The 41,241-nt window shown below is 67.3% G+C and carries 44 protein-coding genes (1 of these 44 only partly in view); 20 read left to right on the forward strand and 24 right to left on the reverse strand.

All coding sequences use genetic code 11. The features are described from left to right. The 4 genes in view from GBG68_RS06450 to GBG68_RS06465 are tightly spaced (at most 25 nt apart) and all read left to right on the forward strand, a layout consistent with a single transcriptional unit that may run on beyond the window. Positions 1 to 37 carry the final stretch of a hypothetical protein gene (locus GBG68_RS06450; protein WP_152146107.1) on the forward strand. 557 nt of this gene lie to the left of the window's left edge, so 37 of the gene's 594 nt are visible here — the last part of the coding sequence; the start codon falls outside the window, past its left edge; it ends in the stop codon at positions 35 to 37. Next, positions 34 to 1,068 carry a COX15/CtaA family protein gene (locus GBG68_RS06455; protein ID WP_152146108.1) on the forward strand — a complete coding sequence of 345 codons (1,035 nt, stop codon included), beginning with the start codon at positions 34 to 36 and terminating at the stop codon, positions 1,066 to 1,068. The genes GBG68_RS06450 and GBG68_RS06455 overlap by 4 nt, the downstream gene beginning before the upstream one ends. Positions 1,069 to 1,079: 11 nt before the next feature. Next, on the forward strand, positions 1,080 to 1,976 hold the full coding sequence (cyoE, locus tag GBG68_RS06460; RefSeq protein ID WP_152146109.1) for a heme o synthase: 897 nt from the start codon (positions 1,080 to 1,082) through the stop codon (positions 1,974 to 1,976). Between the two features lie 25 nt (positions 1,977 to 2,001). Continuing rightward, positions 2,002 to 2,631: a YbhB/YbcL family Raf kinase inhibitor-like protein gene (locus tag GBG68_RS06465; protein WP_152146110.1), complete on the forward strand. Its 630-nt coding sequence runs from the start codon at positions 2,002 to 2,004 to the stop codon at positions 2,629 to 2,631. Between the two features lie 36 nt (positions 2,632 to 2,667). On the opposite strand, the gene GBG68_RS06470 is transcribed toward GBG68_RS06465, so the two are convergent. Together GBG68_RS06470 and GBG68_RS14150 are read right to left on the reverse strand one after the other, a co-directional pair. Next, positions 2,668 to 3,336 (reverse strand): OmpA family protein, encoded by a 669-nt coding sequence (locus GBG68_RS06470; RefSeq protein WP_152146111.1) that lies wholly within the window; start codon positions 3,334 to 3,336, stop codon positions 2,668 to 2,670. Positions 3,337 to 3,393: 57 nt separating this feature from the next. Next, complete coding sequence (locus GBG68_RS14150; protein WP_193222243.1) at positions 3,394 to 3,561, reverse strand: hypothetical protein; 168 nt, start codon at positions 3,559 to 3,561, stop codon at positions 3,394 to 3,396. Positions 3,562 to 3,622: 61 nt separating this feature from the next. Here GBG68_RS14150 and GBG68_RS06475 point away from each other — a divergent pair, with 61 nt between their 5' ends. After that, on the forward strand, positions 3,623 to 3,862 hold the full coding sequence (locus GBG68_RS06475) for a sulfurtransferase TusA family protein (protein ID WP_226801687.1): 240 nt from the start codon (positions 3,623 to 3,625) through the stop codon (positions 3,860 to 3,862). A 72-nt stretch (positions 3,863 to 3,934) separates the two neighbouring features. On the opposite strand, the gene GBG68_RS06480 is transcribed toward GBG68_RS06475, so the two are convergent. The 3 genes from GBG68_RS06480 to sohB all read right to left on the reverse strand — a co-directional run bounded on the left by GBG68_RS06480 (position 3,935) and on the right by sohB (position 5,895). After that, complete coding sequence (locus tag GBG68_RS06480; protein WP_193222244.1) at positions 3,935 to 4,285, reverse strand: phasin family protein; 351 nt, start codon at positions 4,283 to 4,285, stop codon at positions 3,935 to 3,937. 113 nt (positions 4,286 to 4,398) lie between these two features. After that, positions 4,399 to 4,749 carry a PilZ domain-containing protein gene (locus GBG68_RS06485; RefSeq protein WP_193222245.1) on the reverse strand — a complete coding sequence of 117 codons (351 nt, stop codon included), beginning with the start codon at positions 4,747 to 4,749 and terminating at the stop codon, positions 4,399 to 4,401. 147 nt (positions 4,750 to 4,896) lie between these two features. Further along, positions 4,897 to 5,895, reverse strand: coding sequence for a protease SohB (sohB, locus tag GBG68_RS06490; protein ID WP_152146114.1), 999 nt, complete (start codon positions 5,893 to 5,895; stop codon positions 4,897 to 4,899). 17 nt (positions 5,896 to 5,912) lie between these two features. On the opposite strand from sohB, the gene GBG68_RS06495 reads away from it, so the two are divergent. The 4 genes from GBG68_RS06495 to GBG68_RS06510 all read left to right on the forward strand — a co-directional run bounded on the left by GBG68_RS06495 (position 5,913) and on the right by GBG68_RS06510 (position 8,723). Further along, positions 5,913 to 6,287, forward strand: a complete 375-nt coding sequence (locus GBG68_RS06495) for a hypothetical protein (protein WP_152146115.1) — start codon at positions 5,913 to 5,915, stop codon at positions 6,285 to 6,287. Beyond that, positions 6,284 to 6,541, forward strand: coding sequence for a hypothetical protein (locus tag GBG68_RS06500; protein WP_152146116.1), 258 nt, complete (start codon positions 6,284 to 6,286; stop codon positions 6,539 to 6,541). Before GBG68_RS06495 ends, GBG68_RS06500 begins: the two co-directional genes overlap by 4 nt. Before the next feature lie 93 nt (positions 6,542 to 6,634). Then, positions 6,635 to 7,726, forward strand: coding sequence for a cell division protein ZapE (gene zapE / locus GBG68_RS06505; RefSeq protein WP_152146117.1), 1,092 nt, complete (start codon positions 6,635 to 6,637; stop codon positions 7,724 to 7,726). 256 nt (positions 7,727 to 7,982) lie between these two features. Then, positions 7,983 to 8,723 carry a hypothetical protein gene (locus GBG68_RS06510; protein WP_152146118.1) on the forward strand — a complete coding sequence of 247 codons (741 nt, stop codon included), beginning with the start codon at positions 7,983 to 7,985 and terminating at the stop codon, positions 8,721 to 8,723. A 12-nt stretch (positions 8,724 to 8,735) separates the two neighbouring features. Here GBG68_RS06510 and GBG68_RS06515 read toward each other — a convergent pair whose 3' ends face one another. From GBG68_RS06515 to GBG68_RS06540, 6 genes are all read right to left on the reverse strand, one after another. Next, positions 8,736 to 9,656: a histone deacetylase family protein gene (locus tag GBG68_RS06515; protein WP_152146119.1), complete on the reverse strand. Its 921-nt coding sequence runs from the start codon at positions 9,654 to 9,656 to the stop codon at positions 8,736 to 8,738. Positions 9,657 to 9,751: 95 nt separating this feature from the next. Next, a complete protein-coding gene (metW, locus tag GBG68_RS06520) occupies positions 9,752 to 10,363 on the reverse strand; it encodes a methionine biosynthesis protein MetW (protein WP_152146120.1) in 612 nt (203 codons plus the stop codon). Next, complete coding sequence (gene metX, locus GBG68_RS06525) at positions 10,360 to 11,514, reverse strand: homoserine O-succinyltransferase MetX (protein ID WP_152146121.1); 1,155 nt, start codon at positions 11,512 to 11,514, stop codon at positions 10,360 to 10,362. Before metX ends, metW begins: the two co-directional genes overlap by 4 nt. Before the next feature lie 133 nt (positions 11,515 to 11,647). Then, positions 11,648 to 12,199 (reverse strand): YggT family protein, encoded by a 552-nt coding sequence (locus tag GBG68_RS06530; protein WP_152146122.1) that lies wholly within the window; start codon positions 12,197 to 12,199, stop codon positions 11,648 to 11,650. A gap of 4 nt (positions 12,200 to 12,203) precedes the next feature. After that, the gene (proC, locus tag GBG68_RS06535) at positions 12,204 to 13,028 is read right to left on the reverse strand and encodes a pyrroline-5-carboxylate reductase (protein WP_152146123.1); all 825 of its coding nucleotides are present in this window, start codon (positions 13,026 to 13,028) and stop codon (positions 12,204 to 12,206) included. Next, a complete protein-coding gene (locus GBG68_RS06540; RefSeq protein WP_152146124.1) occupies positions 13,025 to 13,723 on the reverse strand; it encodes a YggS family pyridoxal phosphate-dependent enzyme in 699 nt (232 codons plus the stop codon). The genes proC and GBG68_RS06540 overlap by 4 nt, the downstream gene beginning before the upstream one ends. A 107-nt stretch (positions 13,724 to 13,830) precedes the next feature. On the opposite strand from GBG68_RS06540, the gene GBG68_RS06545 reads away from it, so the two are divergent. From GBG68_RS06545 to GBG68_RS06555, 3 genes are all read left to right on the forward strand, one after another. Then, positions 13,831 to 14,868 (forward strand): type IV pilus twitching motility protein PilT, encoded by a 1,038-nt coding sequence (locus tag GBG68_RS06545; RefSeq protein WP_152146125.1) that lies wholly within the window; start codon positions 13,831 to 13,833, stop codon positions 14,866 to 14,868. Positions 14,869 to 14,908: 40 nt separating this feature from the next. After that, a complete protein-coding gene (locus tag GBG68_RS06550; RefSeq protein WP_152146159.1) occupies positions 14,909 to 16,048 on the forward strand; it encodes a PilT/PilU family type 4a pilus ATPase in 1,140 nt (379 codons plus the stop codon). 122 nt (positions 16,049 to 16,170) lie between these two features. Then, positions 16,171 to 17,799 (forward strand): PAS domain-containing sensor histidine kinase, encoded by a 1,629-nt coding sequence (locus GBG68_RS06555; protein ID WP_152146126.1) that lies wholly within the window; start codon positions 16,171 to 16,173, stop codon positions 17,797 to 17,799. 75 nt (positions 17,800 to 17,874) lie between these two features. Here the strand turns inward: GBG68_RS06555 and GBG68_RS06560 are convergent, their stop codons facing one another. The 6 genes from GBG68_RS06560 to GBG68_RS06585 all read right to left on the reverse strand — a co-directional run bounded on the left by GBG68_RS06560 (position 17,875) and on the right by GBG68_RS06585 (position 22,730). Continuing rightward, on the reverse strand, positions 17,875 to 18,540 hold the full coding sequence (locus GBG68_RS06560) for a hypothetical protein (RefSeq protein WP_152146127.1): 666 nt from the start codon (positions 18,538 to 18,540) through the stop codon (positions 17,875 to 17,877). Then, positions 18,537 to 19,820: a dihydroorotase gene (locus GBG68_RS06565; RefSeq protein WP_152146128.1), complete on the reverse strand. Its 1,284-nt coding sequence runs from the start codon at positions 19,818 to 19,820 to the stop codon at positions 18,537 to 18,539. The genes GBG68_RS06560 and GBG68_RS06565 overlap by 4 nt, the downstream gene beginning before the upstream one ends. Continuing rightward, positions 19,817 to 20,785, reverse strand: coding sequence for an aspartate carbamoyltransferase catalytic subunit (locus GBG68_RS06570; protein WP_413463310.1), 969 nt, complete (start codon positions 20,783 to 20,785; stop codon positions 19,817 to 19,819). Before GBG68_RS06570 ends, GBG68_RS06565 begins: the two co-directional genes overlap by 4 nt. Beyond that, on the reverse strand, positions 20,782 to 21,276 hold the full coding sequence (pyrR, locus tag GBG68_RS06575) for a bifunctional pyr operon transcriptional regulator/uracil phosphoribosyltransferase PyrR (RefSeq protein ID WP_152146130.1): 495 nt from the start codon (positions 21,274 to 21,276) through the stop codon (positions 20,782 to 20,784). The genes GBG68_RS06570 and pyrR overlap by 4 nt, the downstream gene beginning before the upstream one ends. Continuing rightward, positions 21,263 to 21,685, reverse strand: a complete 423-nt coding sequence (ruvX, locus tag GBG68_RS06580; protein WP_152146131.1) for a Holliday junction resolvase RuvX — start codon at positions 21,683 to 21,685, stop codon at positions 21,263 to 21,265. Before ruvX ends, pyrR begins: the two co-directional genes overlap by 14 nt. Before the next feature lie 103 nt (positions 21,686 to 21,788). Further along, positions 21,789 to 22,730: a sodium-dependent bicarbonate transport family permease gene (locus GBG68_RS06585; RefSeq protein WP_152146132.1), complete on the reverse strand. Its 942-nt coding sequence runs from the start codon at positions 22,728 to 22,730 to the stop codon at positions 21,789 to 21,791. A gap of 88 nt (positions 22,731 to 22,818) precedes the next feature. Between GBG68_RS06585 and GBG68_RS06590 the strand changes: the two genes are divergently transcribed. Continuing rightward, entirely contained in the window at positions 22,819 to 23,808 is a 990-nt protein-coding gene (locus GBG68_RS06590) for a LysR family transcriptional regulator (protein ID WP_226801689.1), read from the forward strand. On the opposite strand, the gene GBG68_RS06595 is transcribed toward GBG68_RS06590, so the two are convergent. Genes GBG68_RS06595 through gshA form a run of 7 tightly spaced genes read right to left on the reverse strand, consistent with a single transcriptional unit; the run spans position 23,799 to position 29,536 of the window. Then, on the reverse strand, positions 23,799 to 24,362 hold the full coding sequence (locus GBG68_RS06595) for a YqgE/AlgH family protein (RefSeq protein ID WP_152146133.1): 564 nt from the start codon (positions 24,360 to 24,362) through the stop codon (positions 23,799 to 23,801). The two genes, GBG68_RS06590 and GBG68_RS06595, sit on opposite strands and share 10 nt — an antisense overlap. 47 nt (positions 24,363 to 24,409) lie before the next feature. Then, positions 24,410 to 25,270, reverse strand: coding sequence for an energy transducer TonB (locus tag GBG68_RS06600; RefSeq protein WP_152146134.1), 861 nt, complete (start codon positions 25,268 to 25,270; stop codon positions 24,410 to 24,412). After that, on the reverse strand, positions 25,267 to 25,773 hold the full coding sequence (locus GBG68_RS06605) for a Gx transporter family protein (RefSeq protein WP_152146135.1): 507 nt from the start codon (positions 25,771 to 25,773) through the stop codon (positions 25,267 to 25,269). The genes GBG68_RS06600 and GBG68_RS06605 overlap by 4 nt, the downstream gene beginning before the upstream one ends. 6 nt (positions 25,774 to 25,779) lie before the next feature. Next, the gene (locus GBG68_RS06610; protein ID WP_193222246.1) at positions 25,780 to 26,136 is read right to left on the reverse strand and encodes a NusG domain II-containing protein; all 357 of its coding nucleotides are present in this window, start codon (positions 26,134 to 26,136) and stop codon (positions 25,780 to 25,782) included. Then, positions 26,133 to 27,260: an FAD:protein FMN transferase gene (locus GBG68_RS06615; RefSeq protein WP_152146137.1), complete on the reverse strand. Its 1,128-nt coding sequence runs from the start codon at positions 27,258 to 27,260 to the stop codon at positions 26,133 to 26,135. Before GBG68_RS06615 ends, GBG68_RS06610 begins: the two co-directional genes overlap by 4 nt. Then, positions 27,257 to 28,204, reverse strand: a complete 948-nt coding sequence (gene gshB, locus GBG68_RS06620) for a glutathione synthase (protein ID WP_152146138.1) — start codon at positions 28,202 to 28,204, stop codon at positions 27,257 to 27,259. The genes GBG68_RS06615 and gshB overlap by 4 nt, the downstream gene beginning before the upstream one ends. A 36-nt stretch (positions 28,205 to 28,240) precedes the next feature. Then, entirely contained in the window at positions 28,241 to 29,536 is a 1,296-nt protein-coding gene (gene gshA, locus GBG68_RS06625; protein ID WP_152146139.1) for a glutamate--cysteine ligase, read from the reverse strand. 210 nt (positions 29,537 to 29,746) lie between these two features. On the opposite strand from gshA, the gene pilG reads away from it, so the two are divergent. The 7 genes from pilG to GBG68_RS06660 all read left to right on the forward strand — a co-directional run. Next, a complete protein-coding gene (pilG, locus tag GBG68_RS06630; RefSeq protein WP_152146140.1) occupies positions 29,747 to 30,142 on the forward strand; it encodes a twitching motility response regulator PilG in 396 nt (131 codons plus the stop codon). Positions 30,143 to 30,212: 70 nt separating this feature from the next. Continuing rightward, positions 30,213 to 30,578 carry a response regulator gene (locus GBG68_RS06635; RefSeq protein WP_152146141.1) on the forward strand — a complete coding sequence of 122 codons (366 nt, stop codon included), beginning with the start codon at positions 30,213 to 30,215 and terminating at the stop codon, positions 30,576 to 30,578. 28 nt (positions 30,579 to 30,606) lie between these two features. Then, entirely contained in the window at positions 30,607 to 31,155 is a 549-nt protein-coding gene (locus tag GBG68_RS06640) for a chemotaxis protein CheW (RefSeq protein ID WP_152146142.1), read from the forward strand. A gap of 78 nt (positions 31,156 to 31,233) precedes the next feature. After that, a complete protein-coding gene (locus GBG68_RS06645; protein WP_152146143.1) occupies positions 31,234 to 33,267 on the forward strand; it encodes a methyl-accepting chemotaxis protein in 2,034 nt (677 codons plus the stop codon). 18 nt (positions 33,268 to 33,285) lie between these two features. Next, on the forward strand, positions 33,286 to 34,194 hold the full coding sequence (locus GBG68_RS06650) for a CheR family methyltransferase (protein WP_152146144.1): 909 nt from the start codon (positions 33,286 to 33,288) through the stop codon (positions 34,192 to 34,194). Beyond that, complete coding sequence (locus tag GBG68_RS06655; RefSeq protein WP_152146145.1) at positions 34,191 to 40,286, forward strand: Hpt domain-containing protein; 6,096 nt, start codon at positions 34,191 to 34,193, stop codon at positions 40,284 to 40,286. The genes GBG68_RS06650 and GBG68_RS06655 overlap by 4 nt, the downstream gene beginning before the upstream one ends. Next, positions 40,273 to 41,241, forward strand: a 969-nt coding sequence (locus tag GBG68_RS06660) for a chemotaxis protein CheB (protein ID WP_152146146.1), incomplete at its 3' end; no start/stop codon positions are given. The genes GBG68_RS06655 and GBG68_RS06660, both read left to right, overlap by 14 nt.

Consider the following 41,241-nt stretch of genomic DNA (forward strand, 5'->3'; position numbering starts at 1 on the left):
GGAGCGGCGCATGGCCGGCGAGGAGGTGGCGCAATGAGCCGGCGTACGCTTTTCCGTCGCCTGGCGCTGCTGGCTACCGCGTTGACCCTGGGCGTGGTGGTGTTGGGCGGCTATGTGCGCCTCAGCGACGCCGGTCTGGGCTGCCCGGACTGGCCCGGCTGCTACGGGCACTGGGTGGTGCCTGCCGGCCCGGAGACCGTGGAGCAGGCCAACGCCCTGTACCCGGAGCGCCCGCTGGAGGCGGCCAAGGGCTGGAAGGAGATGGTACACCGTTATTTCGCCGGCACCCTGGGCCTGCTGGTGCTGGCGCTGGCACTGATCGCGCTGCGCAATCGCCGGGAGCCGAGCCAGCCTGTCGCTCTGCCGGTATTCCTGGTGGCGCTGATCATCTTCCAGTCGATTCTCGGCATGTGGACCGTCACCTGGCAGCTCAAGCCGGTGGTGGTCATGGCGCATCTGTTGGGTGGGCTGAGCACCCTGGGGCTGCTCGCCTGGCTGACCCTGCGCCAGAGCGGCTGGTGGCAGGGCACGCGCCGGGCGTCGTCGGGGCTGCGCTGGGCGGCGCTCATTGGTCTGCTGGTGGTGGTGGCTCAGATCGCCTTGGGTGGCTGGACCAGCGCCAATTACGCCGCGCTGGCCTGCACCGACTTCCCGACCTGCCACCAGCAGTGGTGGCCGGAGGCCGATTTTGACGAGGCCTTCGTGTTGTGGCGCGGGCTGGGCGCCAATTACGAGTACGGCGTGCTGGACAACCCGGCGCGGGTCGCCATACAGCTCACCCACCGCATCGGTGCGGTGGTGACCGCGGCGTATCTGTTGGCCTTGGCGGCCCTGGTGCTGCGTAGCGGCCATGTGGTCACCCGGGGCTTGGCCTGGGCGATGCTGGGACTGTTGGCGCTGCAGTTCAGCCTGGGCATTGCCAATGTGCTGCTGAGCTTGCCGTTGCCGGTGGCGGTGGCCCACAATGCGGGCGCGGCACTGCTGCTGCTGTCCCTGATCACGCTTAATCACAGCCTGCGCCCGCCACCGACGCTCGGGTGCTCGCCCACCACCCCTTCGGAGGCCTAGCGGGAGCGTACATGCTGCATTTCTTCCGCCACTGGCGCGATTACCTGGAGCTGTGCAAGCCCAAGGTGGTGGTGCTGATGCTATTCACTGCGCTGGTGGGGATGCTGCTGGCGACCCCCGGCGAGTTGCCCTGGAATGCGCTCATTCTCGGCAATCTGGGGATTGCGCTGGCGGCCGGCTCCGCCGCCGCCATCAACCATCTGGTGGACCGGCGAGTGGATGCGCAGATGGCCCGCACCCGGGCGCGTCCCCTGCCCACGGGGAATGTGCGCACCGCGCAGGCCGTGGTGTTCGCCGCCGCGATGGGCCTGGTCGGCCTGGGGATACTGGCACTGTGGGTGAATGTGCTCACCGCCGTGCTCACTTTCCTCTCGCTCATGGGCTACGCCTTCGTCTACACCCTGTGGCTCAAGCGCGCCACGCCCCAGAACATCGTCATCGGCGGGGCGGCCGGCGCGGCGCCCCCGGTACTCGGTTGGACCGCGGTGACCGGGACCGTGGACCCCTATGCGCTGTTGCTGTTCCTGATCATCTTTGTCTGGACACCACCACATTTCTGGGCGCTGGCCGTGCATCGACGCGAGGAGTACGCGCGGGTGGACATCCCCATGCTGCCGGTGACCCACGGCGAGCAGTTCACCCGCTTGCAGATCCTGCTCTACACCGTGCTGCTGCTGGCGGTGAGCGTACTGCCCTTCGTGACCGGCATGAGCGGCTGGTTCTATCTGGCCGGCGCGGTGCTGTTCGGCCTCGGTTACCTGTACTACGCGATCGCCATGATGGTGTCGGCCGATCAGCGCTTGCCGATGAAATCCTTCGGCTTTTCCATCGTCTACCTGTTCGGCCTGTTTGCGTTTTTGCTGATCGATCGCTATCTGCCGCTGATGAGGGCGGCGCTTTCGGCCTGAGCCAAGCAAGGGTAAGGAGACAACCATGCGGCTATTCAGTGACAGCATTCGTGACGGTGAGGTGATGCCCGGGCGCTTTGCCTTCGCCGTGCCGGACCCCGAGCAGCACGTACGGCTGAGCGACAACCGCAGCCCGCACCTGGGCTGGAGCGGCTTGCCGGAAGGCACCCGTTCGTTGGTGCTGATCTGCCACGATCCGGATGTGCCCAGCAAGCCCGACGACGTGAACCAGGAAGGGCGGCAGGTGCCCGCCGAGCTGCCGCGGGTGGACTTCTTCCACTGGGTGCTGGTGGATTTGGCGCCGGCCGTGAGCGAATTGGCCGAAGCCGAGGCCTCGGACCGGGTGACCGCCCGGGGCAAGCCCGGCCCGCAGGGGCCGCGGGGGAGCCGTCAGGGGCTGAACAGCTATACCGACTGGTTCCAGGGCGATGCGGACATGGAGGGCCGGTATTACGGCTACGATGGCCCCTGCCCGCCGTGGAATGACAGCATCGCTCACCGTTACCGCTTCACGCTGTATGCCACGGATCTGGAGCGTTGCCCGGTGGGTGAGCGATTCACCGGCCCGGACGTGCTGGCCGCCATTGAGGGCCATGTGCTCGATCAGGCGAGCCTGACAGTCCGTTACAGCCTGAACCCGGACGTGCCGGCCTGACGAGCGGTGCCCCCCGGTGCCGGGGGGCAAATCGGGCTATTGGCGGGTGATCGGGGTGAGGGTGAGCTCCACCCGGCGGTTGGCCTGGCGGCCCTGGGCGGTGCTGTTGTCCGCCACCGGATAACGCTCGCCGTAGCCGCGGGTGATGATGCGCAGCGGCTGCAGGCCGCGGGTGCGCAGATAATCGCTCACCGACTGGGCGCGCCGCTCGGACAGGCCCTGATTGTAGCTGTCAGAGCCGGTGCTGTCGGTATGGCCGGCCACCTCGATCAGCGTGTTTTCATATTCCTGCAGCACCAGCGCCACATCGTTCAGTACCGCGGTGAACTGGGGGCGCAGGGTGGACTCGTCCAGCGCGAAGGTGATGTTGCCGGGCATGTTCAGGGTGATGTTGTCGCCGTGACGGGTAACGCTCACACCGGTGCCTTCCAGGCGCTCGCGCAGCTTCCTCTCCTGCACGTCCATGTAGTAGCCGACGCCGCCACCGGCCAGCGCGCCGACCCCGGCGCCGATCAGCGCGCGCTTGCGCCGCTCGGAGGAGTCGTCGCCGGTGGCGATGCCCACCACGGCGCCGGCGATGGCGCCTATGGTCGCGCCCTTGGTGGCGCTGGCGGTCTTCTCCTCGCGGGTGTAGGGGTCCATCGTGGTGCAGCCGCCGATGAGCAGGCTGCCCGTGAGAAGGGCGGTTGCCAATTGCTTGCGCATACGTGTCACTCCCTGTGCGAAAGATCCATCCTTGGGACCGAAGAAAGGCCTGTTCTCTCAGTCCTGGCCGTAGCGGTTGTTCATCACGTCCATCCAGGCATTGTGCGCCTGCTGCGCTTCCTCGCGCCACTTCTGCACCTGCTCGCGGCTGTGCTTTTCACGGCCCTCGGCATCGGTGACCGGGCGCGGATCGTATTCGCTCTGGTGGCGCGGTTCATCGCTCATGGGCGCTTCCTCTCTACAAGTGTGGACGGGCAGTATACTGCTCGCGAACAGGGGCTGATCAATGGTTAGTGTAATGGAGTTCGACCGGGATCTGGATGTGCGGGGGCTGGACTGCCCCTTGCCGATACTGCGCAGCAAGCGCAGCCTGGCCACCATGGAGGTGGGGGAGGTGTTACGGGTCAGGGCCACCGACCCCCACGCGGTGGTGGATTTCGCCGCCTTCTGCGAGAAGACCGCGCACCGTCTGGAGCGGCAAAGCGAAGGGGCGGGGGAGTTCCACTTCTGGGTGCGCAAGGGCTGAACACGGCCCCGGGGGCTGAAAGCACATCGCCGCCCGCAGGCGGCGATGTGGCGGTCAAGCGGGGTCGCTGGCTCAGGCGGCCTTGCCGGCCCGGGCCAGACTGTCCTTGGTGATCTTCTGCAGTTCGCTGCCGAACTTCTCGCCCAGGCCGCTCAGGGTCTTCACGTCGGCGCTGAGCTTCTCGTTCAGCTCGCCGGCGACTTTCTGCTGCTGGCTGACGAAGGCCTGCAGGCTCTTGGCATCACGCACTTCCAGTGCGGCACGCAGCTGCTGCAGGTTCAGTTCCGCGCAGCTCTTGGCGGTTTCCAGCTGGAAGGCACTGAGCTTTTCCAGGTTCTCGACCATCAGGGCGCCCAGCTGCTTGGCGGGGGCGGTGGCATCGGCGAGCTGCTTGGTGACGTTCTTGAGCTGATCCTGATACATGCTGACACTCCTGAGTGTTGGGTTGGCAACCATCAGCGGTTGTTGCAGTGCAATATAGCACCGGGGTTTGCTGCGGTGCAACACTTGCGGTGCCCAGCCGGGTCAGCGCGTGCTCAGGTGTCCTGGAAGCCGATCTCGCGAATCAGTTGCTGTATGGCGCGCGTGGTCTCTCGGGGGGTTTGCAGCAGCTCGAAACCGGTGGCGTAGAAGTCCGGGTTGACGTCCTGCTTGCACCAGCGGCTGCGGGCCGGCGTGAAAAGACTACGGGGCTCGGCCAGGTTCTCCACCGTGCGGATCTCCAGCTCCCAGTCCTGGTCCACGTCCAGCGGTTCGCGGCTCATGACCATCATGCCGTCGGTGGTGATATCGCCCAGATAGCCGATCTGCTCACCGCTGTCCCGGTGATAGACCTTCAAATAGAAGATGAGATGGTGGCGGTGCTGCTTGCGTGCACTATGGCGCATATCGATACCCGCTTTCCCTGTGGTCGATCCGTTGCGGAGGCCCATGGGAATTGGCCAACGCCTCCTTATGCGAAGCTAACCCCCGCGCTTCCCCAGGGTCAACTCGCAGTGCAGCAGAGCCCCGTGAGCATTGATCCGTGGCGCGGCTCAGGGAATCTGTGGTTTCGACAGCCAGCGCTCGAGCGTGTTCTCCGCCGCCTGGCCCATGCGTTTGCTCAGGCTGCGTTTGGGATGGAAGCGCAGCTCGATGAGCTGGTGATCCGCCGCGTGGCGAAGCAGGTAATCGTCCGAGGTGCCCAGTTCATCCACCAGCCCCAACGCCTTCGCCTGCTCGCCCAACCAGTGCTCGCCGGTGGCTACCCGCGCCAGATCCAGCTGCGGGCGATAACGGGTGATGAAGTCCTTGAACTGGCGATGGATGGCTTCCAGGTCCTCGCGGAACTTCTCCCGTCCCTGCTCGGTGTTCTCGCCGAACACCGTGAGTGTGCGCTTGTACTCACCGGCGGTAAGCATTTCGAAGTCCACGTCGTGCTTTTTCAGCAGGCGGTGAAAGTTCGGCAACTGCGCGACCACGCCGATGGAGCCCACCACCGCGAAGGGGGCGGCGAGAACACGATCGGCGACGGCGGCCATCAGATAGCCGCCGCTGGCCGCCACCTTGTCCACGCTCACGGTCAGGGGGATGCCTCGCTCGCGCAGCCGCACCAGCTGCGAGGCGGCAAGCCCGTAGCCGTGCACCACACCGCCCGGGCTCTCCAGGCGCAGCAGCACCTGATCTTGGGCACCGGCGACGCTGAGAATGGCGCTGATCTCCTCGCGCAGGCTCTCCACCCGTGAGGCGCGAATATCGCCGTGGAAGTTGAGCACGAACACCCGCGACTTGTCGGCGTCGCCGCCGGTGGCCTGCTTGTGTTGGCGCTTGTACTGGCGCTCCAGCCGCTTCAGGCCCCGGGCGTCGGTCATCTGCCGGCGCAGGCTGTGTTCCATGTCGCGGTAGCGCCGGTTAAGCTTGCGTACTTCCAGGCGCTCGCGGCGCTGTCGCCCGCGGGCGCCCAGGTTGATGAGCGCCGCGGCGGCGAAAAGTAGCGCCGCGAGCAGGGTTACGGTCTTGGCGAGGAAAAGGCCGTAGTCCAGCAGAAAGGCCATGCGGGAATCCTTGGAATATGTCTTCGAGCGATGACGATCGTTCGCGCCAGTATAGCCTGACAGGGCATGCTGTCGCGGTACTGGCGGCAAGCGAGCCGGTGGCGCATGAAGATTGGCGGGGCTATACCTTTCGGCAGTTGGATGCCGCGGCCGGTGCGGTCAAGGGCACGGCCTTCCGCGCTTTCAAGCGTCACCGGGCCGCCCTGCGTGAGGGCGAGGACTATCTCTGGCTGGATGGCGTCGCGCACCCGGCGCTGCGGGAGGCGCTGCTCGCGCGCGGGCTGCTGTACCCGGCGGTGGCGAATATCACCCTGATCAGCCCGGACGTGAGCGCTCGCTTGTTGTCGGGCCGCGGCTTTCCGGGTGCCGGCGCCGGCGAGGGCAAGGCATGAAGATTCACAACCTGCCGGTTTATCTCCCCTCCGGTGGCGGGCCAGCCCGGAGCGAGCCCCCCGCCAACCAGGCCCCGCAGACTCCGCCGTCCCGGCCCTCCGCGCCTTATCGGCCCCAGGCCTCGGATCCGCTATGGGCGAGGGAGCACTCCGCGCCGCCCCAGCGCCCCGCCCTGCGGGCCTTCGTCGAAGTCCAGTCCATGGATCGCTCCGAGTTGCTGGTTCAGGGCGGGCGTCTGGATCTGTACGCCTGAGGGGCGGATGCTTGCCGCCTTGCCCTTGCTCCCACTAAGCTCTGCCACCCACCCGATGATGAATGAAGCGCCTATGTTCAGGGACTGCAGCCGATGACCCCCTGGGAACGATATCAAGCCGATCTGAAACGGCCCGAATTCACCCATGACCCAGCCCAGGAAACCGCGGTGCGGCATCTGCAGCAGCTCTACGAGGCGCTGCTCGCCCGCCCGGAGCCGGGCATGATCGAGCGGATCTGGTCGCGACTGCGCCGCGAGCGGCCGGGGCCCGAGCGGGGGCTGTATTTCTGGGGCGGCGTCGGCCGGGGCAAGACCTACCTGGTGGATACCTTTTTCGAATGTCTGCCCTTCGAGGACAAGCGCCGCCTGCATTTTCACCGCTTCATGCACTGGGCACACGCCGAGCTCAAGCAGTTGAAGAACGCTCAGGACCCATTGGAGATCGTCGCTGAGCGTTTCGCCGCCGAGGCCCGGGTGATCTGCTTCGATGAGTTCTTCGTCTCGGACATCGCCGACGCGATGATCCTGGGGGGCTTGCTGCGTGGTCTGTTCGCCCGTGGCGTGACCCTGGTGGCCACCTCCAATATTCCGCCCCAGGAGCTTTACAAGGACGGCCTGCAGCGGGAGCGCTTCCTGCCCGCCATCGAACTGATACAGCGGCACACCACGGTGTTGAATGTGGACGGTGGCACGGATTATCGGCTGCGCTTTCTGGAGCAGGCGGAGATCTACCACACGCCGCTGGACGAGGGCGCCGACCGGGTGCTGGGGGAGGACTTTCGCCAGATTGCCGGGGAGCCGGGCCGTGAGGGAGAACCCCTGGAGGTGGAGGGTCGGTCGATCCCCACGCGCCGCTTGGCCGATGGGGTGGTCTGGTTCGACTTCAAGGCCCTGTGTGATGGCCCCCGCAGCCAGAGCGATTACATCGAGATCGCGCGGGAGTTCCACACTGTGCTGGTCTCCGGGGTACCGGAGTTCCACCGGGAGCGGGATGATCAGGCGAGGCGCTTCATCAGCCTGGTGGACGAGTTCTATGACCGCAACGTGGTGCTGATCCTCAGTGCCGAGCGCCTGCCGGAGCAACTATACACCGGCAGGCGGCTGGCCTTCGCCTTCGAGCGCACCGTAAGCCGTCTGCAAGAGATGCAGTCCCGCGAGTACCTGGCCCGCGCCCACAGACCCTAGAGAGGCATTGGGCGGTTCCCATGGACCTCTGTCTGTCCGGCGTCCTTGTAAGGGCGATGGCGATTCGTCGCGAGTCCCACCTTGCCGAGGCACGCCTGGCTGGCGCAGAGGTGCGCGGGAAATGCCGGGTGTCTCCCTGGGGCGGATTGATCGGCGCCTCTCCGGTCCTGAGCGGGTCCGGGTTCACACTTCTTGTCGACTCATCAACGTGTTAGCGTTGACGCTTGGCAGGGCCGCGGTGTGGGGGCAGGTGCCCATGGAGGCGTTGCGGGAGCGAATCATACGGGCCCAGGGTGGCCGCCAGGCACTGTCCGGGGTCGGCGAGGTCATGGGCCGGGCCGCCTTCGGCGGCTGGGAGTTCAGTGCCCGTTTCTGTGCCAGCGTGCCCCGGGATGTGGATTTCCTGCTCCTTCCCGGCTCGGCCGAGGTAGCCTTCAGTGATTTCCCCGCGGCCACGCAGACGGCCTGGTTCGGGCCCCGGGGTACCCGCATCGAGAACGCCGCGGGCGTGTGCCTGGCCGAGCGAGAGGCGCCCGGTGCGGTGCTGCGCTCGGTGGGCCACTGGTTCGCCTGGGACACACTGGATGCGGTTTATTACTGTGGGCTCGCCCTTTGGCATGCGCTGGCGCCGCCTTTCCTGCTGATGCGGGAGGAGCTGGATGCCGAGGTGCTTCCCGAGTGCGAAGTGGCCGGCAAGCGCCTGCAGCGGCTGCGATTATGTGCCACGGATGCGGCGATGCTCCCCGCCGGGGACCTGCTGCTCTACGCCGATGCCAGCGGCTTGCTGCAGCGCCTCGACTGCAGTTCGCCCTGCGCCGGCGGCTGGCCGCGCATGGCGCAGCTCTGCGAGGGGCACGAGGCGGTGGAGCGGGCCGTGCTGGCCACCCGGCGCCGGTTCCATGGCTGCTTCGGTGGGCAGCGCCAGTGGCCACTGATGCCGTTGGCCTGGCTGGAGCTGGATGATCTGGGCTTGGCAAGAAGCCGCCCGGCGGGCTGATCAGCCGTTCTCCTACAGCAGCGCCTCCACGTGGGCGGCGGCACATTCCGCGAGCGCCTGCAGGTGGTAACCGCCCTCCAGGGTCGAGATCAGTCGCCCCTCGCTGTGCTGACGCGCCAACCGGCACAGCGCCTCGGTCAGCCAGCCATAGTCCTCCGCATGCAGCTCCAGCCCGGCCAGCGGGTCCAGGGCGTGTCCGTCGAAGCCGGCGCTGACCAGGATCAACTGCGGCGCGTAGTGATCCAGCGCCGGCAGCAGTGTGGTCTCCCAGGCCTCGCGGAATTCCTTGGAGCCCGCCCCCGGCGCCAGCGGGACATTCCAGCAATTCTGTTCGCCGCGCTCGTTCTGGCTGCCGGTGCCGGGGTAGAGCGGGCTCTGTTGGCTGGAGAAGAACCGGTAGGGCGCGCGCCCCGTGATCATGTGCTGGCTGCCATTGCCATGGTGCACGTCGAAGTCCACCACGGCGATCCGCTCCAGGCCGTGCACCGCGGCGGCCTGGGCCGCACCCACCATGACGTTGTTGAACAGGCAAAAGCCCATGGCGCGGGCGGCCTCGGCGTGGTGGCCGGGGGGGCGCACCGCGCAGAAGGCATGTTCCAGGGCACCGGCCATGATCTGGTCCACGGCGTCGGTGAGGGCCCCGGCGGCGCGCAGCGCGGCCTCGCCGGAGCCGGGCGAGAGCAGGGTGTCGGCGTCCAGGGTTCGCTGCCCTGTGGTGGGCACGGCGCTCAGTACCCGATTCACGTAGTCGGCGGTGTGCACGCGCTGCAGTTGCTCACGGGTGGCCCGTGGCGGCTCGTGGCGCTGCAGATCCTGAAAGCGGGGAGCTTCCAGCGCGCTGAGTACGGCGCGCAGTCGGGCGGCCGACTCGGGATGACCCGGGCCGGTGTCGTGCTCCAGGCAGGCCGGGTGGGTGTAGAGCCAGGTGTTCATGGTGCGCCATCCGCTTGCGGGTATTAACGGATAGTGCGGTGGCAGGTGCGCGCCTGACAAGGGGGGCGGAGGAAGGCGGTGCGGCGGCTGCCCGATTATCCGGCGCCGTTCCTGCGCCGGAAGCGGTACAGGGCGATCTCGCCAAGCAGATTGGGCAGCAAACGTGCCCCGTAGTTGTGGCGATGGTGGCTGTCCATCACCCGGCTCTCCAGGATCTCGATGTCGCGTTCGCCGCACAGCGCCTGGAAGTCCCGCACGGTGCACAGGTGAATGTTCGGGGTGTCGTACCAGGAGTTGGGCAGGGCCTTGCTCACCGGCATGCGCCCCTTGATGGCCAGATGATAGCGCAACCGCCAGTAGGCGAAGTTGGGGAAGGTAACGATCCCTTCCCGGCCCACCCGCAGCATTTCCTCCAGCAACCAGTCCGGGTAGCGCACCGCCTGCAGGGTCTGGCTCATGACCACGTAGTCGAAGGAGTGGGCGTCGAAGTCCGACAGGCCCTCGTCCAGGTCGGACTGGATGACGTTCACGCCGTTGCGAATGCAGCGCACGATATTGTCCGGGTCGATCTCCAGCCCGTAGCCGGTCACGTCCCGTTCCTCGCGCAAATGCTGCAACAGCGCGCCATCGCCACAGCCCAGGTCCAGCACCCGGCTGCCGGGCAGGATCCAGTCGGCGATGGCGGCCAGATCGCGACGCAGGTTCATGCCGACCCCTCCCGGGCGACTCGCGCCATGTACGCGCTGAAGGCGTCCAGATAGGCGGGTATAGGCATGAGGAAGGCATCATGGCCCTGGGGGGCGTCGACTTCCGCGTAGCTGACATCCTTGTCGCCATCGAGCAGGGCACGCACGATCTCCCGGGAGCGGTCCGGGGCGAAGCGCCAGTCGCTGGTGAAGGAGGCGATGAAAAAGCCGGCCTGCACCGCGCTCAGCGCCTTGGAGAGGTCACCGCCGTGGCGGGCGGCGGGATCGAAGTAGTCCAGCGCCCGGGTCATCAGCAGGTAGGTGTTGGCGTCGAAGCGGTCGACGAAGGAGGCGCCCTGGTAGCGCAGGTAGCTCTCCACCTCGAAGTCCACATCGAAACTGAAGGTGTAGTCTTCCTTGCCCTGGCGAAGCTCGCGGCCGAATTTCTTCCCCATGGCGTCATCGGAGAGATAGGTGATGTGGCCGAGCATGCGCGCCAGTGCCAGCCCCTGGCGGGGCAGGGTGTCTTCGCGCCGGTAATGGCCGTTGAGGAACTCCGGATCCGACATGATCGCCTGGCGGGCGACCTCGTTGAAGGCGATGTTCTGGGCCGAGAGCCGCGGGGCGGCCGCGATCACCACGCTGTGACGCAGACGCTCGGGATAATCGATGGCCCATTGCAGCGCCTGCATGCCGCCCAGGCTGCCCCCCACCACCGCCGCCCAGCGGGCGATGCCCAGCTGATCCGCCAGCCGCGCCTGGCTGCGCACCCAGTCGGCGACGGTAACCACGGGGAAGTCCGCGCCGTAGGCGGCGCCGGTTTCCGGATCAATGCTGGTGGGGCCGGTGGAGCCGTGGCAGCCGCCCAGATTGTTGCTGCACACCACGAAGAAGCGGTCGGTGTCTATGGGCTTGCCGGGGCCTATGCAGGCTTCCCACCAGCCGGGCTTGCGCTCATCCACGCTGTGGTAGCCCGCGGCGTGATGGTTGCCCGAGAGCGCATGGCAGATCAGCACCGCGTTGCTGGCGTCGGCGTTCAGCCGGCCATAGGTCTCGTAGACCAGGTCATGGCACGGCAGCACGCGACCGCAATCCAGGGTGAGCGGTTCGCTGATGTGCAGCTTTTGAGGGGTGACCAGGCCGACGGAGTCGGCCGGCAATGTCTTGGGCATTGGCGGCTTGTCAGCACTCGAGCGGATTAGCTGCCAAGTCTACGGCCGGTGCCCTTGAGCCGCAAGCTCAGGCGCCAGGATCCTCCCCAGTGGTCGTGGCCTTGGCCGCTCTCACCGGGCGGGGGCGGGTGCCTTATACCAGGCCGCGCAGCATGGGGAAGATATCGCCGATCAGATAGCGCAGGAACATGATCCCCAGCAGTGCCACGGCCGGCGAGAAGTCGATGCCCGCCGGGGTGGGCAGGACATTGCGGATGGGGCGCAGGATAGGTCCGGTGAGGCTGTCCAGCACGCTCATGACCGGGTGGTAGCCCTGGGCTACCCAGCTCAGGATCACCTGCCCGATCAGGGCGATGAAGTAGATGTTCAGCAGCAGCCCGATCAGCTTGCCCACGGTGAGGATGGCGAGCAGCAAGGGCTCGGGCGCCCCGCCGCGGATCAGCACCCACACGGCCATGGCGATCAGCTGCAGCACGAGGATGATGACGAGGCTGGCAGTGTCGATGCCGCGCCAGCCGGGTAGCACCCGGCGCAGCGGGCGCAGCAGCGGCGCGGTGATGCGCACGATGAACTGGGAGAAGGGGTTGTAGAAATCCGCCCGGGTGAGCTGCAGCATCAGCCGCAGCATGAAAGCCCCCACATAGAGCTGGGAGACGGTCAGCCAGAGAAACTCCATGGCGCGCATTGCTTTACTCTCCCAGCAGATTGCCCAGTTCGTCGGCGCGTTCCGCGGCGGCGGCCACGGCGCGGGCCATCAGCTTGCGAAAATCCCCCGCCTCCAGCACGCCGATGCCCGCCTCGGTGGTGCCGCCGGGGGAGGTGACCTGACGGCGCAGTTCCGCCGGCGAGGCCTGGCTCTCCAGCGCCATCTTGGCAGCACCAAAAGCGGTCTGCAGCACCAGTAGCCGGGCGGCCTCGGCGGACAGTCCCTGGGCGCGGCCCGCCTCCTCCAACGCTTCCATCTGCAGGAAGAAATAGGCCGGGCCGCTGCCGGAAACCGCGGTGACCGCGTCCATCAGGGTCTCATCGTCCAGCCACTGGGTCAGGCCCGCCGCGCGCAGCAGGCTCTCGGCCAGCGCCCGCTGGGCTTCGCTGACCCGCGGGTTGGCATACAGCGCGGTGGCGCCGCTTTGCACCAGCGCGGGGGTGTTGGGCATGGCTCGCACCACCGCGGCCTCGCCACCCAGCCAGCGGTTCAGGTCCGGCTCGCGCACGCCGGCGGCGATGGAGATGAACACGGGCCGACGATCGCCGATCACCTCGCGCAGGTCCTCGGCCACGGTCTTCATGATCTGCGGCTTGATCGCCAGCACCACGGCGTCGGCCTCGCGGAGCAGTTCGTGGTTGTCGCGGGCGGCGTGGATGCGGAATTCCTCGCACAGCGCGGCCAGCCGGTCGTTGTCCGGTTCGGCCACCCGGATGCGTTCCGCCGGGTAGTCGTCGGCGATCAGCCCGCCGATCAGGCTGCGGGCCATGTTGCCGCCGCCGATGAAGCCGATGATGGCTTGGTTCATGCGTGTTCTCCTTGTTCCCGGGGACCGAACAGGGCGGTGCCGATGCGCACCAGGGTGCAGCCCTCGGCCACGGCCGCTTCCAGATCGCCGGACATGCCCATGGACAGGGTGTCCAGTGCCAGCCCGGTTTCCCGGCAATGTGCCTGCAGCGCGGCGAGCCTGGCGAAGGCCGCCCGCTGGCGGCTGAAGTCCGAATCCGGCGCGGGTATGCACATCAGGCCCCGCAGCCGCAGCCGGGGCAGCGCGGCGATGGCGTGCGCCAGCGCCAGGGTGTCGCGCGGGCTGCAGCCAGACTTGCTGGCTTCGCCGCTGATGTTCACCTGCAGGCAGACCTGCAAGGGCGCGCGCCCCGGCGGACGTTGTTCCGACAGTCGCCGGGCCACCTTGAGCCGGTCCAGAGTGTGAACCCAATCAAAGTTTAGCGCGATATCCTTTGTCTTATTGGACTGTATGGGCCCAATGTAGTGCCATTCCAGGTCCAGATCCCGCAGCTGCGCCTGCTTTCCCAGCGCCTCGGAGAGGTAGTTCTCGCCGAAGCGGCGCAGGCCGGCGGCGTGGGCGGCGCGCAGGGCCGACGCCGGCTGGCGCTTGCTTACCGCGAGCAGGGTGACACTGCCGGCGGGACGCCCGAAACGTTGCTCGGCGGCCTGGAGGCGGCTCCGAGTGGAGCTGACGCGCTCGGCGATGGCGCTCATTGTTGCCTGCCCTGGTGCTTGACGGTAACTTGGAATGTCCGCCGCATTCGGCGGGCGCGATAGAACATAACAAGAGCCAACCAGCGAAAACAGCTCGGGGGAACTTCGTGGATATCTCTGACCTGCTTGCCTTCTCGGTAAAGAACAACGCCTCCGATCTGCACATCTCCGCCGGCATGCCGCCGATGATCCGCGTCGATGGCGATGTGCGCCGGATCAACCTGCCGGCGCTGGAACACAAGGATGTTCACTCGCTGGTCTACGACATCATGAACGACAAGCAGCGCAAGGACTTCGAGGAGTTCCTGGAGACTGACTTCTCCTTCGAGATCCCGAACCTGGCGCGCTTTCGCGTCAACGCCTTCAACCACAACCGCGGCGCCGGCGCGGTGTTCCGTACCATCCCCTCCAATGTGCTCACCCTGGAGGAGCTGGGTTGTCCGCCGGTGTTCAAGGACATCGCCGACAACCCCCGCGGCATCGTGCTGGTCACCGGGCCTACGGGTTCGGGGAAATCCACCACCCTGGCGGCGATGGTGAACTACAAGAACGAGAATTACCACGAGCACATCCTCACCGTGGAAGACCCCATCGAGTTCGTCCACGAATCGAAGAAGAGCCTGGTGAACCAGCGCGAAGTGCACCGCGACACCCTGGGTTTCAACGAGGCCCTGCGCTCGGCGCTGCGCGAGGACCCGGACGTGATCCTGGTGGGTGAGCTTCGCGACCTGGAGACCATCCGCCTGGCGCTGACCGCCGCGGAAACCGGGCATCTGGTGTTCGGCACCCTGCACACCAGCTCTGCCGCGAAGACCATCGACCGCATCATCGATGTGTTTCCCGCCGCCGAGAAATCCATGGTGCGCTCCATGCTCTCCGAGTCGCTACGGGCGGTCATCGCCCAGACCCTGCTGAAGAAGGTAGGCGGGGGGCGCATCGCGGCGCACGAGATCATGATCGGCACGCCGGCCATCCGCAACCTGATTCGTGAGGACAAGGTGGCGCAGATGTACTCCGCCATCCAGACCGGCCAGGGGACCGGCATGCAGACCCTGGACCAGTGCCTGCAGGGCTTGGTGCGCAAGGGGCTGGTGAGCAAGCAGGACGCCCAGAAGAAGGCGGCCAACAAGGATTCCTTTATCTAGGCCCGGCGCGGGTGCGCAGAAGAACAATTAGGTAATGCATATGGATTTCAATGCCTTGCTGGAGCTCATGGTCAACAAGAAGGGCTCGGATCTGTTCATCACCGCAGGCATGCCGCCGTCGATGAAGATCTCCGGGCGACTCGCTCCGGTGACCAAGAGCAAGCTCACCCCCGAGCAGGCCCGTCAGGTGGTGCTTTCCATCATGAACGAGCGCCAGCGCGAGGAGTTCGAGGCCACCCACGAGTGCAACTTCGCCATCAGCGCTACGGGGCTGGGGCGTTTCCGTGTCAGCGCCTTCTACCAACGCAACAATGTGGGCATGGTGCTGCGTCGGATCGAGACCAATATTCCGTCCACCGACGAGCTGAAGCTGCCGGCGGTGATCAAGGAATTCGCCATGATCAAGCGCGGCCTGGTGATCTTCGTGGGCGCCACCGGCACGGGCAAGTCCACCTCGCTGGCCTCGATGATCAGCTACCGCAACCACAACAGCACCGGCCATATCATCACCATCGAGGACCCCATCGAGTTCATCCACCAGCACGCCGGCTGCATCGTCACCCAGCGCGAGGTGGGCATAGACACCGAGTCCTTCGATGTGGCGCTGAAGAACACCCTGCGCCAGGCGCCCGACGTGATCCTGATCGGCGAAATCCGCACCCAGGACACCATGGACTACGCCATCGCTTTCGCCGAGACCGGCCATCTGTGCCTGGCGACCCTGCACGCCAACAACGCCAACCAGGCCATGGATCGCATCGTCAACTTCTTCCCGCCGGAGCGGCACAACCAGCTGTTCATGGACCTGTCGTTGAACCTGAAGGGCGTGGTGGCCCAGCAGCTGATTCCCACCCCGGACGGCAAGGGGCGGGTGCCCGCGGTGGAGGTGCTCAAGGGCACGCCGCTGGTGGCCGACAAGATCCGCGCCGGCGAGGTGCACGAGCTGAAGGAGATCATGAAGCGCTCCCGGGAGCAGGGCATGCAGACCTTCGACCAGCACCTGTTCGAGCTCTACAAGAGCGGCCAGATCACCTACGAGGACGCGCTGCGTTACGCCGATTCGGAGAACGAGGTGCGGCTGATGGCCAAGCTGGGCGCCGATGACACCCAGGAGCGGCTGGAGAGCGCCACTGCCGGCATGACCCTGGTGGATGAGCGGGCCGGCGACCACCGGTACTGATGCGCTGCCGGCGGCTGCCGGGCGCTGGGGTCGCCCCGGCGCCTGTGGGCCTTTTCGGACCTCGCGGCGCGGCCGCGGAGCTTGGGCCGGCAGGAAAGTCGGACCCTCTCTGAGTACTTGCCATGAAACGACTCGCTTCCTGGTGGCGCCGCAAGGCACCGCCCGCCTCGCCGCCCGGCGCGGCTGACACGGATGATGAACAGCTGTGGGTTTCCCGCGCCCACTTGCGGCGCATGGAGGAGCTGGCACAACGTTATCGCAGCATCGTCGATCTCATACCCGAGGCGGTGTGCGTGGTGGCCCCGGATGGCCGGTATCTGGAACGCAATGCCCATGCGGAGACGCTCACCGGCATAGGGATCGATGCGGTGCGTGGCCGCTCCTTTCTGGATCTGGTGATCCCGGAGGATCGGGAGAGAGCCTTCGAGGCCGTCAATGGCGCCAAGCAGGGCAAGCCGCAGAACACCGGGTTCCGAGTCTACAACGCCGAAGGTGGTGTGGTGCATACCGACCTGACGGTAGCGCCCATCGTCAGCGAGGGGGAGGTGGTGGCGGTGTTCGGGCTGGCTCGGGACATGACCCACCGGGTAGAAGCGGAGCGCCGGCTCAAGGCCAGCGAGCAGAAGTTCCGCAGCCTGTTCCACCACAGCCTGGACGGCATCCTGCTGATCAGTAGCGACTATCGGATTATTGATGCCAACCCGGCCGTCTGCGCCATGCTGCAGCGGGACAAGGAGCAGCTGGTGGGTCAGCCCAGTGAGCTGGGCATGGTCAATGATGCGGCGCTGCGGGCGGCGCGCCAGGCGCAGCGCCGTCATGGCAGCTTTCGCGGCGAACTCTACGCCCGGCGGGCCGATGGCGGGGTGTTTCCGGTGGAAGTCAGCGCCTCCAGGTTCGCCGGTGCCGATGGCGAGTACTACATCGCCACCGTGATGCGCGATATCAGTGAGCGCAAGCGCGCGGAGCACGCCCTGCGCGCGTCTCGGGAGGATATACGCCGGCTGTGGGGCTTCGCCCAGTCGGTGCGTGAGCAGGAGCAGAAGCGGCTTGCCCGGGAAGTGCACGACGAACTGGGTCAGCTGCTCACGGCCATGAAGCTGGACCTGGACTGGCTCAAGCGCAAGCTGCCCGAGGAGGAGACCTTCGTCGCCGACAAGGTGGCCGATCTGGAGGTGCTGCTCAGCGCCACTCTCGACGCCCAGCGGCGTTTGCTGGCGGGGCTGCGGCCTCGAGTTCTCGACGAGCTGGGCTTGGGAGCCGCCTGCCAATGGTTGCTGAGGGAGTTTACCGCCAGCAGTAACGTGCCTCATCAGCTGTGCCTCAGTCACGGCGAGTTCCAGTTGGAGGATGAGCTCGCCACCACGGTGTTTCGCATTGTCCAGGAGGCGCTCACCAATGTGGCGCGACACGCGCAAGCCAGCCGGGTGCGGGTGAGCCTGATCCAGGGCGAGGGGCGCTTCTGCGTGCGGGTGCTCGATGACGGCTGCGGTCTGGCGTCTCGGCCAGACTCCTCTCAACAGCGGTTCGGGTTGCTGGGTATCCGTGAGCGGGTGAACCTGCTCAACGGCGAGCTGAGGCTGGAGAGCCAGCCCGGGTGCGGTACCGAGTTGCACGTGGATCTGCCGCTTGAGCCGGCGCGGGCTCCGGCTCAGGCGGGCGTGCCCGATCAGACCACGGCCAAGCTCGCCGGCGTGGCGCTCCAGGGGGGCGGAATCAGGGCGCACAGCCCGTGGGCGTGCCCCAGAGCGTGAACGCCTCGATGAACCTTTACGGAGACGCGTAGGGTTCGCGCTCAAGCGCGCGCCCTCGGTGGGTGATGCCGCGGGTCATGGGGCCGGGATCGGCTGGAAGACGTATTGCGGCAGCCCTTCCGCTTCTTCATCCAGCCGCCGGCGCAGCTTTTCCCCTCCCAGAGCCAGCACCCGCACGTCCGGCTTTGTTTCCAGCCCTCCCCACCAACGCCGCAGCAGGCCCACCGCATCGCCCTCGAAACACCCGGGCAGGCCATCCGGATGGGCGATGCGGCTGGGAATGCCGAGTTCCTCCAGCATGGCGATGCCGGCAATCGCTTCCGCCGGTTTCGGGCCGATCAGGTAACGGGAGGGGCGTGGCCGAAACGGCAGGCTGTCCGCGGCGCCGATGAGCACCAGCCGGGGTGGGGGATTCTGGCGCCGGGCGGCATGCAGCGCGGCCGCCAGGCCCACTTCATCCGCCAGCAGTACCGGGGCCGCCGGTGCCGCGGGACCCAGCGGGCCGTTCACGCGGCAGGGGCTGCCGGGGCGCAGTTCGGGCAGCTTGCGGGCAAGCGCGGGGGGCAACAGCAGCGCGGTCCACTCGGCGTGTTGTTCCAGCACGGGTAGGCGGAGGCTTTGCCCCTGCAGGTCCAGTTCCAGCCATTGCCCCGGTGCGGCCGGCGGGTGGCGGGCCGCCAGGCGCAGCATCTGCCAGCCCTGGGCAAGCGGCCCCAGGCCTTGCACAGGGGCGTCGTTCACGGCGTGCGTTCAAAGACCACGCGCCCAGCCAGCAAGGTGTGGCTGGCACGGCCGCTGAATTCCCAGCCGTGGTAGAGGCTGTTCTTGCCGCGACTGAGCATGGTCTCGGGCCGATGCCACCAGACCGCGTGCGGGTCCAGCACGCAGATATCGGCCGGGGCGCCGGGCTGCAGGCGCCCCGCATCCAGGCCGAGGATGCGGGCCGGGTTGCTGGTCACGCAGGCCAGCGCCTGATGCAGCGGCAGTACACGATCATCGGCCAGGCGCAGGATCAGGGCGAGCAGGCTGTCCACCGCGGACACGCCGGGCTCGGTCTCGCTGAACGGGGCGCACTTGGCGTCGGCATCGTGGGGCTGGTGGTCGGAGCAGATCACCTCGATCACGCCCTGGGCCAGGGCGCGACGCAGGGCGTCCCGGTCGGCGGTGCTGCGCAGCGGCGGCTGCAGATGGGCCTCGGCGCGAAAGCCGCTGACGTCCATCTCGTTGAAGAACAGATGGTGAATGCTCACATCGGCGCTCACCGGCAGGCCGTCGTGACGGGCCCGGGCCAGCAATTCCGCGCCCCGGGCGGTGGACAGGCGGGTGAAGTGCACGGGCCCGCCCACGGCGTCCACCAGCGCCAGATCCCGGGCGAGCGCCGCGGTCTCGGCGGCCTCCGGTATGCCGGGAATGCCGAGCCGGGTGGCGACGTGCCCCTCGTGCATGCCGCCCTCGCGGTGCAGCCAGGGGTCCCGGGGGGTGAGCAGTACCGGCAGTTGCTGGGTGGCGGCGTATTCCAGCGCCCGGCGCAGCACCAGGCTGTTGGCCACCGGCTGGCCGCCGTCGCTGAGCGCCGGGCAGCCGGCCCGTTTCAGCGCGGCCATTTCGCTCAGGCGCTCGCCTTCCAGGCCCAGGGTCAGCGCCCCCAGCGGGATGACGCGGGCGGCGTCGGTTTCCTCGGCCCGGCGGTGGATCAGCTCCACCACCGAGGGGCTGTCGATCACCGGGCGGGTGTCCGGCGGGCAGCAGGCGTGGCCGATGCCGCCGCCGGCCGCGGCGCGGGCTTCACTGGCAATCGAGCCCTTGCGGCTATGGCCGGGTTCGCGCAGGCGCACGGACAGGTCCACCAGGGCGGGGATCACCCACTGCCCGGCGGCGTCCAGGGTGCGCTCGGCCTGGAAGCCGGCAGGCGCGTCGCCGATGGCCTGAATGCGCCCCTCGGCGATGAACACATCGGCCTCGCCGTCGAAGCCGCTGGCCGGGTCGATGACACGGCCGTTGCTGATCAGCAGGCCCTTCATGCCGCTCCCTCCCCCTGACGGGCCCCCAGGCACATGGACATCACCGCCATGCGCACGGCGATGCCGTTGGTGACCTGGCGCAGGATGACCGCGCGCTTGCCGTCGGCCACCGCCGAGTCGATCTCCACCCCGCGATTGATGGGGCCGGGGTGCATGACGATGGCCTCCGGGTGCGCCAGGGCGAGCCGTTCCTCGCTCAAGCCGTAGAGGCGAAAGTATTCCGATTCACTGGGCAGCAACGCGCCCTGCATGCGCTCGCGCTGCAGCCGCAGCATGATCACCACGTCCACGTCCCGCAGCCCGGCGGTGAGATCGTGATAGACCTGCGCCCCCAGACTGTCCACCTCGGCGGGCAGCAGGGTGCGCGGCCCGATCACCCGCACCTCGCCCACCCCCAGGCCGTTCAGGGCGTGGATCTGGGAGCGGGCCACCCGGGAGTGGAGGATGTCGCCGACGATGGCCACCCGCAGCGGGCCGAAATCCCCCTTGTGCTGGCGGATGGTGAGCATGTCCAGCATGGCCTGGGTGGGGTGGGCGTGCTGGCCGTCGCCGGCGTTGATCACCGCCACCCCGGGGCCGACTCGCTCGGCGACGAAATGTGCGGCGCCGGAGCTGGCGTGGCGCACCACGAACATATCGCTCTGCATGGCTTCCAGGTTGCGCAGCATGTCCAGCAGGCTCTCGCCCTTGCTGGTGGCGGAGTTGGCGATGTCCAGGTTGACCACGTCCGCCGACAGGCGCTTGGCGGCCAGCTCGAAAGTGGTGCGGGTGCGGGTGCTGGGCTCGAAGAACAGGTTCATCACCGTGCGCCCGCGCAGCAGCGGCACCGACTTGATGGACTTGTCGATCACCCCGGTGAAGGACTGGGCGGTGTCGAGAATGTCGGTGAGCAGCTCCCGGGGCAGGCCCTCGGTGCTGAGAAAATGCCGCAGCCGGCCCTGACGGTCCAGTTGGATATCGTTCACAGGCTGCGCTCCTGCCATTGCAGCGGCTCCGGTCCCCGCAACTTGATCTGGCGCTCGGCGGGTAGAGCCAGATGCTGGCCCACCACCTCGGCGGCGATCGGCAGTTCACGCCCGCCCCGGTCCACCGCCACGGCCAGGTGCACGCCGGCCGGGCGGCCGTAGTCGAAGATTTCGTTCAGTGCGGCGCGAATGGTGCGCCCGGTGTAGAGCACATCGTCGATGAGCAGGATGTGCCGTCCCTCCACCTCGAAGGGCAGCTGCGACGGCTGTACCCGGGGGTGCATGCCGATGCGGCTGAAATCATCGCGGTAGAAGGAGATGCCCAGTGTGCCCAGCGGTGTGCGCAGGCCCAGGCGGGGGTGCAGACGTTCGGCGATCCAGGCGCCGCCGGTGTGTATGCCGATCATGGCCGGGTCTTTCAGGCCCCGGGCCTCGATCAGCTGCGCGAGGCCCTCGGCCATGCGCTCGATGAGTTTCTCAGCTTGCTCCATGCGCCGCTTCCGCAAACCAGGTTTCGAGGATGACCTGGGCGGCCACCGCGTCCAGGCCGGCCTTGTGGCCGCCGCTCTCGCGCAGCCGCGCCTCGGCCTCGACGGAGGATAGCAGCTCCGCCACATGATGTACCGGCAGGTGGTAGCGGCCGTGCAGCCGCCGGGCGAAGCGCTCGGCCGCCTCGCTCATGGCGCTGGGGCTGCCGTCGGCGTGCAGGGGCAGGCCCACCACCAGCCCGGCCGGCGCCCACTGATCGAGCAGGGCGCGCAGCCGCTCCCAGGGGATGCCCTGGCGGCAGTCCAGCGTTTCCAGCGGACGCGCGCTCCCGGTGAGAGACTGCCCCACCGCCACGCCTAGGCGCCGCTCGCCGAAGTCGAAGGCCAGATAGGTGCCAGGGGGGCAGGTCATGGTGTGCCTTGTGGTCCGCGTATGCCGTCAATCGGGCACAGAGACTACGACGTTGCGCGGGCACTGTCCAAGGGCGCGGTGCCCGCGCCGCGGGTGGGCGTCCTCAGCCCGCCAGCATCCGCCACAGCTGGTGATAAAGCGGAATCCCGATGAGCACATTGAAGGGGAAGGTCAGGCCCAGCGAGGCCAGCATGGCCAGGCCGATGTTGGCCTGCGGAATGGCGGCACGCACCGCCACCGGGGCGGCGATGTAGGACGCGCTGGCGGTCAGCGCGGCGAGGACCACCGCCGAGCCTTCTTCCAGCCCCAGCCCGTAGCCCATGGCCAGGCCCGCGAGCGACAGCACGGCCGGGGCGCACAGGGCGAACACCATCAACCGCGCGTGGCCGAGCTTGAGTCCGCGCAGGGTGTCCGCCGCCACCAGGCCCATCTCCAGCAGAAACAGGGCGAGCACCCCCTGGAAGGCGCCGGTGTAGAGGCTGGTCACCCCGCTGCCGCCGTTGGGTCCGTACAGCCAGCCGATCAACACGCCGCCCACCAACAGGATCACGCCTCGGTTGGTCAGGGTTTCGTGCCACAGCGCCGAGGGCTGCTCCCCGGCCCGGGCCCCGGCCAGGTGGCGGAACAGAAACAGGCCGACGAGGATGGCGGGCAGCTCCAGCAGCACCAGGTAAAGCGTTACCTGGCCGCCCACCGCCAGTTCGTGGGTCTCGGCGTAGGCCAGTGCGACCGCGAAGGTGCCCGCGCTCACCGAACCATAATGGGCGGCGAGGCTGGCGCTGTCGGCCAGCGGCAAGCCCACCAGATGGCGCACCACGGGGAAGACCAGCAGCGGAATGGCAATGCCCAGCAGGGTGATGCCGGCCAGCTCCCACAGCAGCGCCGGGCTCAGGCTGCCGTTCAGGGCCATGCCGCCCTTGAGGCCGATGGTGAGCATGAGCAGCAGGCCGAGAACGTCACAGGCGGCCCGGGGAATGGACAGATCCGAGCGCACCAGGCCGGCGAACAGGCCGAGCAGGAAGAACATGACAACGATATCGGGCACGGGGACCTCCTTGGGCTTGTGGCGTTGCGGCGCAACAATCCCTGAGATGGCGCGGAAACGAAAGTAAATAAAAGATTCCCATGCATGGATGTTTATCTATAATTACTTCATGCGTCCGCGCCAGCTCACCATCCGTCTGCTCCAGGTCTACGCCGAAGTGGTGCGCTCCGGCTCCGTGACCGACACGGCCGCCCGGCTGCACCTGACGCAGCCCACCGTGTCCCAGCAACTGCGCCGGCTGCGCGAAATGGTGGGGGCGCGGATTCTGCACAGCCGCCAGGGGCGCTTGGTGCCCACCGAGGTGGGGCAGTCCTTGTATCGCTTGAGCCAGGATGTGCTCAGCCGCGTGGACAGCTTCGTGCAGTACCTGGACGAGTACCGCGAGGGAGAGCGGGGGCATTTCAGCATCGCGCTGGTGAACACCGCCCAGTACGTGCTCCCGCGGTTGCTGGCGCCCTTCACCCGCGATTGCCCCGATGTGGACGTCACGGTGGAGGTGGGTAACCGGGAACAGGTGCTGCAGCGCTTTCACCGCCACGAGGACGACCTGTACATCTTCAGCCATCCGCCGGCGGGTGAGGAGGTGATCGCGGCCCCTTTCCTGGCCAACCCCCTGGTGGTGGTCGCACCCGCCGATTCGCCCTGGGCGCGCCGCGGCCCCCTGTCCTTCAAAATGCTGGCCGGGGAGCGCTTCCTGCTGCGGGAGCCGGGCTCGGCCACCCGACGCCTGGTCGACAACTGGCTGAGCAGTCAGGAGATCAGCCTGCGCCACACCCAGCAGATTGCCAGCAACGAGGGGATACGTGTCGCGGTGGGCGCCGGCATGGGCCTGGCGGTGCTGTCCGAGCACGTGCTGCGCGAATCCCACCCCGAGATATGCATCCTGCCGGTGGGCGGGTTTCCCCTGCAGAGCCGCTGGCAGTTCGTGCTACGCCGCGGGCGGCATTTGCCGCCCGCGGCGCGGCGTTTTCTGGGCTTCTCGGCGCAGGCGCTGCGCCGGGAGATCGATGCGATGGAGGGTGAGCACGCCATCGCGGCGCTGCTCGCCGGCGGCGGGGGCAGCGACGATCAGGCGTGACCGGCTCCGGGGGCGAGCAGGTTCAGGTCCACCCCCAGCAGCGAGGCCGCGGCCTGCCAGCGCTCCGACGGCGCCCGCTCGAACAGGATGGCGCTGTCCGCCGGCCCGCTGAGCCAGCTGTTCTCGGCCAACTCCTGCTCCAGTTGCCCGGCCCCCCAGCCGGCATAGCCCAGGGCAATGAGAAAACGCTCCGGGCCTTCTTGCGCTGCCACGGCTTCCAGGATGTCCCGTGACGTGGTGATCGCCACCTCATCGCTGATCTGCAGCGAGGACTCCCATTGCCGCGAGGGGGCATGCAGCACGAAGCCACGATCCCGCTGCACCGGCCCACCCATGTAGACCACGGTCTGAGCCAGTTCGGGCGCCTCGCAGGGCAGGCTCATGTGCTCCAGCAATTCCCCCAGGGAGACCTCCGTGGGGCGATTGATGACGATGCCCAGCGCGCCCTCCTCGGTGTGCTCGCAGACGTAGGTGACGGTACGGGAGAAGTTGGGATCGTCCAGGCTGGGCATGGCGATCAGGAAATGGCCGTTGAGGAAGTCTTCCGTGCTCATGGAGCCAGTATCCGCCAGGGGGGGCTCGGCGGACAAGGGCGTTGCGCTCAGCGGGTGCTCAAGCCCCCAGCGCTGAAGCGCCAGGTGCGAGTGATCACCAGTTGCTCCCTGCCCTGGCGCACCTCGGCGGCCACCGCGGGGTAGGGGGCGGCGAGTTGCACGATGCGCATGGCGGCCTGGTCCAGCGCCGGGTGGGGGGAGGGGCGGTTGATGCGGATGTCCGCCACGCTGCCGTCGGCCCGCAGGGTCACATCCAGCACCAGGCTGCCGCTCAGTCCCAGGCGCCGGGCCTGCTCGGGGTAGTTGAGATTGCCCACCTGTTCCACCCGGTCGATCCAGCGGCGCATATAGTCGGCGGCCGCGTGGGCGCGGGTGGCGGCGCTGATGAAATGCTTGCTAGGCCCGCGGGCGCCGGCGGCCTCGGGGGAGGGGTCGAATTCCGCCTGGCGGGCGCTGCTGGTGCGAGTGGGGCGCAGGTTGATCGGCTCCAGCGCCCGGGGCGCGGGGCGGTGGCTGTCTTGGCGCCGGGCGCGCTCGCGGGCGGTGGCCTCGCTGCTGATCAGGGATTCGCTGTCCCGATGCGCTCGCCGAGTCTGCTCTCGGCGCTGCTGCTGGGACAGCCCGGCCTGGCGGCTGTGGGTATGGGAGGGCTCCCGTGGCCGAGCGCGGTCATCCAGGTCGCCGCCGCCTTCCTGGTCGGCTTGGGCGAGGAAGTCATGGTGCTCAGGCGCCTGTTGCTCGGGTAACGTCGCCAGCGTGATCTCCAGTACGTCCCGGGGCGGGCGCTTGGCCGGGTCCGCCTGGCTGAAGCCAACGCCCAGGATGATAAGCCCGTGCAGCACCGCGGCCAGGAACAGAGCCAGGGCCAGGCGGTCGGGGGCGTGGGCTTGGGCGGTGGTGGCACTCATGGACGGTAGCTTAAACGGCGCAGTATGGCCGCGGCCAGCAGGCCGTTCACGATTCCAAAGGCCAGGGCCGCGCTGAGCAGCACCGGCAGCAGTTTGAGCAGCGCCGGGTGGGGGATGAACAGCTGCCAGGCCAGTAAAAACTGGGTGCCCATATGCGCCATGCTGGCCAGCACGCTGCAGCCCACGGCGCCAATCCCCGGCAGGCGGGCGGCGAGCCCCAGGGCCAGTACCGCCGCCAGCGCCCCGCCCAGGCTGAGAATGAAGGTGGGCGAGAGGAAGGTGCCCAGGATCAGCCCACCGGCCAGCACCCGCAGCACCGCCACCCAGGCCGCCGCGCGCCAGCCAAACCGCAGCAGCACCACCACCGTGATGATGTTCGCCAGCCCCGGCTTGATGCCCGGCACCGGGCTTGGCAGGGCGGACTCCGCCACGTGGATGACGATGGCCAGCGCTGCCAGCCAGGCGATGCGCAGGTCTTCCCGTTGGGCCTGTACCACGCTCATGGGGGCTTAAAAGTTCATGGCATCGTAGCCGCCGTCGCCTTCCACTCGCACCACCACCTGGTTGGGCAGGCAGATGGCGCTCTCGCCGGCCTGCTCCAGCCAGCCGGTGCGCACGCAGATCTGCCGCGGGCCGGGAGAGGCCGTCACCCGCACCCGGCCATCCCGCACCTCGATGCGGCTCTCGCCCAGCGGCCCCTGTACCCGCCATTGCCCCGGCTGGTCCAGGGCTAGCCGATGGCGTTGCTCGCCGGCCACCCAGACACTGGCATGGGTCGCCCGGCCCGGCTCGCCCCAGAGCAGCGCGTAACTGGCGATAACCGCCAGCAGGGCGAGCAGGCACAGCAGGCGGTCGGTCCAGCTCACGGAATCGACACCTGGAGCACGGCCGCCGGCTCGCGCTCGAAGCGCAGCCGCTCGGCCATGGCGGGGCTCAGCCGGGCGCGGCCCTGGTTGTCCATCAACAACACGCGCTCGATGCCCAGCCGGGCGGCCAGCCGGGGCCATTGCGTGGGGCCGGCCACGAACAGCGCCGTGGCGGCCGCATCGGCCAGGGTGCCCTGCTCGGTGATCACCGTGAGCGACTGCGCCCCGCGGGCGGGTTCGCCGCTGCGAGGATCCAGCAGGTGGTGATAGCGTCGGCCCTGATGCTGGAAGTACCGTTCGTAGTCACCGGAGGTGAAGATGCACTCGCCGGGCTGCAGTCGCACCGCGGCGAGCACGCCGCTCTCGCGGGGGTGGCGGATTCCGATGCGCCAGTCGCGTTTGGCCGGTCGGCCCAGGGTGCACAGATCGCCCCCTGCGTTGACGATGGCCGCGCGGGCGCCGGCCCGTCGCGCGGCTTCCACCGCCCGGTCCACGGCGTAGCCCTTGGCGAAGGCGCCCAGATCCAGCTCCAGGCCTTGGGCGGGGGGCAGTAGCCGCGTCCCGGCGCATTCCTCCGCGGGGGCGGCTCCTGGTCGTGAGTCTTGGGTCTCGGCCGTTCTTGGTCCCGCGTTTTCCACGCAGGCGTCTGAGGCGCTTGTCGGGTCGAAGCGCAGCTCATCGAGGCTGGCGCGCCGGGCGCGCCAGGCGCGCAGCTCCCCGGGCGGCGGAGGCTGCGCGGGGGTGGTCTCTTGATGAAAGCCCCATAGACGGATCAGCGGGGCGATGGCGGGGTCGAAAAGCCCGTCGCTGGCGCGGGTGAGCGTCTGAGCGTGGCGTAGCAGGGCGGCGAGCCCCGCGGAGGCGGCCACGGGCTGGCCGTCACGCAGGGCGGCGTTGACCCGGCGCAGTTCGCCGTTGCCCTGCCAGGGGTGCAGGCGGTCATGCAGGCGCTGCAGGTCCGCTTCGATGCGTTGGCCCAGCGCCTGGGCTTCGTCGTCCGTGAGCCCGTAGAGGCTCAGCTCCACCACGGTGCCCATGACCAGAATGCGCCCCCGCCAGGGTGTCTCCGACTGCTCGGCGCAGCCGGCCAGCAGCACGACCGCGGCGAGCAGCAGGGCTCTCACCGCAGACGCCTCTCGATGACATCCAGCAGCTGGGCGCTGATGTTGATGCCGTAGAGGGCGTCCAGTTCGCGCACGCAGGTGGGGCTGGTGACGTTGATCTCGGTGAGGAAGTCGCCGATCACATCCAGGCCCACGAAGAGCAGGCCCATCTCACGCAGGGTGGGGCCCACCTGCTCGGCGATCCAGCGATCCCGGTCGCTCAGAGCGACCCCTTCGCCGCGGCCGCCGGCGGCCAGATTGCCGCGGGTCTCGCCCGCCGCCGGGATGCGCGCCAGGGCGTAAGGCACCGGTTCGCCGTCGATCATCAAGATGCGTTTGTCGCCGTCCTTGATCTCGGGCAGGAACTTCTGGACCATGATGTAACGGCCGCCGTGCTCGGTGAGGGTCTCGATGATTACCGACAGGTTCGCCTCGTCGGGCTCCACCACGAAGATGGACGCGCCCCCCATGCCGTGCAGGGGCTTGAGGACGCTCTTGCCGTGCTCGGCGACGAAGGCGCGCAGCCGGGTCGCGTCGCTGGTCACCTCGCAGGGGCCGCAGCACTGGGGGAATTGCAGCGCGAACAGCTTTTCATTGGCATCGCGCAGGCTCTGCGGGCGGTTCACCACCAGCGCGCCGGCCTGCTGGGCGTGCTCCAGAATGTAGCTGGCGTACAGGAACTGGCTGTCCACCGGCGGGTCCTTGCGCATCAGGATCACGTCCAGCTCGGCCAGGGGGCCGTCCTCGGCTTCGCCCAGTTCGAAGTAGTCATGGTCCTGGTCCCGCACGCGGATGGCTCGGTGACGACCGCGGGCCTCGCCCTGGCGCAGGTAAAGGTCACCCAACTCCAGGTAGCGCAGTGTCCAGCCGCGCCGCTGGGCTTCCAGCATCATGGCGAGGCTGGTGTCCTTGTAAGGCGTGATCGACTCGATGGGGTCCATCACCACGCCGCATCGGATGCTCATAAGGTCTCCCTTGGGTTCCGGTGTTTTCAGCTCGGCCTATTTCAGCTCGGCGATTTCCCGAGCCGCTGCCAGCAGTGCCAGGCGAGCGATCACGCCGTAGGCATAGAAGCGGTTGGGCTGGGCGTCCGGCGCCTGGTGGAGGTCGGGGTTGGTACAGCTGCCGGCGAAGGCCAGCGACTGGAATTGCATGCCCGGGGCGTTGAGGTTCTCGGTGGCGCTGCGCGCCTGGTGCACGCGGTAGAAGCCGCCCACTACGAAGTGGTCGATCATGTAGACCACCGGCTCGGCGCTTGCGAACTGCTCGCCCCAGGTTTCGTACGTATAAACCCCTTCCTGGATGAGCACCCGGCTGACGGCCAGACCCTCCTTGGCGGAGGCCATCTTGTTGCGCTGCTTGCGGTTCAGCTGGTGAATCTCCTCCACGCTGCTGACGCTCATGATGCCCATACCATAGGTGCCCGAATCGGCCTTGATGATCACGAAGGGCTCGCGATCGATGCCGTACTCCTCGTACTTGGCGCGGATGTCCGCGAGCAGGGCGGAAACATTGCGTGACAGGCAGTCCTCTCCCTCGCGCTTCTTGAAGTCGATCTTGCCGCAGTTGCGGAACAGCGGGTCGATCAGCCAGGGGTCTATGCCGATCAGCTCACAGAACTCCGTCGCCACGTTCCGGTAGTGTCCGAAGTGTCCGGACTTCGAGCGATTGCTCCAGCCGATTCCGGGAGGCGGAGTCACCGGCTGGTCCAGGCCTTCGAGGATCTCGGGGCGCCCACCGGAGAGGTCGTTGTTGAGCAGCACCAGGCAAGGCTGGTAGTCGCCGATGTGCACCCGCCGGCCCGTGCGCTGCAGCGGCTCCAGCACCAGATCGCGCCCCGAGGGCAGCGCCAGGGTGGTGGCTTCGGTGATTTCCTCGGCGATCGAGCCGATGCGGACGCGGAAGCCTGCCTTGGTGATGATTTCCTGCAGGGCCGCGACATTCTCCAGATAGAAGGTGTTGCGGGTATGGCGCTCGGGCACCAGCACCACGTCGGCCGCCGTGGGGCAAAGCCGCTCGATCGCTGTCTGCACGGCGTGTATGCACAGCGGCAGGAAGTCCGGGTTGAGGTTGTTGAAGCCTGCCGGAAACAAGTTGGTGTCCACCGGGGCAAGCTTGAAGCCGGCGTTGCGCAGATCCACCGAGCCGTAGAACGGCGCCGGGGTGAGTCGCCACTGCTGGCGCAGCCAGGCCTCGATCTGCGGCTGCTGCTCCAGAAGCTGCGTTTCGATTTGTTGCAGCGGCCCGTTCAACGCGGTGGTAAGGTGAGGGACGGCCGGGGTCGGATTCGTTGCCATGAGGGCCTCTCGCTGAGGGTGGTTTGGCCTGTGTTGGAAGGCGGCGGCCGGCCAGTGGATTGGAGGCGGCGCCTGCCCGGGCCGTTGGATTGTACCGTAGATGTGTGGTAAATAAACTTGGTAACCGGCGCAAAATACAAGACACGACGGCGACACACAGGTCGTCTGAAGAACAACAGATAACGAGCCGGGGGAGAGTCGGTGGATAGCATGGCTAGTGAAGACGGGCTGGACGGCCTGAAGGTAATGGTCATCGATGACAGCAAGACCATCCGTCGCACGGCGGAGACCTTGCTGAAGAAGGAAGGCTGTGACGTGATCACGGCCACCGATGGCTTCGAGGCCCTCGCGAAGATCGCCGATTACCGGCCCGAGATCATTTTTATCGATATCATGATGCCGCGTCTGGACGGCTATCAGACCTGCGCCCTTATCAAGCATAATCAGAGTTTCCGGGCGACACCGGTGATCATGCTCTCGAGCAAGGACGGTCTGTTCGACCGTGCGCGCGGCCGCGTCGTCGGTTCCGAGCAGTATCTCACCAAGCCGTTTACCCGGGACGAATTGCTGTCGGCCATTCGGCGCCACCGCAAGCAGGCGGCCTGAGGCGGCGGCACCGCCATTGTTTCCGTCCCCAGTGGGGGGGCGGGCCCAAATCCGAATTGAAGGGGGCTCCATGACTCGAGTTCTGGTAGTTGACGACTCACCCACCGAGGTGCACGTGCTCAGGGGCATGCTGGAAAAGCATGGCTACGAGGTGCTGGTGGCCGAGACCGGTGAGCAAGGCATCAAGGTGGCGCAGGAGAGTGCCCCGGACGTGATCCTGATGGACATCGTCATGCCCGGCGTGAATGGCTTCCAGGCCACCCGCAAGCTCAGCAAGGACCCGGCGACCTCATCCATCCCGATCGTCATGATCAGCACCAAGGATCAGGACACGGACCGCATCTGGGCCAAGCGCCAGGGTGCCTTGGACTACATAACCAAGCCGGTAACGGAAGAAGAGCTGCACAGCAAGATCAAGGCGGCTCTCGCCGGCTGACGGCTCAGTTAATCATTGGTGTAAAAAAATGGCGCACGAACAACAACAACAGGCCGCCTTCACTCTGCTGCAAGACTATGCTCGCCGTGGCCGCGAGCATGGTGCCGAGTTGCCTTCCCAGGACGAAGTCCGCGAGGAGTGGGGGGGCATCGGATTCCGGCTCGGCGGAGTGCGCTGCGTCGCCGCCCTGGGCGATGTGACGGAAATTCTCACCTATCCCGATCTTTCCCGTGTGCCGCGGGCCAAAACCTGGGTCAAGGGCTTGGCCAATGTGCGCGGTAATCTGCTGCCCATCATGGACCTCAATGCCTATCTGGGGCGCCCGCCTGCGCGCCTTAATCGGGCCAGCCGCGTGTTGGTGATCGATCAGGTCGGTGTGCATGCCGGGTTGCTGGTGGATGAGGTGCTGGGCATGCGTCACTTCTTCCAGGAAGAGTACAGCACCGAAGTCGGAGCCGTGGATGGGGCGGTGGCGCCTTATCTGACCGGCGTGTTCCGACGGGGCGACGGCGACTGGCACGTGTTCGACATGCACGCACTGGCGGCTAGTCCACAGTTTCTGAAAGTCGCCGGCTGAGACAATCGGTCGGTGGAATAAAAAGGCTTCCTTTTGGTCTCGGTAGAACCGCGGCTTTCTCTCGGAGGGGTTCAAACCATGAAGGTGTTTCGCCAAGGACAGCAGACGAGCGGTTCCTCGCTCTCCCGTGTACTGGGTCTGCTGGTAATACTGTCCATTCTGCTGATGGTGGTCAGCTTCGGTTATCTGGAGTATCACGCGCGTTTCGACCGTGAATACATCCAGCGCGCCGAGGCGATCCGCGTGCTCTCGCAGAAGATCGCCAAGAACGCATCGGAGGCCGCCAACGGCAAGACCGACGCCTTCGCCCTGTTGGCCGAATCCCGAGCCGACCTGGCCGAGAACGTGCAGATCCTGCAGGGCGGCAACCCCGAGACCGGTCTGCCGGCCACCGTCAATGCCACCGAAGACGCCGCCGAGGCGCTGGTGAAGGTGGTGCGTCCTTGGGAAGAAGTGCGCGCCGACGTGGACAATATCCTCTCCCGCCGGGAAATGGTTATCCGGGTCAACGAACTGGCCGAGCAGTTCCGCGTCACCGTACCCCTCATCCAGGAGCAGGCAGCGGCCCTGGCGGATCGGCTGATCCAGTCCAGTGCCCAGCGTTCCCAGGTCCAGCAGGCTACCCAGCTGGAGCTGGCCGCCGAGCGTATCGGCCGGCACATCGGCGAGATGCTGCGCGGTGGGGTGGGCAACATCACCGCGGCGCAGCGTCTTGGCAACGCCACGGAAGCCTTCGCCGAAGTTCTCCAGGGGCTGCGGGCCAGCGGCGTGAGCGACGCCCGCGGTCGTCAGGCGCTGGAGCGGATCGACAAGCAGTTCGGCGCCATGCAGGGGCAGATCGGCGAGATCCTGGAGCGTTCCCCGGAACTGTTCCGGGTGCGCGACGCCGCCGACAATATCTTCATCACCTCCGAGCAGCTGCAGGCCACCACCGAATTCCTGCTCAAGGAATACCGCGCTCTGGTGAACACCCGCCCGGTGCCGCCGTTGACCGGCTTCGCCTTCGGCCTGTTGGCGCTGGTGCTGCTGTTCCTGCGCGGTATCGCCACCCGAGCCCAGGGCCGTCGGGAAGTGGCCGAGAAGGAGGCCGAGAAGGCGCGTAGCGATGAGCAGACCCGGCGCAACCAGGAGGCGATCCTGGCGCTGCTCGACGAGATCGAGGACCTCAAGGAAGGTGATCTGACCGTGCACGCCACGGTGGGCGAGGAGATCACCGGCGCGATCGCCGATGCCTTCAACGACACCATCGATTCCCTGCGCAGCCTGGTAACCACCATTAACGAGACCTCGGTGCAGGTTTCCTCGGCGGCCCAGCAGACTCAGGCCACCGCCATGCACCTGGCGGAAGCCTCGGACCACCAGGCCCATCAGATCACCGCGGCCTCCGCGGCGGTGAACGAGATGGCGGTGTCCATCGACCAAGTGTCGAAGAACGCCCAGGAATCCGCCGCGGTGGCGCAGAAGTCGGTGGATCTGGCGCTCAAAGGTGCCGAGACCGTGCGTCGCACCATCGACGGCATGGACACCATCCGCGAACAGATCCAGGAGACCTCCAAGCGCATCAAGCGTCTGGGTGAGTCCTCTCAGGAGATCGGCAACATCGTCGAGCTGATCAACGACATTGCCGACCAGACCAATATCCTCGCCCTGAACGCGTCCATCCAGGCCGCCATGGCCGGTGAGTCCGGCCGCGGTTTCGCGGTGGTCGCGGATGAGGTGCAGCGACTGGCCGAGCGCTCCGGTAACGCCACCAAGCAGATCGAGGCGCTGGTCAAGACCATCCAGACCGATACCAACGAAGCGGTCATCTCCATGGAGCAGAGCACCGCGGGCGTGGTGCAGGGGGCTCGACTGGCCGAGGACGCCGGCGACGCGCTGCGCGAGATCGAGGGCGTGTCCCAGCAGTTGGCCGGGCTGATCCAGAACATCTCCGAGGCCTCGCGTCAGCAGGCCAACGCGGCGGCCAACGTGTCCGACACCATGAACGTGATCCAGGAGATCACCTCGCAGACCTCCGCGGGCACCAACGAAACCGCCACCTCCATCGGCAACCTGGCGGATCTGGCCAACGATCTGCGCAACTCGGTGGCCGGCTTCAAGCTGCCGGAGTAGAGGGAGCAGATGGCGACCATGGCCACGGCGGAACACAACTCACAGCCCGTCTACTGGGGCGGGCTTGAGAAACTTCCTGACATGGACGGCGCGCAGTTCGACCAGTGGGTCGCGCTGCTGCACGACCGGACCGGGATGAACATGCCGCCGGAGCGCAAGTCCTTCCTGATGACCAGTGTCGGCCTGCGTATGCGGGAAGTGGGGTATGAGGACTACCAGTCCTACTACGAATACCTCACCTCCGGGCAGGCCGGTGCGGTGGAATGGACGGCCCTGGTCGATCGGCTGACGGTGCACGAGACCCGGTTCTTCCGTGATCCGCGGGCGGTGGAGTTCCTGCGCCAGCATTGGCTGCCGGGCGCCATCGAGCGGGCGGGCAACGGCGAGACGGTACAGTTGTGGAGCGCCGGCTGCTCCACCGGGGAAGAGCCTTTTACCCTGGCCATGGTGCTGGACGAGGCCTTCCTTGCCGAGCGAATCCGGGGTTACTACGCCATCACCGCCACCGATATCAGCCTCTACTCCCTGGCAACCGGCAAGGAAGCGGCCTATCCCGCCCGGCGGTTGAACAACATTCCGGAGCCCTACCGCAGTGCCTACTGCGAGCCGCTGGACGGCGGCGGTTTCCGGATCATGGAACGGCTGCGCCGGCGAACCTGCTTCGCCTTCATGAACCTGCTGGAGGTCCGGCATGCGCCACTGGCGCCCATGGACCTGATCTACTGTCAGAACGTCCTGATCTACTTCGATCGGGAACGGCGCGAACAAATACTTAACGGCCTGGTGCGTCACTTGCGCGTTGGCGGGCTTCTGGTGCTGGGCGCCGGAGAAATGATCGGCTGGAGCCATCCGCAGATGATGCGGGTGGCGGACACCGATGTGCTCGCCTTTCGTCGTGAAGCGGACCAGGCACGGGTGCGGCTATGAGCAGACACACCGGTAGTGACCACAGCGCCCTGAGCTGGGTCAAGAAAGAGCTGGACGAGACCCTCAAGCAGGCCGGGCAGGCGCTGGAGGCGTACACAGAAGAACCCGAGGACGACGGCCAGCTGCGCTTCTGCGCCACGCATCTGCACCAGGTGCACGGCATCCTGCAGATGCTGGAGCTGTTCGGCGCGGCGCTGCTCGCCGAGGAAATGGAAGCCCTGACCCAGTCCCTGCTCGAAGAGCAGGTGCGTAACCGGGACGAGGCCTACGAGGTCCTCATGCGGGGCATCCTGCAGCTTCCGGATTACCTGGAACGGCTGCAGGGCGGCCAGCAGGACGTGCCCGTACTGCTGTTGCCGCTGATGAACGATATGCGCGCTGCTCGCGGCGCGGCCTTGCTCACCGACAACGCCTTCTTCGCCCCCGACCTGGAGGCGGGCGCGGCACAGGCGCGCCACGCCCAGCGCGGTGGGGGGCTGCAGGAGCAGGCGAAGGCTCTGCGTCACCGCTTCCAGCTGGGGCTGCTCGCCTATCTGCGCGGGCAGGGCGCGGCCAAGGGCCTGCGCCAGATGCTGCAGGTGCTCGACCAGCTGGATGGAGCTTCCGCCGATGATCAGACGGGCACACTCTGGTGGGTGGCCGCGGGTCTGGTGGAAGCGCTGGAGGCCGGCGCCCTGGAGACCAGTGTCAGCGTCAAGATGCTGCTGGGCCAGGTGGATCGGCAGATCAAGCGTGCCGGCGTGGAAGGCGAAGAGGCCATGCAGGTCTCACCGCCGCGGGACCTGATTCGCAACCTCATGTATTACGTCGCCCGGGCTGAAGCCCTGGGCGAGCGTGTGCCCGCGATCCAGGCCCAGTACGGCCTCAAGGATCTGCTGCTCGACGAGGAGCAGATCAGGCAGGCCCAGCAGGGTATGAGTACCCCCAATGCCGAGATCCTCGGCACCGTGGCCGGTGCCGTGGGCGAGGACATGGCCGCGGTGAAGGACGCGCTGGATCTGATGGCGCGTAGCGGTCAGCCAGACGAAGAACGCCTGGCCGGATTGGTCGAGACCCTCAAGCGCATCGCAGACACTCTGGGGATCTTGGGCTTGGGTGCGCCGCGCAAGGCGGTCAAGGAGCAGGTCGATTTCATCAACGATCTGCGCAGCGGTGATGCCAGGCTCGACGAGGCGCAGCTGATGCGCACCGCCGAGGCGCTGCTGTACGTGGAGTCGGCGCTGGCGAGCTTGGCCGGCGGGCGTTCCACCGCCGAGGCCGAGCAGACCGAAATCGGCGAAGCCGGTGATAGCCTGTTCGAGAGCGAATTCCAGCAGGTCTTCGACAACGCTCTGGGCGAGGCAGCCGTGGAGTTCGGCCAGGCCAAGGAAGCGATCGTTCGTTATATCGAGGACGAGGACAGCACCGGACTGCCCAAGGTGCCGGAGCACTTCGCCAATGTGCGCGGCATGCTGCGGCTGCTTAACCTGCGTCGGGCCGCCGGCCTGGTGGGCGCGGCGCGCAACTGCGTGACCGAGTGCCTGCTGGAGAGTGAGACCGTGCCTGGGGGCGAGGCCCTGGATGCGCTGGCTGACGGGATCACCAGCCTGGAGTACTACCTGGAAGGCCTGCGCGAGCAGCGTGGTGGCACCGAACAGATTCTCGATGTCGCTCAAAAGGCGCTGGAGCGCCTGGGATACCCGCCTCTGGCCGACGAGGACAGCGAGCCGGAACTGGTGGCCAGCAACGCCGCCCCGGCGAGCGAAGCGCCGGCGGCCGACGGGCCGGTGACCCACGAGGAGGCCGCCGACGGGGACGCCTTCACCTTCGGTGAGCTGACCCTGGATGAGGAGCCCGAGCAGGCCGAGCCTGAGCCTGAGCCGGAAGCCGTCGAGCCGCAACCGCAAGAGGCGGCCGCGCCGACGACCGAGCCGACCGTCGACGAAGACCCCGCGCCGGACGCGCCGCCCGCCGTGGCGGTGAAGCCCACGGGCCGCGTCAATCTGGAGATTGAAGAGTTCGGCGAGGATCTGGATGACGAGATCCTCGACATCTTCCTGGAAGAGGCCGATGAGGTCCTGGAGACCCTGCGGGAGGAAGTGCCCAAGTGGCAGGCGAATCCCGATGATCAGGGGGCTCTGGGCACTACCCGACGTATGTTCCATACCCTCAAGGGCAGTGGCCGTCTGGCCGGCGCCCTGCTGCTGGGCGAGCTCGCCTGGGCTTGCGAGAATCTGCTCAACCAGGTGCTGGAGCGCGGCGTGGATGCCGCGGATCCGCGCGTGCATCGGGTCATCAATGAGTCCATGGCCTTCCTTCCCGGCCTGGTGGCGCAGATGCGCGACGGCAGTCGGCCCGAGGGCGATATCCGGGGCCTGATGCACAGGACCGACCTGTTGGCCGACCCCTCGCGCCACGACGAACTGGCTGAGCTGGAGGCTGCATCCTCAGCCGAGGCGCCGGCCGGTCCAGCCGCCGAGGACAGTGCCGCGGGCGCCCCCCACGCAGAAGCGGGCGACGCTGCGCCGGAAGCTTCCGATGAGCAGCCGGAGCTGCTCGCCGCCGAGGAAGGCGTCGAGGAAGTGTCCTCCGCCGGCGATCAGGAATTCGACTGGGATAACGCCCAGGTCGAGGAGATCGAGCTCAGCGCCCCGGCGCCGTACGAAGATGATCAGGTGGCGCTAGAGTCGCCGGAAGCGCCCGACACAGGGACGCAAAGGGATGCGCCGGCGGCGCAGCCGGTGGAAGAGCCCGCCATGGACCCGGTGCTCTACGAAATCTTCAGCTCCGAGACCCGCGATCACCTGAGCACGGCCCGCGAGCAGCTGGCCCGCACCGACGCCGAAGGTGGCGCACCCGCCAACGATGCGCTGCTACGCGCACTGCATACCCTTACCGGCAGTGCCCATATGGCGGACGTTGACCCCATTGCCCGGGTTGGCCGGGCGTTGGAGCGGTTCGCCAATGGCCGTCGGGAACGCCAGGAAACCCTGGGCGCCGACGATCTGGCCTTGATGCACGAAGGCGCCGAGCTGATCGATCAACTGGTGGAGGCTCTGGGCCAGCCGGGTGGGGCGTTGCCCGAGGTGGAGAGCTTCCTGGGCCGGCTGGCCGAGCGTAGCGATGAGGCGGCCGGCGCCGGTTACCTGGCTGCTGCGGCGTTTGATCTGGACGCGGAGCCGTCGGAGGACGAATTCACTGTTTCCCGGGCGCAGGCAACCGAGGCCGAAGCGCCGCGAGTGGCCCCGGAGCCGCTGGCTGACATACCGGTCGAGCGTGTCGCCTCGGAGGAGGCCCACGCCGCGGGCGGCGGTTTCGATGACGTGGACGAGGAACTGATCGACCTGTTCCTGGAAGAGGCCGAGGATATCCTGCAGTTCATGGAGTCCACGGTGGAGCGCTGGGAAGAGGCGCCGGAGCATGCCGGTACCATTGCCGAGCTGCACCGTTCCCTGCATACGCTCAAGGGCGGGGCGCGGCTGGCCGGCTTCAACGGCATCGGCAGCCTGTGCCACGTACTGGAGAGCCTCTCCGGCGAAGTGGCCGAGCACAAGGTGCCGGCAGACGACAGCTTCTTCAATCTGCTCCATGAATCCCTGGACGGGCTGAACGCCCTGGTGGTGCAGGCGCGCGCCGGCCAAAGGCCGGAGGCGCCGGTGGAGCTCATGGCCAGGATCGCCCTCATGCGCGGTCTGGAGGTCGATGCGGTCGGCGCGATGGAAGACGATTTCGCCGACCTCGCCGATGAGGAATTGGTGGAAGTCTTCCTGGAGGAGGCCTCCGACATACTCGCCAGCTCCGAGGCCCAGTTGCATGAGTGGAGCGACAATCCCCAGCACGTCGAGCTGGTGGTCGAGCTGCAACGCGCGCTGCACACCCTCAAGGGCGGTGCGCGCATGGCGGGCTTCGCGCCCATCGCGGATCTGGGCCACGCCCTGGAGAATCTGCTGGTGGGCGTGCAGAAGCAGCAGGTGGCCGTGGGGCCGGGCCTGTTCGATTTGCTGGAGCGGGTCTTTGACTGTCTCTACAGCCAGCGCGAGCAGGCCGAGCAGAAGCAGCCCCTGGCGCCCGCCGCCAAACTGATCGAGGAAATCGCCCGCTATCGCGACGGCGGTGGCGAGGACGAACCCGCCATCCCCGTACCGCCGGTGGCCGCGCCGGAAGCGGGCAAGCCCGAGAGCGAGGCCGCGCCGGCCCCGAGCGTGGAGGGCTTGCCGGAGCTGCCCGCCCGGGCAGCGAGCAAGGAAGAGAGCCGCGCCAGTCAGGACGTGGTACGGGTGCACTCCGGGTTGCTGGACAACCTGGTGAACTACGCCGGCGAGGTCAGCATTTACCGCGCCCGCCTGGAGCAGCAGGTGGGGGCCTTCCGCTTCAACCTCGGTGAGCTGGATCAGACCGTGAGCCGTCTGCGCGAGCAGCTGCGCACCATGGAGATCGAAACCGAAACCCAGATCCTCTACCGCTTCGAGCGCGAGAACGAGGGCGTGGAGGCCGAGGAGCCGGAGGAGGATTTCGATCCCCTGGAGCTGGACCGTTTCTCCGGCATTCAGGAAACTTCCCGCGGCCTGAGCGAGTCGGTCAATGACCTGCTCAGCATCCAGAACATGCTGGACCATCTCTCCCGCGAGGCGGAAACCCTGCTGCTGCAGCAGTCCCGGGTCAACACCGAGTTGCAGGACGGCTTGATGCGCACCCGCATGGTGCCCTTTGCCAATATGGTACCGCGCATGCGTCGCATCGTCCGTCAGACTGGCCAGGAACTGGGCAGGCAGGCTCAGATTCATGTCCAGGGTGCCCAGGGCGAAATGGACCGCACCGTGCTCGAGCGCATGGTGCCGCCGTTGGAGCATATGCTGCGCAACGCCATCGCCCACGGTATCGAGGCGCCCCAGGCGCGGGCCGCGGCCGGCAAGCCGGAGACCGGCACCATCAATGTCGCCTTCTATCGGGAAGGCGCCGACGTGGTGGTGCGGGTGAGCGATGACGGTGCCGGTATGAACCTGCAGGCCATCCGCGACAAGGCGGTGAGCCGTGGGCTGATGCCCGAGAATGCGCCGCTCACCGACAAGGAGATCATGCAGTTCGTGCTGGAGGCCGGCTTCAGCACCGCCCAGGAGGTGAACCAGATCGCCGGGCGCGGTGTGGGCATGGACGTGGTCAATGCGGAGATCAAACAGCTGGGCGGCACCCTGGACATAGACTCGGTCGACGGGCTGGGTACCACTTTCACGGTGCGTCTGCCCTTCACCCTGGCCATGAACCAGGCGCTGTTGTGCCAGGCCGGTGAGGAAACCTACGCCATTCCGCTCTCCAGCATCGAGGGCGTGGTGCGCATGAGCCATGAAGAGCTGGAGGAGTGCCTGCGGCATCCGGAGCAGGCGAATTACCAGTACGGTGAGGAGCGCTACGAGGTGCGCAGCCTTGCCGTGTTGCTGGGTGCCGGCGAGCCGGTGTTGCCCGGGCCTGGCAAGCGCGCGCCGCTGATTCTGGTTCAGACCGGCGATCACCGCCTCGCCCTGCAGGTGGATGGCCTGCTGGGCAACCGTGAGATCGTGGTGAAATCGGTGGGTGCGCAGATCAGCACCGTGCCGGGGATCTTCGGCGCGACCATTCTGGCAGACGGGCGGGTGGTGCTGATTCTGGACATCAGCTCGCTGGTCCGTCTGGGGATCACCCAGTTAATCTCGGAAGAGGCCGGCGGTGGCGCCGGTGAGCGGGAACAGGTGCGGGCCAAGCGACTGATCATGGTGGTGGACGACTCCATCACCATGCGCAAGGTCGCCACCCGCCTGCTGGAGCGCAATGGTATGGACGTGGTCACCGCCAAGGACGGTGTGGACGCCGTGGCACAGCTGCAGGAGCATCTGCCCGATGCCATGCTGCTGGATATCGAGATGCCGCGGATGGACGGCTACGAGCTGGCCACCCATATGCGCAACGATGCGCGCCTGAAGGGCGTGCCCATCATCATGATCACCTCCCGGACCGGCGAAAAGCACCGTCAGCGGGCCATGGACATCGGCGTCAACCGCTACCTGGGCAAGCCGTACCAGGAGAGCGATCTGCTGGAGAATCTCCAGGAACTGCTGGGGGCGGGCGGTGGCAGCGATTGAGCAGTTGAACGAGGCCCTGCGCGTCGGGGTACTCGGGGCAAGCCAGCTGGGACGCGAGGAGATGCGCGAGGCCCTGATTCGGTGCGGGCTGGACGTGTCGCTGGAGGACAGCCTGGCGGGCTATCTGTTCAATCTGGGCGAGCATCCGTCGGTGCACGTCTTGCTGGTGGACCTGGACGAAGCCGCCGACCGGGACCTGGACGCGCTGGGCGAACTGCTGGACAAGGCACCGGCGCCCATGGTCTTTTGCGACGCCAGCGCGCGGCCCGATAACCGCGCCTGGATGCTGCGTCTGGCGGAAAAGTTGCACCGGGCCGCCCAGCGTCAGCCCAGCGAAGCGCCGCGCGGTGGGGCGCCGAAGAACCCAGCCGCGGACCCGATCGTGGCGGTGTCCGTACCGGACACCGCGGCGCCTCAGGGCCACCGTCCCGAGCGGGTGTGGGTGCTGGGTGCGTCCTTCGGTGGTCCGGAGGCCGTCAAACGCTTTTTGGGGGCGATGCCCGAGCCGCCGCAAGCCGCCTTCATCATCGCCCAGCACATCGGCGAGGGTTTCGTGGAAGTGATGGCGCAGCAGCTAAGCCGCTCCAGCGCCTTCCAGGTAGTGCCCGCGGCGGAAGGCGAGCACATCCGCCCGGGGCGTGTGTATATCGCCCCGGTGGAGCGCCGCTTGCACATAGACGCCGAAGGGCGGGTGCGCCTGGGTGAGGAAACCCGCAAGCTCAGCTACGCGCCGTCCATCGATTCGGTGATGGAGGAAGTCGCCCGGCGCTACGGTGCCAATGGCGGCGCGATCATCTTCAGTGGCATGGGCGACGATGGCGCGCGGGGCTGTCAGGCCGGGGCCGGCGGCCTGGTCTGGGCGCAGGATTCCGCCAGCTGCGCCATCGACAGCATGCCCAGTTGCGCGCGCAACACCGGCGTCGTGGCCCACAGCGCACCCCCCGAGGCGCTGGCC

This window comes from Alkalilimnicola sp. S0819, from assembly GCF_009295635.1.
Taxonomy (GTDB): Bacteria; Pseudomonadota; Gammaproteobacteria; order Nitrococcales; family WHIW01; genus S0819.

Excerpts from the sequence above, each read along its gene's own strand:
- metX (WP_152146121.1), bottom strand. The coding sequence starts at position 11,514 with ATGCCCAAGACATTGCCGGCCGACTCCGTCGGCCTGGTCACCCCTCAA.
- gshB (WP_152146138.1), bottom strand. The coding sequence starts at position 28,204 with ATGAGCATCCGATGCGGCGTGGTGATGGACCCCATCGAGTCGATCACG.
- metW (WP_152146120.1), bottom strand. The coding sequence starts at position 10,363 with ATGAACCTGCGTCGCGATCTGGCCGCCATCGCCGACTGGATCCTGCCC.
- GBG68_RS06550 (WP_152146159.1), top strand. The coding sequence starts at position 14,909 with ATGGATTTCAATGCCTTGCTGGAGCTCATGGTCAACAAGAAGGGCTCG.
- GBG68_RS06650 (WP_152146144.1), top strand. The coding sequence starts at position 33,286 with ATGGCCACGGCGGAACACAACTCACAGCCCGTCTACTGGGGCGGGCTT.
- GBG68_RS06590 (WP_226801689.1), top strand. The coding sequence starts at position 22,819 with ATGTTTATCTATAATTACTTCATGCGTCCGCGCCAGCTCACCATCCGT.
- GBG68_RS06640 (WP_152146142.1), top strand. The coding sequence starts at position 30,607 with ATGGCGCACGAACAACAACAACAGGCCGCCTTCACTCTGCTGCAAGAC.
- GBG68_RS06515 (WP_152146119.1), bottom strand. The coding sequence starts at position 9,656 with ATGAACACCTGGCTCTACACCCACCCGGCCTGCCTGGAGCACGACACC.
- GBG68_RS06600 (WP_152146134.1), bottom strand. The coding sequence starts at position 25,270 with ATGAGTGCCACCACCGCCCAAGCCCACGCCCCCGACCGCCTGGCCCTG.
- ruvX (WP_152146131.1), bottom strand. The coding sequence starts at position 21,685 with ATGACCTGCCCCCCTGGCACCTATCTGGCCTTCGACTTCGGCGAGCGG.
- proC (WP_152146123.1), bottom strand. The coding sequence starts at position 13,028 with ATGAACCAAGCCATCATCGGCTTCATCGGCGGCGGCAACATGGCCCGC.
- GBG68_RS06510 (WP_152146118.1), top strand. The coding sequence starts at position 7,983 with ATGGAGGCGTTGCGGGAGCGAATCATACGGGCCCAGGGTGGCCGCCAG.
- GBG68_RS06540 (WP_152146124.1), bottom strand. The coding sequence starts at position 13,723 with ATGAGCGCCATCGCCGAGCGCGTCAGCTCCACTCGGAGCCGCCTCCAG.
- GBG68_RS06655 (WP_152146145.1), top strand. The coding sequence starts at position 34,191 with ATGAGCAGACACACCGGTAGTGACCACAGCGCCCTGAGCTGGGTCAAG.
- GBG68_RS06480 (WP_193222244.1), bottom strand. The coding sequence starts at position 4,285 with ATGTATCAGGATCAGCTCAAGAACGTCACCAAGCAGCTCGCCGATGCC.
- sohB (WP_152146114.1), bottom strand. The coding sequence starts at position 5,895 with ATGGCCTTTCTGCTGGACTACGGCCTTTTCCTCGCCAAGACCGTAACC.
- GBG68_RS06555 (WP_152146126.1), top strand. The coding sequence starts at position 16,171 with ATGAAACGACTCGCTTCCTGGTGGCGCCGCAAGGCACCGCCCGCCTCG.
- GBG68_RS06595 (WP_152146133.1), bottom strand. The coding sequence starts at position 24,362 with ATGAGCACGGAAGACTTCCTCAACGGCCATTTCCTGATCGCCATGCCC.
- GBG68_RS06485 (WP_193222245.1), bottom strand. The coding sequence starts at position 4,749 with ATGCGCCATAGTGCACGCAAGCAGCACCGCCACCATCTCATCTTCTAT.
- GBG68_RS06470 (WP_152146111.1), bottom strand. The coding sequence starts at position 3,336 with ATGCGCAAGCAATTGGCAACCGCCCTTCTCACGGGCAGCCTGCTCATC.
- gshA (WP_152146139.1), bottom strand. The coding sequence starts at position 29,536 with ATGGCAACGAATCCGACCCCGGCCGTCCCTCACCTTACCACCGCGTTG.
- GBG68_RS14150 (WP_193222243.1), bottom strand. The coding sequence starts at position 3,561 with ATGAGCGATGAACCGCGCCACCAGAGCGAATACGATCCGCGCCCGGTC.
- pyrR (WP_152146130.1), bottom strand. The coding sequence starts at position 21,276 with ATGGAGCAAGCTGAGAAACTCATCGAGCGCATGGCCGAGGGCCTCGCG.
- GBG68_RS06475 (WP_226801687.1), top strand. The coding sequence starts at position 3,623 with ATGGTTAGTGTAATGGAGTTCGACCGGGATCTGGATGTGCGGGGGCTG.
- GBG68_RS06495 (WP_152146115.1), top strand. The coding sequence starts at position 5,913 with ATGTCTTCGAGCGATGACGATCGTTCGCGCCAGTATAGCCTGACAGGG.
- GBG68_RS06565 (WP_152146128.1), bottom strand. The coding sequence starts at position 19,820 with ATGAAGGGCCTGCTGATCAGCAACGGCCGTGTCATCGACCCGGCCAGC.
- GBG68_RS06635 (WP_152146141.1), top strand. The coding sequence starts at position 30,213 with ATGACTCGAGTTCTGGTAGTTGACGACTCACCCACCGAGGTGCACGTG.
- pilG (WP_152146140.1), top strand. The coding sequence starts at position 29,747 with ATGGCTAGTGAAGACGGGCTGGACGGCCTGAAGGTAATGGTCATCGAT.
- GBG68_RS06530 (WP_152146122.1), bottom strand. The coding sequence starts at position 12,199 with ATGCGCGCCATGGAGTTTCTCTGGCTGACCGTCTCCCAGCTCTATGTG.
- GBG68_RS06465 (WP_152146110.1), top strand. The coding sequence starts at position 2,002 with ATGCGGCTATTCAGTGACAGCATTCGTGACGGTGAGGTGATGCCCGGG.
- GBG68_RS06605 (WP_152146135.1), bottom strand. The coding sequence starts at position 25,773 with ATGAGCGTGGTACAGGCCCAACGGGAAGACCTGCGCATCGCCTGGCTG.
- cyoE (WP_152146109.1), top strand. The coding sequence starts at position 1,080 with ATGCTGCATTTCTTCCGCCACTGGCGCGATTACCTGGAGCTGTGCAAG.
- GBG68_RS06500 (WP_152146116.1), top strand. The coding sequence starts at position 6,284 with ATGAAGATTCACAACCTGCCGGTTTATCTCCCCTCCGGTGGCGGGCCA.
- GBG68_RS06455 (WP_152146108.1), top strand. The coding sequence starts at position 34 with ATGAGCCGGCGTACGCTTTTCCGTCGCCTGGCGCTGCTGGCTACCGCG.
- zapE (WP_152146117.1), top strand. The coding sequence starts at position 6,635 with ATGACCCCCTGGGAACGATATCAAGCCGATCTGAAACGGCCCGAATTC.
- GBG68_RS06645 (WP_152146143.1), top strand. The coding sequence starts at position 31,234 with ATGAAGGTGTTTCGCCAAGGACAGCAGACGAGCGGTTCCTCGCTCTCC.